Annotated in this window: 62 protein-coding genes and 2 pseudogenes (1 of these 64 cut by a window edge); 52 read left to right on the top strand and 12 right to left on the bottom strand. The window is 36.8% G+C overall.

The features are described 5' to 3' along the window. Positions 1-646: the 5' portion of a LysR family transcriptional regulator gene (locus H9655_RS15215; protein ID WP_191815496.1), read on the bottom strand. It extends 239 nt beyond the left edge of the window; 646 of the gene's 885 nt are visible here — the first part of the coding sequence; the start codon lies at positions 644-646; its stop codon lies beyond the left edge, outside the window. A gap of 130 nt (positions 647-776) precedes the next feature. Between H9655_RS15215 and H9655_RS15210 the strand changes: the two genes are divergently transcribed. From H9655_RS15210 to H9655_RS15200, 3 genes are all read left to right on the top strand, one after another. Next, positions 777-1,442: a YczE/YyaS/YitT family protein gene (locus H9655_RS15210; RefSeq protein WP_191815494.1), complete on the top strand. Its 666-nt coding sequence runs from the start codon at positions 777-779 to the stop codon at positions 1,440-1,442. Between the two features lie 587 nt (positions 1,443-2,029). After that, positions 2,030-2,449: a DUF1801 domain-containing protein gene (locus tag H9655_RS15205; protein WP_191815491.1), complete on the top strand. Its 420-nt coding sequence runs from the start codon at positions 2,030-2,032 to the stop codon at positions 2,447-2,449. 47 nt (positions 2,450-2,496) lie between these two features. After that, positions 2,497-2,670 (top strand): hypothetical protein, encoded by a 174-nt coding sequence (locus H9655_RS15200; protein ID WP_191815489.1) that lies wholly within the window; start codon positions 2,497-2,499, stop codon positions 2,668-2,670. 294 nt (positions 2,671-2,964) lie between these two features. Here H9655_RS15200 and H9655_RS15195 read toward each other — a convergent pair whose 3' ends face one another. Beyond that, a complete protein-coding gene (locus tag H9655_RS15195) occupies positions 2,965-3,885 on the bottom strand; it encodes an MBL fold metallo-hydrolase (protein ID WP_225230666.1) in 921 nt (306 codons plus the stop codon). Positions 3,886-4,579: 694 nt separating this feature from the next. Between H9655_RS15195 and H9655_RS15190 the strand changes: the two genes are divergently transcribed. From H9655_RS15190 to H9655_RS15130, 13 genes are all read left to right on the top strand, one after another. Beyond that, positions 4,580-6,010 carry an aminotransferase-like domain-containing protein gene (locus H9655_RS15190; protein WP_191815485.1) on the top strand — a complete coding sequence of 477 codons (1,431 nt, stop codon included), beginning with the start codon at positions 4,580-4,582 and terminating at the stop codon, positions 6,008-6,010. A gap of 103 nt (positions 6,011-6,113) precedes the next feature. Beyond that, positions 6,114-6,305 carry a hypothetical protein gene (locus H9655_RS15185; RefSeq protein ID WP_191815483.1) on the top strand — a complete coding sequence of 64 codons (192 nt, stop codon included), beginning with the start codon at positions 6,114-6,116 and terminating at the stop codon, positions 6,303-6,305. A 21-nt stretch (positions 6,306-6,326) separates the two neighbouring features. Continuing rightward, positions 6,327-6,785, top strand: coding sequence for a YfmQ family protein (locus H9655_RS15180; RefSeq protein ID WP_191815481.1), 459 nt, complete (start codon positions 6,327-6,329; stop codon positions 6,783-6,785). A gap of 86 nt (positions 6,786-6,871) precedes the next feature. Further along, positions 6,872-7,048, top strand: coding sequence for a hypothetical protein (locus H9655_RS15175; protein WP_191815479.1), 177 nt, complete (start codon positions 6,872-6,874; stop codon positions 7,046-7,048). Between the two features lie 201 nt (positions 7,049-7,249). Then, positions 7,250-7,417, top strand: a complete 168-nt coding sequence (locus H9655_RS15170; RefSeq protein ID WP_191815477.1) for a hypothetical protein — start codon at positions 7,250-7,252, stop codon at positions 7,415-7,417. After that, complete coding sequence (locus H9655_RS22755) at positions 7,396-7,890, top strand: serine hydrolase domain-containing protein (RefSeq protein ID WP_191815475.1); 495 nt, start codon at positions 7,396-7,398, stop codon at positions 7,888-7,890. Before H9655_RS15170 ends, H9655_RS22755 begins: the two co-directional genes overlap by 22 nt. Further along, entirely contained in the window at positions 7,887-8,267 is a 381-nt protein-coding gene (locus tag H9655_RS22750; protein ID WP_191815473.1) for a serine hydrolase domain-containing protein, read from the top strand. The genes H9655_RS22755 and H9655_RS22750 overlap by 4 nt, the downstream gene beginning before the upstream one ends. Before the next feature lie 97 nt (positions 8,268-8,364). Beyond that, positions 8,365-9,018 carry a DUF975 family protein gene (locus tag H9655_RS15155; protein ID WP_191815471.1) on the top strand — a complete coding sequence of 218 codons (654 nt, stop codon included), beginning with the start codon at positions 8,365-8,367 and terminating at the stop codon, positions 9,016-9,018. A gap of 273 nt (positions 9,019-9,291) precedes the next feature. Next, entirely contained in the window at positions 9,292-9,834 is a 543-nt protein-coding gene (locus tag H9655_RS15150; RefSeq protein WP_404826103.1) for a glycerol-3-phosphate responsive antiterminator, read from the top strand. 500 nt (positions 9,835-10,334) lie between these two features. Beyond that, on the top strand, positions 10,335-11,045 hold the full coding sequence (locus tag H9655_RS15145; protein ID WP_191815467.1) for an MIP/aquaporin family protein: 711 nt from the start codon (positions 10,335-10,337) through the stop codon (positions 11,043-11,045). A 19-nt stretch (positions 11,046-11,064) separates the two neighbouring features. Next, positions 11,065-12,555, top strand: a complete 1,491-nt coding sequence (glpK, locus tag H9655_RS15140; RefSeq protein ID WP_191815464.1) for a glycerol kinase GlpK — start codon at positions 11,065-11,067, stop codon at positions 12,553-12,555. A 104-nt stretch (positions 12,556-12,659) separates the two neighbouring features. After that, positions 12,660-14,270 carry a glycerol-3-phosphate dehydrogenase/oxidase gene (locus tag H9655_RS15135; protein WP_225230665.1) on the top strand — a complete coding sequence of 537 codons (1,611 nt, stop codon included), beginning with the start codon at positions 12,660-12,662 and terminating at the stop codon, positions 14,268-14,270. Between the two features lie 201 nt (positions 14,271-14,471). Then, positions 14,472-15,080, top strand: coding sequence for a hypothetical protein (locus H9655_RS15130; protein ID WP_191815460.1), 609 nt, complete (start codon positions 14,472-14,474; stop codon positions 15,078-15,080). A 198-nt stretch (positions 15,081-15,278) separates the two neighbouring features. Here the strand turns inward: H9655_RS15130 and H9655_RS15125 are convergent, their stop codons facing one another. Beyond that, a complete protein-coding gene (locus tag H9655_RS15125; protein ID WP_191815457.1) occupies positions 15,279-16,229 on the bottom strand; it encodes a zinc-binding dehydrogenase in 951 nt (316 codons plus the stop codon). A 292-nt stretch (positions 16,230-16,521) separates the two neighbouring features. Between H9655_RS15125 and garD the strand changes: the two genes are divergently transcribed. Next, a complete protein-coding gene (garD, locus tag H9655_RS15120; RefSeq protein WP_191815455.1) occupies positions 16,522-18,057 on the top strand; it encodes a galactarate dehydratase in 1,536 nt (511 codons plus the stop codon). Between the two features lie 54 nt (positions 18,058-18,111). Here garD and H9655_RS15115 read toward each other — a convergent pair whose 3' ends face one another. Continuing rightward, the gene (locus H9655_RS15115; RefSeq protein WP_191815453.1) at positions 18,112-18,798 is read right to left on the bottom strand and encodes a FadR/GntR family transcriptional regulator; all 687 of its coding nucleotides are present in this window, start codon (positions 18,796-18,798) and stop codon (positions 18,112-18,114) included. 174 nt (positions 18,799-18,972) lie between these two features. Between H9655_RS15115 and kdgD the strand changes: the two genes are divergently transcribed. The 15 genes from kdgD (at position 18,973) to H9655_RS15040 (ending at position 35,889) form a co-directional block, all read left to right on the top strand. Next, on the top strand, positions 18,973-19,905 hold the full coding sequence (kdgD, locus tag H9655_RS15110; RefSeq protein ID WP_191815451.1) for a 5-dehydro-4-deoxyglucarate dehydratase: 933 nt from the start codon (positions 18,973-18,975) through the stop codon (positions 19,903-19,905). A gap of 4 nt (positions 19,906-19,909) precedes the next feature. Further along, entirely contained in the window at positions 19,910-21,370 is a 1,461-nt protein-coding gene (gene gucD / locus H9655_RS15105) for an alpha-ketoglutaric semialdehyde dehydrogenase GucD (protein WP_191815449.1), read from the top strand. A gap of 95 nt (positions 21,371-21,465) precedes the next feature. Beyond that, the gene (locus tag H9655_RS15100; protein ID WP_191815447.1) at positions 21,466-22,821 is read left to right on the top strand and encodes an MFS transporter; all 1,356 of its coding nucleotides are present in this window, start codon (positions 21,466-21,468) and stop codon (positions 22,819-22,821) included. 18 nt (positions 22,822-22,839) lie between these two features. Then, on the top strand, positions 22,840-24,198 hold the full coding sequence (gene gudD, locus H9655_RS15095; protein WP_191815445.1) for a glucarate dehydratase: 1,359 nt from the start codon (positions 22,840-22,842) through the stop codon (positions 24,196-24,198). A gap of 568 nt (positions 24,199-24,766) precedes the next feature. Next, on the top strand, positions 24,767-25,846 hold the full coding sequence (locus H9655_RS15090) for a DNA sulfur modification protein DndB (protein ID WP_191815444.1): 1,080 nt from the start codon (positions 24,767-24,769) through the stop codon (positions 25,844-25,846). Further along, positions 25,846-26,889: a DNA sulfur modification protein DndB gene (locus H9655_RS15085; protein ID WP_191815442.1), complete on the top strand. Its 1,044-nt coding sequence runs from the start codon at positions 25,846-25,848 to the stop codon at positions 26,887-26,889. The genes H9655_RS15090 and H9655_RS15085 overlap by 1 nt, the downstream gene beginning before the upstream one ends. Positions 26,890-27,036: 147 nt before the next feature. Beyond that, positions 27,037-27,567, top strand: coding sequence for a competence protein ComK (locus H9655_RS15080; RefSeq protein ID WP_191815440.1), 531 nt, complete (start codon positions 27,037-27,039; stop codon positions 27,565-27,567). Between the two features lie 186 nt (positions 27,568-27,753). Continuing rightward, a complete protein-coding gene (locus tag H9655_RS15075) occupies positions 27,754-28,077 on the top strand; it encodes a nucleoside triphosphate pyrophosphohydrolase (RefSeq protein ID WP_191815438.1) in 324 nt (107 codons plus the stop codon). Between the two features lie 324 nt (positions 28,078-28,401). Further along, complete coding sequence (locus H9655_RS15070; RefSeq protein ID WP_191815436.1) at positions 28,402-28,641, top strand: hypothetical protein; 240 nt, start codon at positions 28,402-28,404, stop codon at positions 28,639-28,641. Between the two features lie 446 nt (positions 28,642-29,087). Beyond that, positions 29,088-30,692 (top strand): ABC transporter substrate-binding protein, encoded by a 1,605-nt coding sequence (locus H9655_RS15065; RefSeq protein ID WP_191815434.1) that lies wholly within the window; start codon positions 29,088-29,090, stop codon positions 30,690-30,692. A 22-nt stretch (positions 30,693-30,714) separates the two neighbouring features. Continuing rightward, entirely contained in the window at positions 30,715-31,683 is a 969-nt protein-coding gene (locus H9655_RS15060) for an ABC transporter permease (protein ID WP_191815431.1), read from the top strand. 6 nt (positions 31,684-31,689) lie between these two features. Continuing rightward, the gene (locus H9655_RS15055; RefSeq protein WP_191815430.1) at positions 31,690-32,583 is read left to right on the top strand and encodes an ABC transporter permease; all 894 of its coding nucleotides are present in this window, start codon (positions 31,690-31,692) and stop codon (positions 32,581-32,583) included. A 27-nt stretch (positions 32,584-32,610) separates the two neighbouring features. Next, positions 32,611-33,645, top strand: coding sequence for an ABC transporter ATP-binding protein (locus H9655_RS15050; RefSeq protein ID WP_191815428.1), 1,035 nt, complete (start codon positions 32,611-32,613; stop codon positions 33,643-33,645). Beyond that, the gene (locus tag H9655_RS15045; RefSeq protein WP_191815426.1) at positions 33,635-34,468 is read left to right on the top strand and encodes an ATP-binding cassette domain-containing protein; all 834 of its coding nucleotides are present in this window, start codon (positions 33,635-33,637) and stop codon (positions 34,466-34,468) included. Before H9655_RS15050 ends, H9655_RS15045 begins: the two co-directional genes overlap by 11 nt. A gap of 17 nt (positions 34,469-34,485) precedes the next feature. Then, positions 34,486-35,889, top strand: coding sequence for an amidase (locus tag H9655_RS15040; RefSeq protein ID WP_191815425.1), 1,404 nt, complete (start codon positions 34,486-34,488; stop codon positions 35,887-35,889). Positions 35,890-35,942: 53 nt separating this feature from the next. On the opposite strand, the gene H9655_RS15035 is transcribed toward H9655_RS15040, so the two are convergent. Next, on the bottom strand, positions 35,943-36,464 hold the full coding sequence (locus H9655_RS15035; RefSeq protein ID WP_191815423.1) for a P-loop NTPase family protein: 522 nt from the start codon (positions 36,462-36,464) through the stop codon (positions 35,943-35,945). Between the two features lie 96 nt (positions 36,465-36,560). On the opposite strand from H9655_RS15035, the gene H9655_RS15030 reads away from it, so the two are divergent. Continuing rightward, entirely contained in the window at positions 36,561-36,983 is a 423-nt protein-coding gene (locus H9655_RS15030) for a cytidine deaminase (RefSeq protein WP_191815421.1), read from the top strand. A 145-nt stretch (positions 36,984-37,128) separates the two neighbouring features. On the opposite strand, the gene H9655_RS15025 is transcribed toward H9655_RS15030, so the two are convergent. Beyond that, positions 37,129-37,881: an SDR family NAD(P)-dependent oxidoreductase gene (locus H9655_RS15025; RefSeq protein WP_191815419.1), complete on the bottom strand. Its 753-nt coding sequence runs from the start codon at positions 37,879-37,881 to the stop codon at positions 37,129-37,131. Positions 37,882-38,042: 161 nt separating this feature from the next. Between H9655_RS15025 and H9655_RS15020 the strand changes: the two genes are divergently transcribed. Then, complete coding sequence (locus H9655_RS15020) at positions 38,043-38,639, top strand: TetR/AcrR family transcriptional regulator (protein ID WP_191815417.1); 597 nt, start codon at positions 38,043-38,045, stop codon at positions 38,637-38,639. Positions 38,640-38,926: 287 nt separating this feature from the next. On the opposite strand, the gene H9655_RS15015 is transcribed toward H9655_RS15020, so the two are convergent. The 4 genes from H9655_RS15015 to H9655_RS15000 all read right to left on the bottom strand — a co-directional run bounded on the left by H9655_RS15015 (position 38,927) and on the right by H9655_RS15000 (position 41,775). Further along, the gene (locus tag H9655_RS15015) at positions 38,927-39,565 is read right to left on the bottom strand and encodes an SdpI family protein (RefSeq protein WP_191815415.1); all 639 of its coding nucleotides are present in this window, start codon (positions 39,563-39,565) and stop codon (positions 38,927-38,929) included. Continuing rightward, positions 39,546-39,830 (bottom strand): autorepressor SdpR family transcription factor, encoded by a 285-nt coding sequence (locus H9655_RS15010; RefSeq protein WP_191815413.1) that lies wholly within the window; start codon positions 39,828-39,830, stop codon positions 39,546-39,548. Before H9655_RS15010 ends, H9655_RS15015 begins: the two co-directional genes overlap by 20 nt. Before the next feature lie 283 nt (positions 39,831-40,113). Beyond that, entirely contained in the window at positions 40,114-41,214 is a 1,101-nt protein-coding gene (locus H9655_RS15005; protein WP_191815410.1) for a copper resistance D family protein, read from the bottom strand. Positions 41,215-41,217: 3 nt separating this feature from the next. Then, complete coding sequence (locus tag H9655_RS15000) at positions 41,218-41,775, bottom strand: copper resistance CopC family protein (protein ID WP_191815408.1); 558 nt, start codon at positions 41,773-41,775, stop codon at positions 41,218-41,220. Between the two features lie 403 nt (positions 41,776-42,178). Here H9655_RS15000 and H9655_RS14995 point away from each other — a divergent pair, with 403 nt between their 5' ends. From H9655_RS14995 to H9655_RS14955, 9 genes are all read left to right on the top strand, one after another. Beyond that, the gene (locus tag H9655_RS14995) at positions 42,179-42,595 is read left to right on the top strand and encodes an NUDIX domain-containing protein (RefSeq protein ID WP_191815406.1); all 417 of its coding nucleotides are present in this window, start codon (positions 42,179-42,181) and stop codon (positions 42,593-42,595) included. A gap of 54 nt (positions 42,596-42,649) precedes the next feature. After that, positions 42,650-43,105, top strand: coding sequence for a DUF3888 domain-containing protein (locus H9655_RS14990; protein ID WP_191815404.1), 456 nt, complete (start codon positions 42,650-42,652; stop codon positions 43,103-43,105). Between the two features lie 24 nt (positions 43,106-43,129). Then, positions 43,130-43,474 (top strand): hypothetical protein, encoded by a 345-nt coding sequence (locus H9655_RS14985; protein WP_191815401.1) that lies wholly within the window; start codon positions 43,130-43,132, stop codon positions 43,472-43,474. 231 nt (positions 43,475-43,705) lie between these two features. Continuing rightward, positions 43,706-44,983 carry a histidine--tRNA ligase gene (locus tag H9655_RS14980; RefSeq protein ID WP_318245495.1) on the top strand — a complete coding sequence of 426 codons (1,278 nt, stop codon included), beginning with the start codon at positions 43,706-43,708 and terminating at the stop codon, positions 44,981-44,983. Positions 44,984-45,045: 62 nt separating this feature from the next. Beyond that, entirely contained in the window at positions 45,046-45,624 is a 579-nt protein-coding gene (locus H9655_RS14975) for a sigma-70 family RNA polymerase sigma factor (protein WP_318245494.1), read from the top strand. After that, positions 45,584-46,570 (top strand): DUF4871 domain-containing protein, encoded by a 987-nt coding sequence (locus tag H9655_RS14970; RefSeq protein ID WP_191815399.1) that lies wholly within the window; start codon positions 45,584-45,586, stop codon positions 46,568-46,570. The genes H9655_RS14975 and H9655_RS14970 overlap by 41 nt, the downstream gene beginning before the upstream one ends. A 536-nt stretch (positions 46,571-47,106) precedes the next feature. Beyond that, on the top strand, positions 47,107-47,967 hold the full coding sequence (locus tag H9655_RS14965) for a helix-turn-helix domain-containing protein (protein ID WP_191815397.1): 861 nt from the start codon (positions 47,107-47,109) through the stop codon (positions 47,965-47,967). A 163-nt stretch (positions 47,968-48,130) separates the two neighbouring features. Next, positions 48,131-48,340, top strand: a complete 210-nt coding sequence (locus H9655_RS14960) for a hypothetical protein (RefSeq protein WP_191815395.1) — start codon at positions 48,131-48,133, stop codon at positions 48,338-48,340. Positions 48,341-48,722: 382 nt separating this feature from the next. Next, positions 48,723-49,103, top strand: a complete 381-nt coding sequence (locus H9655_RS14955; protein WP_191815393.1) for an SLAP domain-containing protein — start codon at positions 48,723-48,725, stop codon at positions 49,101-49,103. Between the two features lie 39 nt (positions 49,104-49,142). On the opposite strand, the gene H9655_RS14950 is transcribed toward H9655_RS14955, so the two are convergent. Then, positions 49,143-50,462 carry an alkaline phosphatase gene (locus H9655_RS14950; protein WP_191815391.1) on the bottom strand — a complete coding sequence of 440 codons (1,320 nt, stop codon included), beginning with the start codon at positions 50,460-50,462 and terminating at the stop codon, positions 49,143-49,145. Positions 50,463-50,745: 283 nt separating this feature from the next. After that, on the bottom strand, positions 50,746-51,456 hold the full coding sequence (locus H9655_RS14945) for a hypothetical protein (RefSeq protein ID WP_225230664.1): 711 nt from the start codon (positions 51,454-51,456) through the stop codon (positions 50,746-50,748). Here H9655_RS14945 and H9655_RS14940 point away from each other — a divergent pair. From H9655_RS14940 to H9655_RS14900, 9 genes and pseudogenes are all read left to right on the top strand, one after another. Further along, positions 51,456-51,638 carry a hypothetical protein gene (locus H9655_RS14940; protein ID WP_191815387.1) on the top strand — a complete coding sequence of 61 codons (183 nt, stop codon included), beginning with the start codon at positions 51,456-51,458 and terminating at the stop codon, positions 51,636-51,638. The two genes, H9655_RS14945 and H9655_RS14940, sit on opposite strands and share 1 nt — an antisense overlap. A gap of 105 nt (positions 51,639-51,743) precedes the next feature. Next, the gene (locus tag H9655_RS14935) at positions 51,744-52,169 is read left to right on the top strand and encodes a VOC family protein (RefSeq protein ID WP_191815385.1); all 426 of its coding nucleotides are present in this window, start codon (positions 51,744-51,746) and stop codon (positions 52,167-52,169) included. Then, positions 52,162-52,641: a GNAT family N-acetyltransferase gene (locus H9655_RS14930; protein ID WP_191815564.1), complete on the top strand. Its 480-nt coding sequence runs from the start codon at positions 52,162-52,164 to the stop codon at positions 52,639-52,641. Before H9655_RS14935 ends, H9655_RS14930 begins: the two co-directional genes overlap by 8 nt. 272 nt (positions 52,642-52,913) lie before the next feature. Beyond that, a complete protein-coding gene (locus H9655_RS14925; protein WP_191815383.1) occupies positions 52,914-53,291 on the top strand; it encodes a GntR family transcriptional regulator in 378 nt (125 codons plus the stop codon). Continuing rightward, positions 53,292-54,161 (top strand): ABC transporter ATP-binding protein, encoded by an 870-nt coding sequence (locus tag H9655_RS14920; RefSeq protein WP_191815381.1) that lies wholly within the window; start codon positions 53,292-53,294, stop codon positions 54,159-54,161. It abuts the gene before it with no gap. Continuing rightward, on the top strand, positions 54,154-54,759 hold the full coding sequence (locus tag H9655_RS14915; RefSeq protein ID WP_191815379.1) for an ABC-2 transporter permease: 606 nt from the start codon (positions 54,154-54,156) through the stop codon (positions 54,757-54,759). Before H9655_RS14920 ends, H9655_RS14915 begins: the two co-directional genes overlap by 8 nt. Positions 54,760-54,781: 22 nt before the next feature. Further along, positions 54,782-55,351 (top strand): annotated as a pseudogene (locus tag H9655_RS14910) (radical SAM protein); the annotation flags it as partial. A 289-nt stretch (positions 55,352-55,640) separates the two neighbouring features. Then, positions 55,641-56,882: pseudogene (ltrA, locus tag H9655_RS14905) on the top strand (group II intron reverse transcriptase/maturase). Between the two features lie 312 nt (positions 56,883-57,194). Beyond that, a partial coding sequence (locus tag H9655_RS14900) for a hypothetical protein (protein WP_191815375.1) occupies positions 57,195-57,671 on the top strand: 477 nt, incomplete at its 3' end.

Here is a 57,671-nt window from a genome sequence, read left to right as displayed (position 1 = left end):
TTAAATTTCTTTCTTCAAAGGACTTAAGAATATTTTCCGTGAATGTCAAACCTTCTAGTGCTCCTAATAAGATGAAAGGAAAGGAAGCAATTTCTTCAAAAGTCGTACTGTTAGGAGACAGTTGATCTGCCCATTCACTTGGTATAATCGCTACACAAGATTGTTTGTTCAAACTTTTTATTTCGTATTGTTCATTATTCGTTGGTCTTAATAGAAAGGCCATATCGATTTCTCTTTGGTCGAGTCTTTTCAATAATTCTTCGGTATTTCCGTTTAGAATACTGATTTTGACATAGGGAAATTCTTCCCGATACAAGCTGATATAATCAAGAAGCAGATTTGAACAAGAAGAAGATACCCCGATTCGGACAGTTCCTGCATCTCCTCGTTCGATTTCTTGTATTTGTTCTTCTACTACGTGCATTTCCATTAACATTTGTGTTGCATATTTGTACAAGATGTTTCCTGTCTCTGTTAACTCCCATTTTTCCCGGTAACGATGAATTAAGGTAGACCCTAAGTCGGTTTCTAGCTTCTTTAAAACTTGGCTCAAAGGCGGTTGCGCCATATGTAGGACTTTTGCTGCTTTAGAAATACTACCTTGTTCGACGATGGTTTTATAATATTGAAGCTGTCTAATATCCATTATTTTAACCTCCTAGTCATATGTAATTTAATATAACTAGTTTATCATATATATATTTTTTATATATTTGTTTCGATGATAAAATGAGTAAGTGAAACATTGAACAATTTAGAATCGGGTGAAACAAATTATGGCTAAACGACTAGTTCTTTATGTACTAGGCTTATTTTTTTTATCGCTAGGCGTTAGTTTTTCTATTCAAGCAGATTTAGGGGTTTCACCAGTATCATCATTACCTTATGCGTTAAGTTTAAGTACTGGTGTGACAATCGGTATAATGACTGTCGCTGCGAATATTTTATTCATTATTGTTGGAAGCATTTTGACTAAATCATTTATCGTTAAAGAGGTTGTTGGTCAACTGATTATTTCGTTCTTATTCGGTGGATTTATGGATTTAACGTTGCTTTTAGTACAACTTTTTCCAGCACCACAAACAATGGGGATGAAAATTATCTTTCTGATAATCAGTTTATTTGTTGTGGCAGTAGGTCTGTTAGGATATTTTAATGCTAAGTTACCACTTATGCCTTATGATGCCTTAACATATGCGATCAGTGCGCGTTTTAAGATGATTTTTAGTAAGGCGAAAATTACAAGCGATTTATTGAATGTCTGTGTCGCTGGTGCGGTTTGTCTCATCTTTGTTCATTCACTAGGAGCTATCGGGGTTGGTACAGTTATAGCGGCTTTCTTTATTGGTAAGATTCTTGGTTGGATGACAAAATTATGTGAAGTACCGTTAAAAGAATGGTTATGGGCAGAACCACAAGAGGAATTAAGTAAGGTTAACTAAGGGGTTATATAAAACATTTCATCATAACCAGTGAGGGAGGGGATGCCCTGCTGGTTATTTATTAGTTAAGAAAGTTATATTGTTGTTTATAGTTAAAGTGCAAACGGGCAATATAACCGTTTGCATTTTTATTCTCCTTCTTCTTTATGGGCTCCTTTTAAGGCAACAATTACTGCTGTTGTAGATGGCACGAAATAGTGCTTTTCTATCAGGTAATAATCGTAAATTCTGCGTTGACAATTTTATGGGCAGCCTAATTAATACCGAGTACTATTGGGCCTGGCCCCATCGGTTTATCAATGGGTGCTTCCCTATCAAATGATGGATTTTTTTAAAAAAGTAATATTGAAATAAAAAAGTCTGAAAGAAATGACAAGACGAACAAATTCTATCAATTAGGGTTTGTTCGTCTTTTTTTAAAAACGCGTAGTTCTAGCTTTTATGTTGAATTGGTTATACTATTCAGAGAAGTTGTTGTTACAATAAAGAAAGCACCTGAAAACTGTTTTTAAAAAAGGTTAAAACGGGTTAATGATTTCTAACATCATATCTTCAATAAGTAAAAAAGTGCATAGGAGGATGAAACCGTGTATCAACTTAAAACAAAAGAGACAGATGAGGATGTCATGAAGTTTATAGAAAGTGTTGATTCTTTGAAGAAACGAGAGGATGCGTATCAGTTATTAGATTTATTCACTGCATCAACAAATTGCCAAGCTAAGATGTGGGGAACGAGTATCATTGGATTTGGCAAATATCATTATCAATATGAATCAGGGCATTCCGGAGAGGCTCCATTAGTGAGCTTTTCCCCGCGAAAAGCCAAAATAAGTATTTACTTAGCAGCTGATGATCCTAATCGTGAAAGGTTATTAAATGATTTAGGGAAGTATACTACTGGGAAGTCATGTGTATACATTAATAAAGTTGCTGACATTAATCAGGCGACATTGTCACAACTTATCAATAGTTCAATGAACTATTTACAAAAGAAATACCCTGTTTAAAGTCACTGTTTAATAGGTTTTTTATTCTTAGCGCCATAGGAGGGAAAATGAACAGAATCAAAACGAACGGTTGGGATATGGCAGCTATTTTATGTATCTGGTTATTACTCTACTTTTTTAATATCAATTTGAGTATTTGGCTTTTGATTATATCAGGATTGTTCACCTATTTTCTTGCTAATCTAATAAGAACGATTAAATGGATAAGGAAAGGAAGATAATGATTTCTTTATAAAAAAAGGCATCCCCTTTAAGGGGGGATTTGAATCGGTGGAGTTGAAGAAAATGAAAGAGGAGATTGGGACGAACTACAAGCTGTTTATACTTGGATTGGCTACTAAAAGATATGAATCTTCATGTAGGAGCGATGTTACCAAACAATCTGCCTCAGCTTTTATAACTTGGTGTTACTGAAAAATAAAGTATCAATTCTTCTCAAAGGAAAAACTAGGGAAGTCATGATGATTCATCTCTTTCCTAGTTCGCCTTGCCATATACCTTTTTCTGCCCATCAGTTACAACCAAAATGTTTCGCCAATGAGTAATTTTTTTAGTTGATTTGGATCTAATTGTTGCTTGTCCCATTCAGCATCCAGTCTAGCAATAGCTTCTGGTCCGGTATCGTCTGCTAAATGATAAGTACCATAATGCATAGGGATAAAGGTAGTGCCATTTAATTCTATATATGCTTTCACTGCATCTTCTGGGTTAATGTGACTGACTTTCATAAACCATTCTGGTTCATAGGCGCCAATCGGCATTAATACGGTTTCGATATTAAACTTTTCGGCAATCTCTTTAAATCCACGAAAATAACCTGTATCACCGACAAAATAAATAGAGTGTGGCTCATTCTCTATTACCCAACCACCCCAATGAGAGGTATTCGTATCTGTTAGCGTTCTTTTCGTCCAATGTTGAGCGGGTACAAAAGAAAGGGACAATGAATTTAGTTTAAAAGAATCATACCAGTTCGCTTCAAATATATTATGATATCCCCGTTTGTTAAAAATTTTTCCTAAACCAATTGGTACATAGAACGTGGGGTCCCCTTTTAGTTTTTTGATGGAGGGAAAATCTAAATGATCAAAATGGCCGTGAGAGATTAAGACAATATCGATGTCTGGTAAATCAGTTATAAAAATACCGGGTGCTGTTAATCGTTTCCCGAAACCCATACGGTTTGCCCAGACAGGATCAGTTACGATATTTAATCCTTCTATTTGAATGAAAAAAGTAGAATGACCAATCCATGTAATCGAAGCATCTTTTCTATTTTTATTTAATTGTACAATTTCTTTTGTTGGTGATTGTTCGATTTGAATAGAAAGATCTTTTTTATTTTGTCTTCGTTCTTTTTGCCAGCGACGAAAATCATTGAATGATTTTGTGTTTTCTATATTATCTAGATTGAAAAAACGTTTTTTGCCTGACATTCTATCCCTCCAACTCATTTCCCTTTAAAACATGTGTTAGCAATCATTATATCTTTCTATTTTTTGATATTAAAGTTTTTGTAAATTTTAAACTCATGAAAGAAACTTAAAGTTGTGTAGAGGCACAAAATGAAATTCTGATCAAAAACAGCTTTCAGTGGATTTTTATAAGGGTCTTGTGTATTCGATGGAATAGATGAAGCTTATGAATGCAACTCTTGGCGTAGGAGTAATGTATATTCATTGTATTTATTTTAGTAAGCATAGGACAAAATCTCCTTACGTAACTTTTAGTATGTCTAAGTGAAAGGTGCGTGAGCCGCGCTGAAAAGAGTACAAGTAAATCAAGTCGTATTTTATTCGATAAAAGCATCAACAATTAAACGTTTCATTATTTTAGACTGTGTGACTGGCACAGCGTTTTATTATGTGATTAAAGCTATTTCGACTAGTATGATACTTGCACTTATTGGTTGTGTTGTTGGGACGGAAGGAATTAAAAAAGTGAAAAGAGAAACGGATAGGAAGCTGTAGAGGATACTAGTGTATGGTCTTTTAACTTCGTTCTTTTTTCAGTGCTAAATTAGAGTAGAGAATGTTCTATGCTATTCCTATCACTCAAAAAACAAAGTACTATTCCAATATTAAATAAGTTGGTTACACTATAAGTATTAACTATAAGGGAATGTATATAATGAATGACAAAATCAACCGTAAATTGAAGAAGCCGCTTTATAAACAAATTGCTGATGAAATAGAGAATGGAATCTCTAATGGTACTTTTCCTGCTGATAAAAATCTACCATCGGAAAGACAGTTAGCTAAAACTTTTCAAGTAAATAGAAGTACGATTGTTGCTGCTTATGATGAACTGGAATCAAAAGGGTTGATTGAACGAAGAATCGGTAGTGGTACAGTCATAAGTAAAGATATTTGGGGCATGACAAAAAAGCGTATGCCAAGTTGGAACAGATATATTGAAGCGGGTTCGTTCTTACCTAATTTGCCGATTACGCAAAAAATTCGAAAGGAAATGGAAAAAAGAAAACTTATCAATATGGCGAGTGGTGAGTTGTCAGAAGATTTATATCCAACCGATATTTTAAGAGAAATTACCCAAACGCAATCGTTTATTGGTAGACTAGGTTACGACCATCCTCAAGGTAGTGAAGCATTAAGATACATTATTACGAAACATGTGAGAGAATACAGAAATATTCAAACAACACCAGCCTCTATCCTTGTTACTTCTGGAGCACAACAAGCCCTGCATCTTGTTGTGCAATGCTTATTAAAACCTGGTGATGCTGTTGTGATTGAAGATCCTTCTTATCATTACAACTTGCCCATTTTTAAATCAGCAGGCATTCAAGTCTATACCCTATCAGCACTAAGCAATAAGGCTCTTTCTGCCGAGCTTCTTTCATTACATAAAAAACACCGAATTAGTATGATATTTTTAAATCCAGCATTTCAAAATCCAACAGGGAGGCTGCTTAGGAAAGAGCAATTGCAAGAGATTTTGGATATTTCATCTGAGTATGGCATCCCAGTGATTGAAGATGATCCATACAGCTTAATCGCTTTTAATAACAATGATGTCTCTACATTGAAATCGATGGATCAAAACGGAAATGTATTGTACATCAGTTCGTTATCAAAACTAGTGGCTTCTGGTTTAAGGATTGGCTGGATTATCGGGCCGAACTCGGTAATAGAAAGATTATCGGATGCAAAGCAGCAGATTGATTTTGGTCATGCTAGCTATACACAATGGATTGCTAATGATTTTTTGGAGTCAAAGCATTTCCCAATCCATTTAGATCGGATCAAAACAGAACTAGTGCAAAGAAGAAACGAAGTGGTTGCTAGTTTAAAGAGATATTTAGGAGATCAAGTGGCTTTTACTATCCCTCAAGGTGGGATTCATATTTGGTGTGAAATAAAAAGAGACGTTGATGAAATAAAGTTGTTAGAGAATGCCATTAAGCAAGGCGTGATTTATTTTCCTGGAATGATGATGGGATCAAAGAAGTTATTTGTTCGGTTTACCTTTGGACGAGCGAATGAAGCACAAATAAGAACGGGTATCCAACGTTTTAGTGCCGCATTGGCACTTACTTAAATGAATTGGATGGTAAAAAAACAGATGAATTGGATGGTCATTAATATGCTCTTTTCAATTAAGATAAAGGAGAAAGCGAAATAAACAAAAAGGAGCATAAAACATGATCATATTATACGGCGTAATTATATGCATCCTATTGATTGCAATTATTGGTACCCTATTGATTACGAATAGGAGTGACGATAATTATCAATCATCTTCACGAAAAAATAATCGAAACTTAACAATGATTTATATAGTGGTGATTGCTTTGTCCATCATTGCTTTAGCTATATATATTGCTTATGACTAAAAGTTTTAGGAGGACCAAGGCATGACATGGACAATGGGTTTTGTATTAATACTAGGTATTTTAATCAAGATGATTACTAGCCCACCAAGCGCGGCTGTTGCATGGGTATTAAAAAAATATGCTATCCATCAAGAAATAAATGAAAAAGAGATTACATTAGAATATGATAACCATCTGATAGAGGGAGAGTTTAAGGAGAAAATAGTTGCTATGTATAATGAAGCGAGTTTTTTGAAGAGAATTCATATTTATCCTGGCAACGAACACTTATTTATGCCACAAAATCAAAAAACAGTGCCCTATCATATTTGTTATAGTAAAGGAAAGAAAAAGATACAATTGTACCTTTATATAGAAGAAAAACATATAATTGTTGTTAAACAAACGAAGAAGAAAGTAATTGCCTATCATTTGGTTAATGAGAATTTGTATGCTGAGTATGAAGAAAACCGATTATACTTAAATAGTAAAATACAATAAAGGGAATAATTTTTGTTGTCATAATCCTTGTTTTATTTTTTCCATAAAGGGTAAATGGAAAAGTAATAAGGAAGGTGGCTATAAAGATGAGTAGAGAATCTGTTAAAAAAGAACAAAAGAAAAAAATAGAACAAGATCCTCATGTTGATCCATTACCACTTGAAGATATTGAACTAGAAGTAAAAGAGGAAAAAGTAGGCAAGAAACAAAAAAATCAATCGAGTTCATCATCGAAGAACAAACATGATTATAGTAGTAACTAAATAGATGTTAACACAAGGTTTCTCACATTATTTTGAGAAGCCTTTTTTAAATGCTGAGATTCTTCATTATTTCATTAGTGAACATCAGCAAACAGAAGAAGTAACGATATTGAAAAGAGGTCCCATTTTTATTTAGCGGGATTTTTTCTTATTGAACAGAATATATGTTGTATTACCTTTTAAAAAAAGGAGTGATAGATAGTGACAATATTAAATATAGAAGAAAGAATGAAGGCGTTACACATACAAGGATTAACAATAACAACGATTAAAAATAAGAAGATCTTTCAAAGTGAACAATATAGAGTGCGTAATAAACAAGACCAACTTCCTGTTATGGAAATACGATGTTTAATGTCTGCTCTATAAGTAAATTGCTCACTACAGTCTTAACTTGCAAACTAATAGATGAACAGCACCTCCAACTAGATACACCAGTAAATGAATTGCTTACAAGATGGACAATACCCTCTAATACACTCTCACCCAGCCTCACCCTTAGACAATTATTAAGTCACCAATCAGGTATCATTGATCCGCCAAATAGTTTTTTACCCTATCAAAAACGTTGGGGTTACCCTACAGTAGAACAACTTTTTCTTGGGAAAACTGAATATTGTCGAGAGCCTATTATCAGACAAGAGAATCAGGTGGGGAGATTTCATTATGCAGATGCTCATTTTTGTTTGATAGAGAAGTTAATAGAGGGAGTCACAGGTAAATCTTTCCCGATATTAATGGAAGAGAAGATATTGCAGCCACTGGGTATGACGTGTAGTACTATGAGATTACTTATGCGAAAAATATTTCTCAAGGACATGATAGGAACGGAGCAACAGTGAAAGAGAAATACCCGCATGATCCTTATCCAGCTGCTTCAGGGTTATGGTCAACATCTCAAGACATTAGTATGCTGGTGATTGAACTCATGGATGCAATCGTAGGGGATAGTAAGCTCGGCCTTTCACCCCTAACTATAAATGAAATGTTTACATCACAGGGTGAGTGTAAATGGTTAGGACTTGGCTGCTTTTTAGGAAGTACATCCAATGGATTTGAATTGAGTTCCCTTGGTTGGGGAATAGGCTTTCAAAGTTTGCTTGCTCTATACCCGAAAAAGAAGGAAGGGATCATAATTTTGACGAATACTGAGCTTGGCGTTCATCAAAGGGATGGGCTCATCGGTGAAATTTATCGGGCATTTATAGAGAAAAAGTAAGAGGATTAATAAAGAACGCACCCAAAATACAAAAAATAAATTGATGGTATATTTTTCATATGTTACAATATATTGGTTGTGAAAGGAGAGAAACGAGATGAAAAGTAAACAAATTAAACAACTTTCTCTCGCATCATTGCGAGACAACTGGGGTAAGGGTGTATTGCTCTCATTCTTATATTTTCTGATTACGTTCATCCCCCAATTTATTATGGGAATACTATTAATTCCTTATCCTGAATGGGAGTATGCTACAGGATATAATTTAATCAGTATTGCGATTAGTTTAATCTTAATTCCATTTGGTGTAAGTCTTGCATTGTCGTACATTACATTAATCAGAGGCTCTAAGCTTCCAGTGGAGGAATTATTCACAGGCTTTAAGTATATGAGTTTCTTAAGAGCGTTGGGGTTAATGATTTTACAAAGCATTTATACTTTCTTATGGTCCTTATTATTGATTATCCCAGGCATCATTAAATCGTTTTCCTATTCCCAAGCGATGTACATCTTACGCGATCGCCCAGAATTATCTGTGAACAAAGCGATAACTGAAAGTCGAAAAATGATGAAAGGTCATAAGTGGAGATATTTTTGTTTGAATTTAAGCTTCATCGGTTGGGCTTTTCTATGTATCTTAACGCTTGGAATTGGATATCTTTGGCTCGGCCCATACTTTTTAACAGCGCATGCACACTTTTATGAAGATTTAAGAGATCGAGAAGTTGCTGTGAAAGAAGCAATTATATAATTTGTAGAAGACCATCATCTCATAAAGATGTTGGTCTTTTTAACTTTTATCTAATTTACTATATATACATGAGGTTTTCTTCTTATATCAATAGGGAACACTTTTAATCTGGATACAGCAAGTATCTAGCTTTCTTTTTTTTGTGCAGAAGATGCTTTATAATGAATGAAGCCAATGATGAACAATTAAGACAGGTATTTAGTATAATGGCTTCTTTTACCTGTTTCTATTATTAATGGATAGACATGAGCAATGAAGAAGGAGTTGATCTTAGTGATCAAACAATCAATCCTACCAGCTATTCGTAATATGAAGGATTTCGAGAAAGTCATTTCATCACAATATGAGTATATGATTTTACTGGATTCTCACATTACGCAAATAAAAAGTGTTGTAGCAACAGCTAAAAAGCATAATAAAAAAATCCTTATTCATATGGATATGATTGATGGATTAAAAAATGATGAAAGTGGCACTTTATTCGTTTGCCAAGAAATAAAACCAGCTGGGATTATTTCAACAAAAAGACAAGCGATTATTACAGCTAAGAAAAAAGGGGTGCTAGCCATTCAAAGGCTTTTCTCGATTGATACCCTCGCGTTAGAGAATGGACTAGAGTTATTGAAGAATACGAAGCCTGATTATATTGAAGTATTGCCCGGTATTATTCCTGAAATCATTCGTGAAGTTCATAAGAAAACGGATATAAAAATAATTGCTGGTGGCTTGGTGAGGGAGAAATCAGAGATTGAATCAGCCCTTAAGTCCGGTGCTATTTCTGTTTCAACATCTAACAGAGATTTATGGGAACTATAATTAACTGCGATCTTTTTCTACTTGCAACAGGTTGGTAGAAAAAGATGGCTTTTTTTATTGTCTCAAAAAAGTTGCATTTTCTATTCGCTGAAGAAATATAATGACTTGAAAGGGTTCTCATCTTTTAGTCAAATTTATTTCTCTACACACTGTATCTCATCTTTTCTGATACTTTTTGTAGTGTTCCCACATCGATTCAAAGGCTGTGAAAAGTGGTAAAACGATCTTACTTGTTGCTACTAACTGCTCGGTCTGGTGATTTTTCTTTACATGTCTCTTATCTTATTCTTCTAAAAAATTTAATTATTTATTTGCAATCGTTTTCATTTTATTATAATATTGTTCGTACAAGTTAATTTATTTTGTCGGAGATATAGAGAGGCATGCGAAATAACGTTTGGTCGTTATTTTCTTTCGCATGCCTCTTTTTGTTTTCTCTTGAAAGGCTAATGTGAAAAAAGTAGTTTGATAGTCTATTAAATGATTAGGAGGATTACTAAATGTCTGATATTTTTATAGGAGAGCTAATTGGCACTTTCATATTAGTCGTATTCGGTGTGGGTGCTGGGGCAAATTTGAATTTAAACAAGACATTTGCTAATGGTGGTGGCTGGATTGTCACTTCATTTGCATGGGGATTTGCCGTCGCGTTTGGTGTCTACGTTTCAGATTTCTTTGGTGCGGGTGGTCATCTCAATCCAGCGGTGACACTGGCGGCCGCTTTAGCCGGTAGTATTGAGTGGGGTGCTGTTGCTTATTATGTATCAGCTCAAATGATTGGGGCATTTATTGGTGCAGCGTTTGTTATTCTATACTTTTATCCACACTGGAAAGCTACAAGTGATCAAGGCACGAAACTTGGCGTTTTCTCAACAAGCCCAGCGATTAAAAATACGCCATTTAACTTTATCAGTGAAGTACTCGGGACATTTATTTTAGTCTTTGGTTTGAATGCCATTGGGTTAAATTCATTTGCTGAGGGACTAAATCCTCTCATTGTTGGATTCTTTATTGCCGCAATTGGTATGAGTCTCGGCGGAACAACAGGTTATGCGATAAACCCAGCTCGTGATTTAGGCCCGCGTCTTGCCCATGCCTTACTACCGATCCCAGGTAAAGGATCTTCAGACTGGGGCTATGCTTGGATTCCAGTTGTAGGTCCATTAGTGGGGGCTGTTCTTGCCACATTCGTATTTCAATCTTTATTCTAAAAAATAGGGGGATGCCGAAATGACAAAAAAATATATCTTATCACTAGATCAAGGAACAACAAGTTCAAGAGCGATACTTTTTAATAAAGAAGGTCATATTGTTGGTGAATATCAACGCGAGTTTAAACAGCATTTTCCAAAGCCAGGCTGGGTTGAACATGATGCGATGGAAATATATGCGTCCATCCTATCTGTGATGGCTGGTGTGATTAGTGAAAACAATGTACAGGGGAGCGAGATTGCCTCTATTGGCATCACTAATCAACGGGAAACCACTGTCGTCTGGGATAAAAATACGGGATTGCCAATTTATCATGCGATTGTTTGGCAATCTAGACAGACGAGTGAAATCTGTAACGAATTAAAGGAAAAAGGGTTAAATGATACTTTTCGTTCGAAAACGGGCTTATTAATTGATGCATACTTTTCAGGTACAAAAGTAAAGTGGATATTAGACAATGTTGAAGGAGCACGTGAGAAAGCAGAAAATGGCGAATTGCTTTTCGGAACGATTGATACATGGATTATTTGGAAGTTATCTAACGGTCAAGCACATGTGACAGATTATACGAATGCATCAAGAACATTAATGTATAATATTTATGACTTAAGGTGGGATGACGAATTATTGGATATTCTTACAGTACCTAAGTCTATGCTGCCTGAGGTGAAATCAAGTTCTGAAGTGTATGTGGAAACAGCGAAAGAGATTTTTGGCGACATCACGATTCCTATTTCCGGTATTGCTGGTGACCAACAAGCTGCTTTATTCGGCCAGGCGTGTTTTGAAAAAGGCATGGCAAAAAATACGTACGGCACAGGGTGCTTTATGCTCATGAATACAGGGGAAAATCCAGTACAATCAGAAAATGGTTTACTCACAACTATTGCATGGGGACTGGATGGTAAGGTAGAATATGCATTAGAGGGTAGTATTTTTGTTGCCGGCTCGGCTATTCAATGGTTAAGAGATGGTATGAGAATGATTAAGACTGCCCCGGAAAGTGAAGACTACGCAACGCGCGTCGAATCAACTGATGGTGTTTATCTTGTACCTGCATTTGTTGGACTTGGGACACCATATTGGGAGAGTGATATTCGAGGAGCTGCTTTTGGCATGACGCGTGGAACGACGAAGGAACATTTTATTCGTGCCACATTAGAGAGCCTCGCGTATCAAACAAAAGATGTGTTAACAGCAATGGAAAGTGATTCAGGTATTGAGCTGAAGAAACTACGTGTCGATGGTGGCGCTGTGAAAAACAATTTCTTAATGCAATTCCAAAGTGATATACTAGACACTATTGTTGAACGCTCAGAAATTAATGAAACAACGGCTTTAGGAGCTGCGTATTTAGCCGGCTTAGCTGTTGATTTCTGGACAAAAGAAGAAATCATCAATAACTGGAAAATTGGAGATTCCTTTGAAAACCAAATGGAATCAAACAAGCGTGATGAATTATATAACGGTTGGAAGAAAGCAATTAAAGCAACAATCGCCTTTCAATAAAACAAGTTAATATAAAATGTTGGAGAATGAGAGACCGCAAATCACCCCTGTACATAAGGGCTATTTGCGGTCTTTTCTTTTATCCAAGGAAGGATGGACAGAAGATGAATAGAAACGCAAACTTAAACGAATTGAAGAACAAAAAATTTGATTTACTTGTACTCGGAGGTGGGATTACTGGAGCTGGAATTGCTCTTGATGCCCAGTCACGTGGCTTAGATACAGGACTAATTGATATGCAGGATTTTGCTGCTGGCACAAGTAGTCGCTCGACAAAACTTGTTCATGGTGGGCTACGTTATTTAAAACAAATGCAAATAGGTGTTGTGGCAGAGGTCGGTAAAGAAAGAGCCATCGTTTATGAAAATGCACCCCATGTTACCAATCCTGAATGGATGTTGCTTCCGTTAATTAAAGGAGGTACATTTGGACCGTTTACTACTGGTATTGGATTAAGAGTTTACGACTTTCTTGCAGGTGTTAAGAAAAGTGAAAGACGGAAGATGCTATCTAAAGAAGAGGCAATGAAAAAAGAGCCATTACTTGTAAAAGACACCCTGAAAGGTGCAGGTTACTATGTAGAATATAAAACGGATGATGCCCGTCTTACACTTGAAGTCGCTAAAAAAGCAGATGAACTCGGTGCAACCTTAGCAAACTATGTCAAAGCAGACGACTTTATTTATGAAAATGGCAAAGTCATTGGTGTGAAGGCAGTCGACGTATTATCTGGCGAAGCTTTCCCTATTTATGCGAAAGAAGTTGTCAATGCTACAGGTATCTGGGTAGATGGGCTAAGGAAAAAAGATGGCTCTCTAAGCGGTAAGAAATTATTTCATACAAAGGGTGTCCACTTAGTATTCGACCAACAAGACTTTCCGTTACAAAACGCTGTTTACTTTGACACACCAGATAAAAGAATGGTATTTGCCATTCCACGTAATGGGAAAACATATTTAGGCACAACAGATACTAAATACGAGGGAGACCTCGTAAATCCAGAAATGACAGAAGAAGACCGAGACTATCTACTAAAAACAGTAGAACTTGTTTTCCCAACATTATCACTGTCTAAAGACCAGATCGAATCACATTGGGCGGGTGTTCGTCCACTCATCTACGAAGAAGGAAAAAAAGAATCCGAAATCTCACGTAAAGATGAAATATTCTATTCGGATACTGGACTCATCACCATTGCAGGTGGCAAACTAACAGGCTACCGCAAAATGGCTGAGAAAACAGTTGATGTTGTCGCAGAGAGATTAGGAAACAACCAATCATGTCAAACAGATCACATCATTTTATCAGGCGGTGAAGTAGGTGGTTCTAATGGCTATCAGTCTTTCGTGGAAGAACAAATAAAGAATGGTAAAGCAATCGGCTTTACAGAACAAGAAGCAAAGCGCATAGTCGAACGCTATGGCTCTAATGTCAAACAAGTATTCGAAATCGCTAAAAAAGCTAAGGGTGAGCATGATAAAGTCAATCTATCCCTTGAAGCCTATGCTACATTAATCTATAGCCTTGAAGAAGAAATGACCAAAACCCCAACCGATTACTTTATGCGACGCACAAGCGCCATACTGTTTAATAAACAATGGGCAATGAAATATAGTGAAGCAGTTGTGACATTTATGAGTGATTATTTTGCTTGGGATGAACAAATGACTGAGAAAATGAGAGCAGAGTTGCAAGAGGAAATGAATAAGGCATGATTCTAATTAGTAGAAGTACGTATGGATTAAAGAGCTGTGCGTGCTTCTTTTTTAGGAAAGAACTTAAAGAGCTTTCCCGACTTTGTATATGCAAACTGTTTTACTCGATTCAAAGTCCCTGGGCTCGTTGTTAAAAATCAGTAGAATAATAGCGTCGTCGTAAAAGAAGGAATCGATGCTGAAAATCTGGTGAGCCAGAAAATGAGCGAGTCAAAGGTCGAAACCGATGCTAAAAAACCGGTGAGCAAGAAAATGAGCGAGTCAAAAGTCGAAACCGATGCTAAAAAACCGGTGAGCCAGGAAATGAGCGAGTCAAAAGTCGGAATGGATGCAAAAAAACCGATGAGCCAGAAAATAAGCGTAGGAAAAGTCGGAACCGATGCTAAAAAACCGATGAGCCAGAAAATGAGCGTATCAAAAGTCGGAATCAATGCTAAAAAACCGGTGAGCAAGAAAATAAGCAAGGCAAAAGAGGGAATCGATGCTGAAAATCCGGTGAGCCAGAAAATGAGCGTAGGAAAAGTCGGAACTGATGCTAAAAAACCGGTGAGCCATAAAATGAGCGAATCAAAAGAGGGACTCGATGCTAAAAAACCGATGAGCCAGAAAATGAGCGTATCAAAAGTCGGAATCAATGCTAAAAAACCGATGAGCCAGAAAATGAGCGAGGCAAAAATGGGACTCGATGCAAAAAAACCGGTGAGCCAGAAAATAAACGTATCAAAAGCCGGACTCGATGCTAAAAATTCAATGAGCCAGAAAATAAGGACCGCAAAGCTGACACTGTTGTCATCGCATGCTCTTTCTTAGAAAAAACCGAATCTAGAAATAGAGGCACTTAAATTTTGAAGCGCAAAATGACTGAGATAGAATCCCGTGTATTTGCTTTTTCAGAAAAGCTCTTTACAAAATTATGTTCTATGTGCTATATCTTCCTCAAATAAAAGTTTAGTTAATCACATGACAAAAAAGGGGTTTGGAATAAAATAATTTCCAAACCCCTTTCGATTAATCCATAATTGCTACTAAACGTCCTGTCACTTCATGACGTTCTAAACGAGCTAATCCTTCACCAATTTCATCAAATGTGATTTCAGAAATGGCTGGATTGATATCGCCTGAAGCCATTAATTTATATACTTCTGCAATATCGTATTTATCTCCACCAACACTTCCAAGTAGGCTGGCTGCTTTTAAAATAAGTGGATCAGTATTAATAGTCGATTCTAGTTTCCCCATACCTACTAATACTACTTTACCACCGGGTGCCACAACATCGATTGCGCCAGCTGTTGTTGTGCCAAAGCCTGCATAATCGACAACTAAATCTGGTGCAATATCGGCTAATTCTTTAATATCTTCAAAGACATCTTTTACACCAATTTCTTTAGCTAATTCACGTGCTTTAGGGCTTACATCTACTGCATACGTTTCAATGCCAGCAACAACAGCTGCGCGAGCAGCAATTTGGCCCAATCCGCCGATACCAATTACTGCAACTTTCATTCCTGGTTTAGCTTCACCACGTTTGAACATTGCGTGATAAGAAGTCATTCCTGCATCGGTGCCAGCTGCAGCTTGTGCATAAGTCACACCATCAGGAATGGGAACAAGGTCAACTGCAGGTGCAGATACTTTATTTGAATAGCCTCCATCATAACCATATCCAGGTCCCATACCAACTAAGCTAATAGGACAAACACCCACACGGTCTCCTACTTTGAAATCGGTTACACCTTCACCGACTTCAGTAATTATACCTGCTACTTCATGTCCCATAATGATTGGTTTTTTCTCAATAATATCCATCCATTTTGGATCATTCAGAGCGCCTACATCAGAATGACAAAGTCCAGCTGCCTTTACATCGATAATCACACGACCCTCAGTTGCTACTGGATCTGGTTTTTCTACTAATTTTAATGGTACATTGGTTGCTGTAAATTCCCAGCCTTTCATATTAACCCCTTCTTTCTATAAGTTTTACCATGGTTCTCACCTAGGATTCGCCAATTAAATTGAAATTATAATTGTACATTGTCGACAATATAAATTATAACGCTATTTATGTAATCTGTATACTGTATCAAAAATAGTAATATATTACTGGCTTTCCTCTATACTTACTTTTTCTATAATAAATAAAAGCTTGACTTCAATGCAAATGATATATTTTTAAAAATATTCTTACTATTTATTGACCGTTGTGTATATTTGTCTTACAATAATACAAAATGAGGAGGGATGTTTTATGCAATCGAATACAAAACGAAAAGAAGAGCCCCTTTTTATAAAAGTTCATGAAAAAGATAATGTAGCAATTGTTGTTAATGCTGGTGGGTTAAAAGAAGGTACAACTTTTTCTAGCGGGCTTGTTCTTACTAGTAGAGTACCAGAAGGACATAAGGTAGCACTTAAAGATATTGCTGAAAAGGGTGAGATTATCCGTTATGGTGAGGTGATAGGGACAGCTCTGAAACCTATTAAGAAAGGAAGTTGGGTAGAAGAGTCGATGGTTGAGCTTCCAGTACCACCAGATTTACATAAGCTAGATATAGCGAATCGTGTGCCTGATTCCCTTCCACCATTAGAGGGCTATACATTCCGAGGGTTTCGCAATCCTGATGGAAGCGTAGGAATAAAGAATATTTTGGGAATATCAACAAGCGTGCAATGTGTTGTAGGTGTACTTGATTTTGCTGTGAGGAGAATAAAAAAAGAATTACTACCAAACTATCCAAATGTAGATGATGTTGTAGCTATTAATCATCAGTATGGATGTGGAGTAGCCATCCAAGCCCCTGAGGCGGTAATCCCGATAAGGACATTGCAGAATTTAGCTAAACATCCGAACTTTGGGGGAGAAGCTTTAATTATCGGTCTCGGTTGTGAGAAGTTATCTCCATTAATGCTCACACCTGATGGTAAAGATCGAGACATATTGTCATTACAAGAGCAAGCAGGCTTCTCAGATATGGTAGCAAGCATTATGAAAATGGCCGAAGAAAAGTTAGAGAAACTAAACCTTCGCAAAAGAGAAATTTGCTCAGTAAGCGATTTAGTGGTCGGCTTACAATGTGGGGGAAGTGATGCTTTTTCAGGTGTTACAGCAAATCCTGCTGTTGGTTATGCCGCTGACCTTTTAGTAAGAGCTGGTGCGACCGTCATGTTTTCTGAAGTAACTGAAGTAAGGGATGCAGTTCATCTTCTGACACCTCGTTGCGAAACGGAAGAGATTGGAAACGCTTTAATTAAGGAAATGCAATGGTATGATGAGTATCTTCAAAAAGGTAAAGCAGATCGAAGTGCGAACCCATCTCCTGGCAATAAAAAAGGAGGTCTTTCTAATATTGTTGAGAAATCATTGGGTTCAATTGTGAAATCGGGTAGTAGTGCTATTTCTGGTGTACTTGCACCAGGAGAAAAGGCAATACAGAAAGGCCTCCTTTATGCGGCCACACCGGCAAGTGATTTCGTATGCGGTACATTACAGTTAGCTTCTGGCATGCATCTGCAAGTGTTTACAACTGGTAGAGGTACACCGTATGGTTTGGCAATGGCACCCGTTATCAAAGTATCCACAAGAAATACTTTAGCAGAACAGTGGAATGATTTAATTGATGTAAATGCAGGTACGATTGCCACAGGTGAAGCAACAATTGAAGATGTAGGATGGGAAATATTCCACCACATTATTGAAGTAGCAAGTGGAGAAAGAAAGACATGGGCAGATCAATGGGGGCTTCATAATGATTTAGCTCTATTTAATCCTGCGCCGATTACCTAAGCAGATAAAAAAAGCGAACCCAGTACCGTTTACATACGGTTTGGGTTCGTTTTTTTATTCTAATACTTTTCTTTCAACAAACTTTAAATGATTGTACATTGCTTGAAAGGCAGCTTGAGGTTTTTTTTCCTTGAGTGCTTCATAAATGGCTTTATGATGTTTGATTGTTTTTTCTTTTTCACGATATTTGATTTGTGCATTGATTTTTACATGTGAGAGTAAGAGCGAATCAATCATTCCTTGTAAGACAGGATTATTTACACTAAGGGCTATGATTCGATGAAACATAAGGTCATGTTCACCGTATTCGTTGTCGACTGAATTTTCCATTTGGATAATTGTATCATTCAATGCTTCAAGTGTTTCAGCAGTCATTTTCTCTGCTGCATATGTGACAAGGCCTAGTTCTAAAGAGGTGCGTGCTTCAACGATTGCTTCAATATTGTCACTTACTAGGGAAAGCATAGTAGAAAATGGTTTATTACTAATGCTCTCTGTAAAGTAAGTACCATCTCTCGTTTTTCTTTTTACAATACCAAGAGATTCTAGAGAAGTCATCGCCTCTCTCATGACGGGACGACTGACACCTAGAAGTTCCATTAATTCCATTTCCGGAGGTAGTTTATCACCGGGTTTAAGTTTATTTGAAATTAATAAATCAATGATTTGTTCCTCTACTTGCTGAGCCAATGTTTTTCGTACGACTTGGCTACTAATTAAATCAAGTGCATCTTTCTTCACAATTGTCCACCATCCAAATTACAGTAGTTTAATTAATCTAATTGTAATACAAATAGAATTAAAAGAATAGCAAGCCCTTCAGAAAAATAAATAAAATTTTCAAAAAATATATTGTCAGTTAATTTAATTTGTCTTACAATTATACATAACAAATTGAAAAGGGAGGAATGAAACATGCATTCATCTAGAAAAGCACCTACAGGTATTCTCGGATTCCCTGTAGCTCCATTTGATGAAAATGGAAAGTTAGACGAAAAAGCGTTAGCAGTTAATATTCGATTTTTGCTCGAAGAAGGATTAGAGGCAATCTTTATCGCATGTGGATCAGGAGAGTTCCAATCATTAAGTAAAGAGGAATATGAAATCATGATTGATGTTGCCATCCAAGAAACCGGTGGTAAGGTACCTGTTTATACAGGTGTAGGTGGAAATATTCAGGATGCTCTTTCATATGCACGCATATCAGAGAATAAAAAAGCAGATGGCTTTCTTGTATTACCTCCCTATTTAGCAGAAGGTGAACAAGAGGGGTTATATGATTATCTGTATCAAGTAATCTCAGAAACTTCACTAAATGCTATTGTTTATCAAAGAAATAACGCGATTTTACAACTTAGCACATTAGAGAAATTACTAGATTTAGAGCAACTTGTTGGGCTAAAAGATGGTGTAGGGAATATGGAACTGAATATTTGTCTAACCAATCGCTTTGGTAACCGTTTAAGTTGGCTCAATGGCATGCCTATGGCAGAAGTGACAATGCCGGCTTACATCCCGTTAGGGTTTGATTCATATTCTTCCGCGATTTCAAATTATATCCCTCATATTTCAAGACAGTTTTACCATGCTTTGTTGCAAGGGAACAGCGAAATGGTACATGAAATATACAAAGATATTATTCTACCAATAAATGAAATTCGTAAGCAGCGCAAGGGCTACGCAGTCTCGTTAATTAAAGCAGGCATGGAACTGACAGGGCTACCTGTGAAAAACAGGGTACGTGCACCATTCACACCCGTAGAACCTGAACATTACAAACAATTAGAAAGTATTTTGCAGTTGGCTAAAGAGAAGTATCCGAAGAAACAAAAGATGGTAAGGGGGTAAGCAAATGAGTACAGTTACAACTGCGAACTACTTGAATTATATTAATGGAGAATGGGTAGAGTCCACTTCAAATGAGACAATTGAAAGTATAAATCCAGCTGCACCAGAAGAAATCGTTGGTCATATCCAATTGTCAACAAAAGAGGATCTAGATAAAGCGGTGGAGGCAGCGAAAAATGCTCAGAAGACATGGAGAGGTTTAAGTGGCTCAGAGCGAGGCGAAATACTTTATAAAGTAGCAGCCATAATGGAGGAACGGTTAGAAGAAATTGCTGAATGTGCGACAAGGGAAATGGGAAAAACGCTGGCTGAGACGAAGGGTGAAACGAAACGAGGCATAGCGATTTTAAAATATTATGCCGGAGAAGGAATGAGGAAAGTAGGGGATGTCATTCCATCTACTGATAATGAAGCGCTGATGTTTACTACAAGGGTACCTCTAGGAGTTGTGGGGGTTATCACTCCGTGGAATTTTCCAGTTGCTATTCCGATTTGGAAGGTGGCACCAGCTTTGATTTATGGCAATACAGTGGTTATAAAGCCAGCCAGTGAAAGCGCTGTTACATTTGCGAAAATTGCCAAATGCTTTGCAGACGCTGGATTACCTAAGGGTGTTCTGAATATGGTAACAGGATCAGGGACGATTGTTGGTGGAGGTATAGCCGCACACCCAGAAATTAAAGGGATTACATTTACTGGTTCAAATGCAGTTGGTAAATCAATCGCTCATGAGGCGATGAAACGTGGAGCGAAGTACCAGCTTGAGATGGGAGGAAAAAATCCGGTAATTGTCGCTGGAGACGCTGATATAGAGTTAGCGGTGGACGCTGTTATTAAAGGTGCATTTCTTTCTACTGGACAAAAGTGTACAGCAACGAGCCGCGTGATTGTTGAAGAAACAATATATGATAGATTCATAAAAAAGCTTATTGCCGAAACAAAGAAAATTACCATTGGAGCAGGTATTCATGCAGATAGTTGGATGGGGCCGTGTGCAAGTGAAACACAATATAAGAGTGTATTACAAGCCATTCAAACAGGGATCAATGAAGGTGCAAAGCTCATTTTAGGTGGCAAACCGTATGAGGACAAGGTAAATAATGGTTACTTTATCGAACCAACTATCTTTGAAGTAGCGGATCAGAATATAGCAATTGCTAGAGAAGAGATCTTTGGACCAGTTATTGCCCTTATGAAAGTTTCTTCTATGGAAAGAGCAATTGATTTAGCTAATGATTCAGCCTATGGCTTAAGTGCGTCGATTTTTACGGGAAATATTACAAGAATGCTGAAATTTGTGCAAGAGATGGAAGCGGGATTGATTCGAGTAAACGCTGAGAGTGCTGGAGTTGAATTACAAGCACCATTCGGTGGCATGAAAGAATCTAGTTCACATTCACGGGAGCAAGGAGAAGCAGCAAAAGAATTCTTCACATCTATTAAGACCGTTTTTGTGAAAGGGTAACATCAGGATGAGTGGGCAGTGTAGTCTACTCATCATTTTAAAAAACAGTAGATTGTTTACGCTTACATTCAATAAAATAAAAGAGGGTGATTACCATGGCAGTCCTTAAATCGGAAAGACAAATAACACCAGCAACAGGAAAGAAAACAAAGGCGAGATGGTTAATTGTTTTAATGATCTTTATTGTCACAGTTATCAACTATGCTGATCGTGCTACTTTATCCATTGCCGGTCCAGCGTTATCAAGTGATTTAGGTATCAATTCTGTTATGATGGGGTATTTATTTTCTGCCTTTGCATGGTCTTATGTATTAGGGCAAATTCCTGGTGGATGGTTGCTTGATAAATTTGGCTCTAAGCGTGTTTATTTTTGGAGTATTTTCCTATGGTCTTTGTTTACTTTTGTACAAGGATTAATAGGTTCATTCCAATCAGTCACAACAGTTGTCATTATTTTATTTGCTTTAAGATTTTTTGTAGGGTTGGCTGAATCACCATCTTTCCCTGCGAATAGTCGGATTGTAGCTGCATGGTTTCCTAGTGCGGAAAGAGGGACAGCGGCAGCGATCTTCAATTCAGGTCAATACTTTGCTACCGTTCTATTCGCACCTATCATGGGGTATATCACCTTCACTTTTGGTTGGGAATATGTCTTCTTTTTCATGGGGGCCATTGGAATCATTGTTGCCTTTGTTTGGTTAAAAACGATATATAATCCGAAAGATCACCCTAAGATTAATCAGGCAGAGTTAGATTATATAAAAGAAGGTGGCGCATTAGTAGATATGGATAATGCGGCCAGTCAAGAGGAGAAAAAGCAAGGGCCAAACTGGCAATATATAAAGCAATTATTAAGCAATAAAATGCTTCTTGGTGTTTACCTAGGTCAATATTGCATAACAACATTGACATATTTTTTCTTAACATGGTTCCCAGTCTATTTAGTGGATCAAAGAGGAATGAATATATTAGAGGCAGGTTTAGCCGCTTCATTACCTGCTATCTGTGGATTTATCGGGGGTATATTGGGAGGAACATTCTCTGATTTTTTATTGAAGAAAGGCTTCTCGATAACGGCAGCAAGGAAAATACCAATTATCACTGGTTTACTTCTCTCTATGAGTCTTGTGATTGCTAACTATGTGACAACAGAATGGATAGTTGTTTTTGTAATGTCTCTTGCCTTTTTTGGAAAAGGATTTGGGGCACTGGGATGGGCAGTGGTCGCAGATACTTCTCCGAAAGAAATGTCAGGGGTGAGCGGCGGGTTGTTTAATACCTTTGGTAACGTAGCAGGTATTACAACTCCAATCATTATCGGCTATATCGTTGGCACAACTGGATCTTTTAATATGGCATTGTTGTTTGTTGGTGCAAGTGCATTAGTCGCAATATTAAGTTATCTATTCCTTGTAGGAGAAATTAAGCGAGTAGAATTAAAGAAAGTTTAATAAGGGAGGGAGAAACGTATGGAAGCAAATATAGTAAATAAAGTGATAGCTAAAGAAGCGCCCGTTATTACAAAGGTGGAGGTCATCCCTGTTGCAGGTAGAGACAGCATGCTCTTGAACTTAAGTGGCGCTCATGCCCCTTTTTTTACTCGAAACATCTTAATTTTACATGATCATTCAGGACGAATAGGAGTAGGTGAGGTTCCTGGAGGAGAATCTATTCGGCAAACGCTAGAAGCTGCAACGGAGATAATAATGGGTAGTTCAATTGGTGCTTATCAACAAGTGCTTAAACAGGTCAATGAAGCATTTGCTAATAAGGATGCAGCAGGAAGAGGACAACAAACTTTTGATTTACGCACAACCATACATGTAGTTACAGCTATCGAATCGGCGTTTCTTGACTTACTTGGTAAATATCTGAATGTACCAGTATCCGACTTGCTAGGAGAAGGTAGGCAGCGTGACCAAGTTGAAGTATTAGGCTATTTATTCTATATTGGTGACCGACACAAAACAGATCTTCCGTATGAATCACCATCAAGCGATGACAGTCGTTGGTTTCAGTTACGCCATGAAGAAGCCGTCACACCAGAACGGGTGGTAGCCCTTGCTGAAGCTGCATACGAAAGATATGGATTTAAAGACTTTAAACTTAAAGGCGGCGTGTTTAATGGCGAAGAAGAGATGGAATCCATCATAGCCATTAAAGAACGCTTTCCTCATGCTAGAGTGACACTCGATCCTAATGGCGCTTGGTCCTTAAATGAAGCCATCGCATTATGTAAAGGAAAGAATCATATTCTAGCCTATGCAGAAGACCCATGTGGAGCTGAAAATGGCTTCTCATCTAGAGAGATTATGGCTGAGTTTCGTTTAGAAACAGGCTTACCAACGGCAACCAATATGATTGCTACAGATTGGAGACAAATGGCACATAGTATTCGCTTGCAAGCTGTTGATATTCCCCTTGCCGACCCTCATTTTTGGACGATGCAAGGCTCTGTGAGAGTCGCCCAAACATGCAAGGACTTTGGTTTAACATGGGGTTCCCATTCTAACAATCACTTTGATATATCGCTGGCGATGTTCACCCATGTCGCAGCTAGTGCACCAGGGAAAGTAACAGCTATTGATACACACTGGATTTGGCAAGAAGGTCAACATTTAACGAAAGAGCCCTTCATAATAAAAGAAGGAAAAATCGATGTACCAACAAAACCAGGCTTAGGCATTGAGATAGATAGAGAGAAACTAGCAGATGCTCATCAACTATATAAAACATACGGACTTGGCAGCAGAGACGATGCCAAAAGCATGCAATATTTAATTCCGAATTGGCAGTTCCATCCAAGGAAGCCTTGTATGGTTAGATAAGAGGTTAAATAACACCAGGATTGTGTCTTGGTGTTATTTATTTTAAAAACTTTCACTTAGCATAAGCTTATTTTCATATCTAACTAATGGAACTTGTATATAAAAGGAAACATAAAGAATAAAATGTGAAGAAAAGTTAAGTTGAGTGTATATACATAAAAGGACCCAAGGTGCATAACAAGATTGATAGAGATAAAAAAGGAAATCGCTGAATTTTATCGTAACAAATTCAATTATTAAAAAAGGCATTAGCTGAAGTGACTTCAACTAATGCCTTTTTTATTCGTATGATCAAGAATGATCTGATAGATTCTTTGACTATATTCAATAGAATGATAAGTTTACAAATAGTCACTTGAGTATTTTTATAAACATTTAATTATGCAGTATATTCATATGTTTGTCAATAGTTTAGAGATAGTAAAGGTTTAAAACAAAAGGAGTTTAACTTCTAGAAGGAAAGCGAGTAAAAAAAAGAGAGAAAAAAGAAAAAATATGGTGAAATATATTTTAAATATTTTGAAAGATATGTATAATAACTAAGACAAAGGTCTTGGGAGTGAACAACATGCATAGTAATGATGTCCTAGCAAAAGTGAAAGGTAAGGATTTTATTCAATTTGGTAAAAGAGTTTTAATGATACAAATACCTTTTAAAACAATGAATACCTTTATTACTGTTGATGAAAATGTCCAAAGGAAGATGGATATGAGTAAAAGGCGAGAAATTAAAGATTTTATCATACATGTATTAAAAAATAACGAACCATTTTATTTTTCCCCTTTTATTTTTTCAGCACGAAAAGCAGTAATAGAGTCAGAGGATGGTTGGATGTTAGTTCCAAAAGAGAAAATGGCTATTATAGATGGACAACATCGAAATGGCGCTATTTTAAGTGCATTCACACAGCTTCGTATGGAGAAGGAGTCAGCAGAGGAATATGGAAATGTAGAGGTTGTTAAACCAATAGATACTTATATTCATCATTTGGAGCATTTACCAATTACGATGCAAATTTATCTTGATTTGGATACGAAGAGTGAGAGGCAACTTTTTAAAGATTACAATGTAGAAAGACGTGAGGCCAATATTGGTAAGCGAGTGATGTTTGATCAAAGAGATGCTTATGCCATGTTGGCAAGGAAGGTTGCTTGTGAATTAGAGGAAGAATATGAAATTGATATCAAATCTTCAAGGATTACAAAATATAGCTCAGCATTAACGACATTAGTCGTAATAAGAAAATGTTTAATAGCATTATTTGAAGGAAGGCTAGCGAATAAAAAAGGAAACCCAAGTGACTATTGCAAGGAGGATGAAGTGTTAGCGGTTGCGAAAGCTTTTTTTCTATCTTGGAAGAAAATATTTCCAAAAGGTATGGAAAACCGCAACAAGTATATTTGTGGGCTTCCTGGCGTCCAAGTGGCACTAGCTTATTGTGTGAATCGTTTAAAACTCAAGAATGATGTTGATTATTTTACTGCGATTCAATTGTTAGACAAACTGCAATGTAACTGGAAACATCAAGATGCAATTGTCAGTCATGTTTATGACCATTCAATTCAAAAACTAAAAAATGTTTCATCTGCCAGAAATATGAAAAGGACTGCTCATAATTTGATTAACCTTATTGAGGAGGAGATGTGATGAATGCCTTTCAGGAAAAGGTAAAGGAACATAAAATAGTAGTTTATCCGTTATTAACGCTAATACAAATGGTCAAAGAAGAACAAATTAAATTGAGAGAAACGAGTCAAAAGTATGTGAGGAATATCCGCATGTATATTTCTGATAACATTGCATCGCAAGAAATTTACTTACCTCCCCTTGTAGCTACCACAGAACCAACTGAATTTACACATTACCTACCGAGAAAATTAGTCCTGATTGATGGTGTACATAGATTGAAAGCGTATTGTCAGCTAGAGGGTTTAGTAGATAAATATATAAATAGCGATAATAAAGAAGAAATAAAATTAGGTTATGACCTTCAAAATATGCTCAAAAAAACACAGATTCCCATACAATTATTCAATGGTTTGACATCAAGTGAAGCTTGGCAACTGTATATTGATATGAACACAAAAGGTAAGCAAGTCGCACTATCTAAGAAAATTGAATATGATTCAAGGGAGGGTTTAAATTTATTAACGAACCGTGTTGTCCATTCGGTTAACGGTCTTCAAGAAGCGGGGATTGACAAGGATAAGCTTATGGTTGTACGTCCTGCAAATGAGCATTTTCTTTCACTAACGCAATTAAGAAAAGTTGTACATATTTTCATCACTGAAAGAATAGACATCCAAAACGAGCAGTCGATTTACTTACAACTTACGCAAGATCAATATGTAGCATTGATCCGGTTGTGGTTCGATTATTTATTTGCAATGGTTCCACCTCATAAAATTGGGAATTTTCATCATTCAATGTTAGCTGATTTTCCACTCGTATTAGCCGTTGCACTATATGCAAATAAGAATTGTAAAAATAAAGATTTCTCATCTAGAATGAAGCTCATGAAAAAACGGATGGAGGCATTACAAGGTGTGGACTGGAGCAAGGGAAATCCAGTTTGGGAGACTTTTAACGGTTCAGTCAAAGGGAGAAAAAATATGTTCTTTCTTAATAAGGATGTCGCTTCTCTCCGGAAAATCATTCATTGGCTGGAAAGTCAAGGGGGTGAGGCCTAGAGATCTCTGAGTAAACAAAAAAGCACTCAAGTTAGTCCGGGTAGACATAGGACTTGAGCGCTCCATCGTTGGGTATACCAACACTAGTTAGTATACCCTTAATTTAATCAATTGAAAATATCTAAATAAGAATTGAGGGCGATAAAATTGGAGACATGTACAAATTATATAATAAACGAAAGCACAGCTACATTAAAAGCAGAGAGAGTTCAGAATAACTATATTCATACAAAGGTGATTGAAGGAAGAAATCGGGTTTTTAACGTAGCGAAACCGCCTATTGCAATCGTAAAAGAGAGCTTAAAAGAATATGGCATGACCTATCAAGGTGCCTTACAAGCAGCAAAGTACAAGCTAGATAAAAAAAGTACACCACCTTTTCGTATTTGCGGTGCCAAGGATATGTATTGGTTCTACTTTTCTTCACAAAAAAATCTTGAGAATACATTTGTTTCCTTAGCTCATATTCTTGATATTCAGCCAGATAACAAAAAACAGACAAAAATTATCTTAACAAGCGGCTATTATTTCTACCATCCTATTAGTTATAAGGTAGCAAATGGAAGAAAGAATCAAGCAATTCTTCTGCGCGGGCGTATTGAAGATTCAATTAAGAAGCAATCGAGCGTCCATTTAATCGAGCTCCCTGAAAAGGTTAGTGAGGAAAAAGAAGAGTAATAAATAAGATTGATCATATATGATGAAGAGCAAACTCTAGCATCGTTAATAATAGAAAGAAGGAGTCTTTGATATTGATTTCGCAATAAGAGTAGCGCTAAAGCTAGTTTCGTTGATGATGGAGTGAACTTTTATAAATATAGAGTGAGTCAATCTCAATTATAATAGATAGAAAGGAGACTACATTTGCCCACTTATAACAAATTAGTACGTGATAAGATTCCTGATATTATCCAAGTGTTGGGGAAATCCTACAATACAAGAACATTATCTCACTCTGAATATACAATAGCACTTAAAAATAAACTTAAAGAAGAAGTAAACGAATATCTCCAGGCAGAGCACTTGAAGGACCAAGGTGAAGAGCTTGCCGATATTCTTGAAGTCGTATATGCATTATCAGCAGCACAACAAATGTCAGCTGATGAATTAGATGAGATTAGAAGAATAAAAGCTCAACAAAGAGGAAGGTTTGAGGAGCGGGTTCTTTTGATAGATGTGCAAGAATAAGTTTATTATAATCTTTAAGACGGAAATTATCACAAATAAATGTCCCGTCCCCACAAAAGAATCAATAAGAAGCACATGATGCATGAAATCATGTGCTTTTTTTATGTGAAAAAATCTAACAATCTATCCTCTAAACAACCAACAAAGGACTTTGTATCCACAAGAAATATCTGATAACGCTCTCAAAAAAGCCTTAGTATAGGAAAATAATCTGAATTTTACCTCTTTTTAATGTTTTTATGTCACATTTCCTTACAAGTTCATTGACGTTGTCTTTTATAACAAAGATAATTAACGACATATTAAAGACAAGGAATTTTGGAGGTGGAGTTTATTGAATTGCAGAAGGCGGTTGATGGTCCTGTTCCACTTGGTCAAGAGATTTGTCACATTGCCTCGGAGTTTGAAGGGAGCAATGTGATTCCACTATTGTATGAATCTGTAGAGCAATCACCAAGGTTGATTGAAGATTATAAATTGCCAGTAGATAAGTATATGTTTGCTGGTCCTTCACCATTTTCAAATAGCATTGAAATCCATTCCAAAAGCAAGTTTGTCTTATAATATTCCTTATGAAGGAGTGGGTATTTATCCATTATTTTTACAGCTGGATGAACATTATAACCACTTTCCAGTGATTAGCTACGATATGGTAGATTGAGACTATTTAATTGATCTTATTCCTTACTTTTTACATTTTCATAAGGATATTTTTTTAGATAGTAATGCTTTAGTCCGTTATCATTTAAAGTTGTTAAAGGAGCAACTAGTTGAATTGATTGCAACGACAATGAAGGCGGTTTAGGAGCAATGAAAGTCTTAATAAAACATATTCGCGATATGTATTTTAAGCAATATTAAGGGGGCAGGACATAAAGAAAAAAGAGTTTCAACTGACGGTATTACGTTTTGAAATGAAAGGGGAAGGAGTCAATGAATCAAAAAGGAAGACCGCGCCATATTTACTTCATTCATTAGGATAAGTTAAAGGAGAGGGGGCTTAAGCAGTAATGAAGAATACATTACATTATTTTATCCTACTATTATTAGTCACAACGTTGGCAGCTTGTACCAATATGCCTAGTGCAGCAACCAATGGAAAAACATATGGTAATGAATTAATCATTGGTATGGAATCAGAAGCTGATGTGTTAGACCCCCACCGGGCTGGCGGTTGGGTAACGATGAGGATTAACTACCAAATGTTTGAGCCATTAATTGGAGAAGATTTGAGCAAGTCATCTGAAGAGGCAGCTGTTCCAGAGCTCATTCCAGTGTTAGCGGAAAGTTGGGAAGTATCTGAGGACGGAAAGGTGTATACTTTCCACCTAAGAGAAGGTGTCAAGTTTCATGATGGGACGCCATTTAATGCAGAGGCTGTGGATTTCAATATAAAGAGACTAACTAATGAAAATTTTGAATATTTCGATAAAATCGGGTCAAGTCGTACGTTTAGAACATGGAAGTTTTTTGATAAAAGTGAAGTGGTAGATGAATATACGCTCAATATTCATTTGAACTCGCCGTTTTCAGAATTTCCAAGAATGCTAGCGCAGATTAATTCATTGCAAATTGTTAGTCCCGAATCAATCATAACAGGTGGCAATGATAGCGTCGGGGAAAATCCTGTTGGAACGGGTCCATTTAAATTTAGTGATCGTAATCGTGGAGAGAATATTACGCTAGTGAAAAATGAAGATTATTGGGGCGAAAAAGCGAAGTTAGACACTGTTATTTTTAGACCAATGTCTGATCCAGCTAGTAGAGTATTGGCCCTGCAAAATGATGAAGTGGATATCATTGCTGTCCCACCGCCTGATGCGATTGAAAATTTAGAAGAAAAAGGATTTGATATTCTATCTGGCACACCTCCACATGTATGGTACTTAACTTTTAACTTTGATAATGAATATATGCAAGACCAAAGGGTTAGACAAGCGATTAACTATGCAATTGACCGAGAGGGAATTGCCAATCAGTTGTTAAAAGGAACGGTTTCTCCTGCCTATACGATACAATCTCCTGGATCGGTGAACTTTGATTCGAGTCGTAAATGGTATGAGTATGATCCAGAAAAGGCAAAGGAGTTATTAGCCAAAGCGGATCTAGAAGATGGGTTTAACATAATATTACAAACTTCAGTAGATGGTTCGGGACAATTAATGCCTGTTGATATTGCTGAATGGATTCAAAGGGATTTGAAAAAAGTAGGAATTGACGTCACATTGGATACACAGGAATGGATTACTTATTTCTCAGGATATAGTGATGGCATGGATTCATCCATCGGTATGAATCAAATGTCTGCAGGGCGAACATCGCCATTTTTCTTATCGATGGTTGCTCATTCGGACTTTGTTGCTCCAGGTGGTTTTAATTCAGGGAAGTATGCAAGTGCGGGAACCGATGAATTATTAGACCGTGCATCTACGGCAAAAAGTGAAGCAGAGGCATTAGAAATGTGGAAGAAAGCGGAAGAAAAAATAATGACAGATGCTGCTTTCGCACCTATTGTCCATGATACGGCACCTTATGTAGTAAATAAGCGAGTGAAAGGCTTTGTTGTTCCATCAGAAGAATGGTATACGCTCGCACCTGTTTGGATTGATCAATAAAAAGTGCTGGGAGGGGAAGTAAATGACAAGGTTCTTTATCAATCGAATATTATCGACAATTCCTGTGCTTTTAGGCGTAACCATCTTTGTCTTTTTATTAATTCAATTAATTCCTGGTGATCCTGCAAAGTCGATTTTAGGAGGAGATGCGACAGCAGAAGCGGTTGAATCATTACGAGAGGAGATGGGATTGAATGAATCAATGATTGTGCAATATACGAGCTGGATGGGGCAATTACTACAGGGGGATTTAGGCTATTCACATACTCTTCATACACCGATTACTGAAGAGCTTCTCCCACGATTTTTAAATAGTATGATTCTCACTGTCGCTAGTCTGCTCATTTGTGTGGTACTTGGTGTCGTTCTTGGACTTATTAGTGCTTTACGTAAGGGGAGTATTTTAGATAAAGCAAGTATGGGTGTAGCGTTAATTGGTGCGAGCATGCCGGTGTTTTGGATTGCTCTAATGCTTATGTGGCTCTTCTCATTAGAAATGGGATTATTTCCGGTGAGCGGTATGTACAATATGAGAAGTCCGGGTGGATGGATGGATTTACTTCATCATTTAATATTACCAGCATTCGCAACAGCTACTGTATCTTTAGCGGTGATTGCAAGACTGACAAGAAGCACGATTATCGATACATTACAAAAAGATTATGTAAAGTATTTTCAATCGTTCGGATTGTCGAAGTCGAAGATCAACATTGTACATGTGTTAAGAAATTCTTTGCCCCCGATCATTAATATTTCTGGTATGCAAGTGGGTTACTTAATGGGAGGCGCACTCTTTAGCGAAGTTGTTTTTAATTGGCCAGGTATTGGGCAAGCGTTATATGTTGCTGTGACATCCAATGATTATCCAACCATTCAAGCAGGAATATTATTGATTGCCATTACGTTTGTCATCGTTAATCTCATTGTTGATCTCTTGAATGTATGGCTCAGTCCGAAGTTACAGGATTCAATTAAATCAAATGCGGGGTGATAATAAATGAAGGGATGGAAGATAGCCTGTAGCGCTTTTTTTACTGATAAAGTAGCTACGGTTGGTGCAGTTATTATAATATTTGCTTTCTTAGTCGCTTTATTTGCGCCTATACTAGCGCCTTATCATCCGAATGAGGTGGCTGAGGGGAGTATTAGACTCATGCCACCTGGTACAGATGGTCACCTATTGGGTACAGATCAACAAGGACGAGATATTCTAAGTAGGATTATTTTTGGGACACAAACGTCATTAATTTCAGCAGTTGTCCCTGTAGTAATGGCAGCAGTGATAAGTATTGGGTTAGGGATTATTGCAGGGTTTTATCAAGGGGTTGTTGGCAATATCATTATGCGTATAATGGATGTTTTCTTCGCTTTTCCTGCCGTGTTGTTAGCGATAGCTATTGCTGCGATTTTAGGACCGGGCTTACTCAATGTCATTATTGCGATGATTATTGTCAGAATTCCTTATATGACTCGCGTTGTTTATACTGATACCCTTCAAGAAAGTCAAAAGGAATACATTGAAGCAGCGAAAGCTTTTGGGGTAGGCCGTATAGAAATAATGTTTAAACAAATCTTACCGAATGTCTTGCCATCACTGATTGTCTATAGTACTACACTTGCTGGTGTCACGATTGTGACAGTAGCTGGTCTCAGCTTTATTGGGCTTGGGGTTCAGCCACCTGAAGCAGATTGGGGCAGAATGGCTAGTGATGGCAGTGATTTATTAATGCTAGGTCATCCGTTTGTCACTTTCTTTCCAGGAATCGCGATTTTAATTCTTTCGTTCGCCTTCAGTATGATTGGCGATGGATTAAGAAACGCTCTCGATCCATATGAAAGATCAAAGGTGAAAAAGGAGAAAGTGAACGCTAAAAAGGCAATGGTCGCATAATAATCAAGTGAAGGATGTGGTGGCGAAATGATTCAGGCGGTAAGAAAGAAGGAAGCATTTCTAAATGTAACCAATTTAATGACGAAGATTCATACACCAGAAGGTTCGATGACAGTACTTGATCATATTAATCTATCGATTGATAAGGGAGATATCATGGCAATTGTGGGAGAGTCAGGGTCGGGAAAATCGATGACGATCCATTCCATCTTGCAAATGATTACGAAGAATTTACTAGATAGCTATGCAGGTGAAATTGAAGTGGAAGGGAAAAGTATTTTGGACATTGGGGAAAAGGAGATGCAACAGATTAGAGGAAAAAAAATCTCCCTCGTTGCTCAGAATGCAATGACTTCTCTAGATCCTTCTTATCGTGTAGGTAAACAGATTATCGAAATTATTTTAGATAAAACCAATTTATCTAAGAGAGAGGCGATAGAAAAAGCCCTATATTTATTAGAGGAGATGGGGATTGATGAAGCAAAGAGAGTTTTTCAATCGTATCCGCATCAATTAAGTGGGGGATTGAGACAGAGGGTAGTTATTGCCATGTCTCTCGCCTGTGATCCTGATCTTATTATTGCAGATGAACCGACTTCTGCTTTGGATCCCTCTGTACAATTGCAAGTACTTGAGCTATTTAAAAAAATTAATCGTGACTTAGGAACAGCTATTCTTATTATTACACATGATTTCGGTGTTGTTGCTAGAATAGCCGAAAGTGTAGCGGTAATGTATGCTGGCCAAATTGTTGAACAGGGGAAGACAAGTGAAGTCATTTATAACCCGCAACATCCTTATACAAATAGTTTGCTCAATTGTATACCCGATTTAGATTGGATTTTCCTAGATGGTGTTGGAAAGAAGCCATTGTTTCAAATAAAAGGGGAGCCACCAAATTTAATGAATTTAAGCAGTGGTTGTCGATTTGCAAACCGTTGTCATATGGCGAAAGATATTTGTCGATCGAAATTACCAGAACTAAAGAAAGTTCACTCACCTGACTTGAATCATCTAGTTCGTTGTTTATTGACTGAAAGGAGAGAATCCTATGCAAAATGAGTCATTATTAGATGTGCAAGGTTTAACAAAGGTTTATGGTAACAAGGGGTCATTGTTTGTACCACGAAAAGAAATGCTTGCTGTAAACAATGTGAGCTTTTCCATCAAGAAAGGTGAAACGTTTGGATTAATTGGCGAGTCGGGATCTGGAAAGACCACGATAGGGCGTATGGTATTGCGGTTAATAGAAGCAACGGCTGGTGATATTCAATATGAAGGCAAGTCCATTCTGTCAATGAAAAAGGGAGAAATGGATAAGTTAAGAAGTGAGATGCAAATCATTTTTCAAGATTCTGGTTCAGCTTTTAACCCAAGGAAAACAATTGGTGAACAAATCCTTCATCCATTAAACAAGTTTCATTCAAATAGTGATGCAGGGTATCAATATAATAAGGTAATTGAAATGCTTGATGTGGTAGGGTTGAGAGCGGATTTTTATCATCGATATCCACATGAATTATCCGGTGGCCAGAGACAGCGCGCAGGCATTGCTAGAGCATTGATTGTGAAACCGAAATTCCTCGTGTTAGATGAACCAGTCTCGGCTTTGGATGTATCGGTCAAAGCCCAAATTATTAATCTATTAATTGATTTGCAGAAGGAATTTCAATTAACGTATCTCTTTATTGCGCATAATTTAGACTTAGTGGCTTATTTTTGTGACAAAGTAGCTGTGCTCTCAAAGGGAGAACTAATCGAAACCGCCCCAACAATTGAATTGTTTAGAAAACCTAAACATGAAGTAACACAAAAACTATTAAGTTCCATTCTTACATTAGATGGGGATTTAGGAGAATACTATCGCAAACAATCTGCTATATAAAATGGAGGGGATCCTGAATGGAAAATGTTTTTTTCAAAGATATTGAGACTGTTTCAAAAATGTTAAGGAATCAGGAGATTACACCCGTAGAACTTACGAAGCAATTACTTGAGCGGATTAAATCTGTTGATTCAGTATTAAATGCGTATATCACATTAATGAGTGAGGAGGCACTAACACAAGCGGCAGTATTGGAAAAGGAGTTAAAGGAAGGTAATATTAGAGGTCCGCTTCATGGGGTACCAATTGCCATTAAGGATATATTTGAAACGAAGGGGAGTGTCACCACTTCCGGTTCTAAAATCTTTGAAAAATTCGTTTCCCATCACGATGCGGAAATAGTGACGCTATTGAAAAAAGCAGGTGCGATTATTATAGGGAAGACAAATCTCCATGAATTCGCCATGGGAGCGACAACGGAAAACCCTCATTATGGCCCTTCGAGAAACCCTTGGAATATAATGAAAATTCCAGGCGGATCAAGTGGGGGATCTGCGGTGGCTGTTGCAGCAGGAATGGCATTTGGTGCTGTGGGAACAGATACAGGCGGATCCATTCGCTTACCTGCTGCTCTATGTGGTGTAGTTGGTTTAAAGCCAACATATGATTTAATAAGTACTGCTGGATGTACACCTTTGAGTAAAAGTCTGGACCATATTGGGCCGATGACAAGAACGGTAGCGGATAGTCGTACGCTCCTAAGAGTTTGTGCGGATGCCGAAAAGTTAAAACAGGTGGACCTTAGTACAAGACTGGGGGATTTAAAAGGTATAAAAGTTGCAGTTTGCAAAGAGTATTTCTTTGAAGGTATGGATGAAGAGATAGCTATGCATATTCATCAGGCATTAGCTAAACTCGAAAGCCTCGGTGCAGAAATAATTGAGGTAGATATTGTCGGTATATCAGAAGCAATAGAAGCGCAAAAAATGATTTTCAAAGCAGAAGCGTATGCTTTCCATGAATCTATGTTTTTGGATAAACCACATCTCTATGGAGAGGACGTACAATTCCGCTTGCAAGCTGGAAAGGGTGTATTGGCGAGTGAGTATATACAGGCTAAACAGTATCAGCAAGCATTCCAACAACATATCAGGTTTAAAATGATAGAAGAACATATCGATGTCTTTTTTTCACCAACGAATGTCATTCCACCTTTTGATATTGGAAGTGTCGGTCCCGAACAATCAGTGAATAATATTTTTCGTCTAGGAAAAACACCGTTAGGCAATCTATTAGGGTTACCTATATTAACTATTCCTTGTGGTTTTACATCAGAAAGACTGCCTATTGGATTTCAAATCATGGGGAGGGCTTACGAGGAAGGGAAAGTATTAGCCATTGGTGAAGTATATGAACAATCAGAAAATTGGGTCGCGTATTTAGAGAAAAATGAAGTATTTCAAGTAGAAAAAACAATCTAAAGCAAAGTTACAAAGGTAAATACGTGTGTGATCACTCTAGAGGGTAATAAACTCTAGAGTGATTTATTTGCTAAATACGCCTCCATCTCCCCGTTATTTCTAAGTATGACTACTTTTAACTCAGGCTTTTCTTTTTTTAATGTCCGAAACCGTTCATACATTTTTTTCTTCCTTCTATAATAGGTTGATACAACAAATTTTATGAAGGCCCAGTCTATTTTCTCTTGGCAGCCATTAGTCATATCAGGTCTAGATTTTTTATGAAATTGAATACGGCGCTTTACTATCCGGTAGAGACAGGTGAGGAGGGGAAGTTCTAAATAAATGATTGTATCTGCTTCTGCTGTTCTGATAGAGAAGGTACCGGTGTAATTACCTTCAATAATCCATACAGGTTGCTTTGCTATGTCTTGTTGAAGGTGAATGAATCGCTCTTCTGACGATGCTTGCCAATTTGGTAGCCAGTATAAGGTATCAAGGTGATGGACATTTATTTGTAGCTTCTCGCCGAGTTTCCTAGCAAAGGTGGACTTGCCAACGCCTGCAGATATACCAATAACCATAATTTTTTTCATCCGACACGCTCCTCTTCAATAAAAATAATATTAATGCTACGCATAGAGCTTCATTTTCCTTTAAAATGAAAGTAACTGTCAATAGGAGGGAAGAGAATGATAGAAGAGGAAATGTACAGTCGAGCCATCGCATTTATTGAAGAGAGATATCCTAAAGGGTGGGGCGGGGCTGCTGTGATTCATACAGGGGATGACCGCTATCTAATTAGCGTGGCCCCGGAAACGTTTAATGCGAGTACAGAATTGTGTATTGAAGTTGGCGCTATTTGTGAAGCCCACAAATTGAATGTAAATGTAACTCATTGTTTATGTGTAGTCCGTGATAATGAGGACAGCCCTTTCAAAGTCCTTTCACCATGTGGGATTTGCCAAGAACGTTTACGCTATTGGGGACATGAAATGAAAGTAGGCGTAACGACAAAAGAAGAAAAACTTAAGTTTGTTCCTCTTGGAGAACTACAACCATATCATTGGACAAATGCTTATCCAGTTGAGGAAATCGAGAAGTTTAATGGATAAAGCTGAAAGTGGTATTGATTATATTTTATGATATGAATATAAACAAATGAACCATTTTTCGCTTACAAGTAGTAATAAAACCACCCCCTCCATAAAATCATATTTAAAATTGATTTTATGCAAAGGTGTGGTTTATTGTGAAAAATTATAGTGTCAAACCACCATCAACCATCACTGTTGTCCCAGTCATGTAGCTTGATGCATCAGAAGCTAAGAAGCTTACCACGTTTGCGATTTCTTGAGGTTCAGAATATCTACCCATACGCATCACACTGATTTCAGCAGGTACATAACCAGTTGTTTTCATTTGTTCTTCCACCCCTTTTGTTAGCGGAGTGGCTACGCCACCTGGGCAGATGGCGTTTACACGGATCCCTTTTGACACATATTCGAGTGCAGCCCCTTTTGTTAAACCGACTACAGCATGTTTACTAGCAGAGTATGCTGCCGCACTATGCTCAGAACGTACGCCTGCAGTAGAGGCGGTATTGATGATATGTCCATGGCCTTGTTGTTCCATTACTTTTAAAACCGCTTTCATTCCAAGGAATACCCCTTTAGTATTAATATTCATCACTCGGTCGAATTCGGCTTCTTCGATATCAGTGAACATCGAGAATTTTTGTACAACCCCAGCGTTATTGAAAAATACATCAATCGTGCCGAAAGTATCAACTGCTTTTTGAACATAATGATTAACATCATCCGCATTGGATACATCTGCTTTAACGAAAATGGCTTCCGCCCCTTTTTCTTTTACTAAATCGAGTGTTTCATTGGCAATTGTTTCATTGAAGTCAACGATAACTAAGTTGAACCCATCTTCTGCTAATTTCATCGCAGAAGCGCGTCCGATTCCTCCACCTGCACCAGTAATAACCGCTGTTTTCTTACTCATACAAACATCCCCTTTTGCGTAATAAAATTGGTCGACAAGTTCAGTGTTAGACACCTTGTCTATTTAAATGATAAACTATTTGAGATGATGTTAGGTACAAAGAAACCTTATTTTCTAAGAAGATAGACATAAATAAAGTATGTGTTGAGGAGGGTGATTTCGTGACAAAAGACCCAAGGGTGCTACAAACTTTTGATTTGTTGTGCGAAGGGTTTGAGGGTTTATTACAATCAGATCCCATCGAACAGATCAATATAAAGAGGTTGACGGAAGCTGCGAAAATTAACCGCACGACCTTTTATTTACATTTTGCCGATTTACAAGCTTTTGTTAACTATTACGTTCATCGCCTTTTCCAACAATGGTCGGAACTCGTAAATAGTGTCCCTTCTCTTCCGGAACATAAATCACTTCAAGAGCCTTATCCAGGTTTAGTGCAATTATTAGAATACATTAAAAGCGAGCAAGTCCTTTATCATTGCTTATTAGTTGAGCATCGTTTGCCATTATTTACAGTAGCTTTAAGAGAATGGATGATTAAATTTACTAATCAAGGTTTTGGTACGGTCACACAAACCCCTGCCTTAAGCGCATCAGAGAGAAAAGTAAGGGAAGTTCATATTTTAAGCGGTACGATTGGATCCATCGTATGGTGGCTAGAAGAGGAATTTCCTATTTCATCACAAAAGCTTGCAGAGGAATTGACATTGATTGCGGCGAAGGGACCGTTTTATATAAAAACAGAAAACGGTACTTAAAAATTCAGAATTAGGGATAATAATAATAACTAATCAAACTTAATGCCAATTCATTAGCTATTAGAGAATAATCTTCTTAACAACAACTATGAAACGAATAGCCAATTGATCCACCATCTCAAGCAATTATATTTGGATCAGATTGTTGATAGGTTAAGATGAGGAACTTTTGTCTCTTATTTCCTTCGTTTGTCCAATAGTATTTGCTGTGAATTTGTTCGAATATCCATCAGCTTTGAAATAAAATAAACCAAAGCCTTACTCTTTAGAGAAGGCTTTGGTTTTGCTTATTCCCCTTTTTTATAAAGTACAAAAGAGTAAACAGTCGGTATGATGACAATCATCACAATTAAAATAATCATGATGACAACCGGAGAAAAGTTGATAAACCCAGTGAGAATAATACCAAGACCACCAATAATCCATAAATACCCAGCTAATCGGTGAGTCTTATTCCAATTCTCCTCACTTGTCAGTGTCCATGGTAACTTGATTCCTACCGTGAAGTTTTGCTTGGTTTTTGGCATATAATTACCACAAATGATAATAATGAGTCCTACCAGTATAGGCGCAATCGTTTCAATGCGGATGTCATAGCCAAGTGCTTTGAATAAGGTGAGGGGTACGATGATAAGCGTCATAATTGGAATTAACCATATGATTAATTGCTTAAATGCTTTAGCGGTATTTTCTTTCTTTGGGTCATTATTAGTCATAAGAATAGTAAATAAGTGAATGGTGGCCATTAATAAAGGCAACCCCCACACAGCAATGGCTTTATGGGCAAAATTATCAGCTTCACCTGCTGTATTCCAATGGATAGCGATTTGATCAGGTAAATCAGGATATACAATCAAGCCAGGAATAATAGGGAGTAAACAAAGCAACGTCGTAATCACAAGTGTCTTATTCATTTTTTTTGTCATTTTCTTTCCCTCCAAATTGTGTAAACCACAGCATGATTTCTTCAAATACGGAAATATTCAATTCGTAGTAAATAAAGTTTTTATACTTGCTTTCAAGTATAAGGTCTGCCTTTTTTAGCTGTGATAAGTGATAAGAAATGGTTGCTCCTGTCATTTCGAAATGCTTTCCAATCTCACCGGCAGATAGCTTTTTATCTTTCAGTAAGACAAGAATCTCTCTGCGTACAGGGTCTGAAAGAGCTTTAAATGTTTCTGGAAACCCCACGATAACACCTCTATAATCTATTTAGAAATATCTCTAAATAGATTATATAACATGATATGTAAAAAATCACTATCTGTTTCGAAAAATTTCTAAATAGGTTTGGGTTGGGCTTTTAGTTTAGGAATATTCGTCAACTAATATTGAATGTATAGATCATTGATGTAAAAGGGGGCAATCGTTGGTAATCCCTTAAACGATATAGTATTGAAAGAAACGGTTAAAAAAACACGAAAAAATGTTCATGTTAAACCAACATTTTTTCGTGTTACAGATAGTTGCAGTGTTAATTAACGACGATGCTTTGTATCATTGCGAAGTATGCCATTAATACAAATAAAACAGAAGCTAAAAACGAAAGTGCAACATGTTGTTTCATTTTAAAGAGGATTAAACTGCCACCAAGGCAGCTGAGGGCAATGATACCGAATATAATGCTAGCTTCATTGAAAAGGAATGAAACTTTCATTCCTTCAAGTGTTCCTTGATAGAACAAATCTAATATCGGTGCATAGCCACTATGAACAATGAGATTGTCGATGTTCATTGGGGGAGACTGCTCATTAAACATACCTGTAAGGATAAAGATAATGGTTATGATAAGAAATTCTGCGCGAACCCATGGTTTCGTGTTGAACGAAGGCTCTCTTTTTAGGCGGTGTTTCATCCAAAACCCATTGATCAAAGCGAATAAAGTTAAAGGAATAACAAAAAGCTGTTTGAGCAATAGACCTTGACCATATGAGACCAATAATGCATCTTGATAATCTGTTTCAGCAGTCGTCACATTCGTTAGAAGAATACCACTTAAAACAATTAGTAAAAAGCAGATAATGGCTGTTGGATGGAACCACTTTAGAAAATGCACCCAACTAGTTATTTGCCGAGAAAACCAGGATACGACGAGTAATACTCCTGCCCAAGCAGAAACGGCAATCAAATGAATGGCATGGATTCCTATACCATAAACGCCTTGCATACTGCCAGCGTGACTTGACCAGGCGACACCGATGGTAAGAAGGAAGAGAAGAAACATTTCTCCAATAATGGAAACTTTTCTTCTATCCTCACCAAAAAGGGTAATGTAAAAGGCCAGGACGATACAAATGATGAATGTGAAAAGCCATGCATTCCCTACGCGGAAACTGAGTAATATATTTTCAATTGCCGAACCCAGACCATCCATTTTAGCGAGATGTGTAACTAATTGTATTAAGGGAATGAAAGATAATAAGGCAATCCCCATTGTTGCCACTAATTGTATTGATATGGATACATTTACAGGTGGCTTAGCATTTGCAGGCACCCATCGTAAAATAAAGGTGCCTGCAAGGAGAGCAAAACATAAATAGAGAAGTGCCTCACTCAAAATGGTTATAAAAAACATCGATTATTTTTTCCTTTTTAATAAGAAAATGGCAATAATCGCAACAATGGCAACAAGAATGATACCAATCAATAATCCGTTTGAGTTTGATTCTGTTTCATCCGCTGCGTTGTTGGATGGTGTTGTCTCGTCTTCTTCGACAGTTGGCTCCTCATTTTCTGTATATGGAGCAATTTCCTCTGTATCTTCTTCTACCTCTTCTTCAGGTACATTGACTGCAAAACCATAAGATTCTTGCATAATATGACCATCTACTCCGATGATTTCCCAGCTTACCGTATAATTACCATTAGCGATCGGTTCGGAGAAAGTAGCGATTAACTCATCTTCATTAACAGTGATGTCACTCGCTTCGACCACTTCCCCTTCACTATTTTCAATTTGCAAAGAAGCGTTATCTTCAATAACGGTATCAAAATATAATTGAATCGTATCTATTGATTCCGTAACAGTCGCACCATCTTCAGGGTTTGAACTGTCTAAATGAGTATGTGCGAAAGCAGTGTTTGTGCTAATAAATAAAATTGTCACTACGAACAGTAGCATAGATAATTTTTTCATCTCATAACCTCCAAAACTATTTTCGTAATTAGCGTACTAAATTGGGAAAGGAGATACAACCTTTTGCCTGTGTACGATTGGTGTCGTTTTTGTGACTTCTTAAGCAATGCTGTTATGACTAAAGTTATTATAGACTTTGCCCTTCACATAACGATTAAACACAATTAACTAGAAAGAAGAACACCAATGTAGAAAAAATGTAAGATTCATGACATTAATGTGTGGAAAATAAGGAATTTGTATGTAAATATTCTGTAACTAAATACTTAGGTTGTATGTCGAATCTCTTTTGTATTTCCATAAAAACCCTAATATATTTTACCATACATTCAAAAATGTTGTTTACATAAACTTTCACCGTTAAAATCTTAATTATAAAAGTATTCAAAAAAGGGGGAGAGTAATGAATCGAGTAGATGTAGCTTATTCAATGATTGTCGATGAAAACGAAGAAAATATCTTAATGGTAAAGAATAGTAAACATAATAATTGGTCCCCACCTGGTGGAGGGGTAGAGAAAGGCGAAACCTTACTAGAGGCAGCAATTAGAGAAGCGAAAGAAGAAACAGGTTTGGATATTGAAGTGGGTGATATTGTTGCGATTAATGAGGCCTTTATGGAAAAGGAAAATTTTCATGCCATCTTCTTTACGTTTAAGGCGAAAATCATAGGTGGAGAGATTGAAATAAATGATACGGAGACGATCGAAGAGGTGAGATGGATGAGCATAGCAGAAGCGGAGTCTTGGATGCCTTATCATCAAAAGGGTATTCGCTACTTATTAAAACAATCTGCCCTTTATTATTTTGAGGAAAATTAGTTTCGTATAAAATAATCTCCTGTGGCAAAAAATGTTAAAAAGGAGATGTATTTTATGAAAAAATTCGCCATCTTACTGCTTATATATTTCCTCGCTTGCCATGTAAGTCTTGAAAAGGCACATGCCGAAGAATATAAACATGATGCAAAAAATAGGGAGCAAGTGGTGAATCATTTTGTATTCGCTATTTTAAATGAAGAGGTAAGGAATGCTGCCGATGATTATTATAAAAAGGAGACGGTTATCCAATTTGACTGGCAGGCAAAAGACTATAACGTTGTAGAAATAAAGCAACGGAAGAAAGGTAATGAAATGGGCCATTCTTTTCTGATTAGTTTAACGGTTTTACCATATGATTATAATGAGTCTACTCAATTGGGTGTTGATACGATTACTTTTGGTATTTCACCTCAATCCTTACAAACACAGAAAAATAATAAGAGCTTGGCATCTACGGAAGTTGAGTTATTAGATTATAAACATAGAGAGGCTGTGTATGAAGAGAGTTAATTCAATGGAAGAGAGGCGATTGGGTTGAAAAAGATGTCTAGAGTGGTCGGATTCATAGCGGGATTAATGAATATGCTAATTTGGGCGATGTTTACTTTTTTTAACCCTTATTCTTCTGCTTTTGTTGGAATAGATACAGCATTATTAACATTCTTCTTGTTGGCACTCCCTGCTTTGTTCATTATGATATTTATTAGGGTCTCGAATCATTTCTTCATGCTCATTGCAGTTATTTGGTCATTGCCGTGCTCACTTTATTTTGCCTTAACCCCTGGAATCTTCGCTATAGCTGGTTTCGCTTGGTTATTATATTTACTAAGTTTTATTTTGATCACTATCTATAAGAAAAAAATAATTCAGCCAATCTGATTTGATAAATGAAGGAATAGATGATAGAATAATGAAAAAATTGAGGTGAAGAATGATGCCTATAAATAATGAATGCTCATTTTCACAATTTCATCATCATAAAACCTAGCTTTGCTATTTCGATCTGAAAAAATCGTAAATAGGAAGGCTATTTTCCATTCAACCGTATTTGATTAAGTTCACACTTATATCAAGTGCGGTTTTTTTATTATAAAAAAAGGAGAATGAGGCATGAAGAAAATGCAAGAACGAAATGTAAAAGGGACTCAAGATTATTTACCGGAAGTGGCAAAGGTGAGAAGAGACATTACTCGAACACTGGAGGATGTATTCGTTCAATATGGGTGTGAACCGCTAGAGACACCTATACTGAATTATTCAAAATTAATGGCATCCAAATATAGCGGTGGAGATGAGATCCTGAAGGAAATGTACAATTTAACCGACAGAGGACAAAGAGAGTTGGCTCTGAGATATGACTTAACCATTCCATTTGCTAAATTGATAGCGATGAATCCTCAATTGAAGATGCCATTTAAGCGTTATGAGATTGGGAAAGTATTTCGGGATGGCCCTATTAAAACGGGGAGACTTAGGGAGTTTACCCAATGTGATGTGGATGTGACTGGTATTGAAAGTCAGATGGCAGAAGCGGAGTTAATGCTCATGGCTCTTGATGCTTTTGAGAGAATTGGCCTTCAAGTGGAGATTCAATATAATAATCGCAAATACCTAAGCGGAATGTTGACACTCTTTGGAGTCGATAAACCTCAACTCAATCAAGTGATATTGGTCATAGATAAACTGTATAAGATTGGTGTCGATGGTGTGATGAAAGAACTTAATAATATCAATCTCTCAGGAAATACATTAAATAGGATTCAAAGTTTTTTAGAAGAAGGTGAAAATACAACGTTATATTCTATTGGATCTTATAAATCCACAGAAGTACAAGAAGGGGTTAAAGAAATCACTGAATTAGAAAGTTTTTTGCAGGCTTTATCTATAGAGAAACAATGTAAATTTAATCCTTTTTTAGCGAGAGGCTTAGAAATTTACACCGGCACTATTTATGAAATTTTTCTTGTGGATAAAACAATTACATCAAGTATTGGTAGTGGAGGAAGGTACGATCAAACGATTGGAGGCCTCATTGGCACAAATGAAACCATGCCAACAGTAGGAATATCTTTTGGTTTAGATGTCATTTCTACAGCATTCATAGCGAAAAATATTCAGGTTTTTAGCCCCGCTACAGTTGATTATTATGTGATACCACTCAGTAAAAATATCGAGGCATTAAGAGTAGCCAATCACTTAAGGAAAAAAGGATACAGTGTATTACTAGAAATGAATACAATTAAGCTTCGCAAAGCCCTTGAACGTGCAAATAAAGAAAGTATAAAAAAAGTCATTATTATTGGAGAAAATGAAGTGAAGAACAATAAGTACTATGTGAAAGATATGGGGACGGGGGAGGAGATAGAAGTAGCTTTTCTTTTTAATTGAAAATTTGAAACGAAAAAGAACTTTGGTCGTCTTAAGGGTATGGAGGAAATAGAGGTGATGGGGTGACGGGGGATAAGGAAATTTCTTTTAATCAGGAACATGATATTTGGTTCGAACAGGTTATGGATAATTATGGTGAAGCATTGACAAAGTTAGCCTTCAACTATTTAAAGGATTGGAATTTAGCAGAAGATGTGATTCAAGATGTTTTTATTATTTGCTATAAGCATTATGACAAATTAGAAGAAATACACTCTTTAAAGGCTTGGTTGTACAGGGTGACGATTAATAAGAGTAAAGATATACTAAAGCACTCTAATAGAAAAAGAATGATTTTCAATTCGAGTATACTAGAATTTAAACAAGGTAAAGAGCGATCTCCTGAGACACAAATGATTCATAACAATGAACGATTGTTCTTATCAGCCTCTGTATTATCACTACCTATTAAGTATCGTGAAGTTATCATCTTATATTATTATGACGGGCTTTCAATTGCGGAAATGAGTCATATCCTCAAGCTGAATGAAAACACTTTGAAAACAAGATTAAAAAGAGCGAGGGCAAAATTAAGGGTATTGATGGAGGGGGGAGAGGCGAATGGAAAAGGAATTAAAACAGCTAAGAGAAACAATGGATAGCTCTATGTTAAAAGGGGAACATTTTACCACTACACAGAAATTGAAAATTAAAGAAAAAATAAAATCTGAGTATCAACCAAAGAAACGTGTTAAAAGTAAATTTCCTCTTTACATCGCTACAATAGCAACTACTTTTTTTATTATATTTGTATTAGCTAAACAGCCTATTTCTATAAAAATGGTTAATATGATGATAGATGGGGATATATGGGATATTAGGCATACTTTTAGTATTAATAGTCGTGAATTGTTCTCAGTCTTCCCTGATCCCAATTTAACGGTTAATGGTGAATATAGTTATTTATTTTCTTTCAAAGAACCTTTTGAAAAGTATGAGGGAAAGGATCTAGCCATCTATGCTATAAATAAAAGAAATGGAGAGAGAATAACTATATTACCATCCAAGATCATTACCCAAGCTTCATCTGGATACGAAAGTTTGAATCGATTTACCACAGTATTTGCGTTACCTGAACCAGGCATATGGAAATTAGAAATTCAATTTGATAATCAATATTATGGGGATGTTGTTTTATCTGTTCCAGATGATAATTTACCTCTTTTCGTAACTAAAGATGAAATTCGAAAAATTGATTGGAATCAGAAAGCGATAAGATTTAAAGAAAATATGATAGGTAATGAAAATAAAACTGGTATTATAGGTGCGGATTTACCAAGTGTTGAACATAATCAAAAGTGGATGTGGCATTTATGGGGGATAAAGAACCCAACAGAAACAGAATTAACTGTAGTCGGATATCATAAAGGTTCGAAAACGACGCATCAAATATTAACGACAGGCTGGTCAATTGACTTATCGAGTAGTAATAATGAAGCAGATGCCCACGCCCCTTCATCTGTAAAATTACCAAAAACCGGACAATGGGCAATCCTTATATACACAAATGAAAAACTATTTGACACTATCATATTAAATATTAAATGAAGTTGATTGAAGAAATAGTTCTGTTTATTCAGGACTATTTTTTTATAATTTAACTATTATTGAAAGATAAATAGATATTTAACACATAACTTATTGTTAGGCAAATTGGTATTAAGGAAAATACCCTAGTAGGGGTTTTGTAAAGAAATTAAATGATAATGTAGAAGTAAGTAATTATGATTTGATGCTTACGAAGGTTAAATTCCTTGTTGATTATAAATGGTATAGCTTTTTATTACATAATATACGCTTTTAGATATTATGTAGTATGTAAAAAATGTAAAATAACATGTAATAAGCCCTATAAAAAGAATGAACCCTTATAGGGCTCTGGGAGAAAATAGTATTAGATCTATAAAGTAGTAATGATGCTTCTCGCACCGATAATTACTGTTATGCCCAAGCTAGTTGTGAGTAATTTGAAAATAATTTTTAACAATTTACTTACCACCTTTGTATGAATTTATTCCTAATAATGATAATATAAATAAATAATAATTCCTGTTTTTTTTCATATATGAAAATCGGAGGATACTATGAATAAAATTGGTCATGTATTTAGAACAATACGGCTGGCAAAAAACCTCTCATTAAAAGATATAGCACAAGGAAATATTAGTGTCTCATTTTTATCAAAATTCGAACGTGATGAATCAGATATTTCCCTTTCTAAGTTCTATTCATTACTTAATAAAATGAATATAACATTAGAAGAATTTCGTTTTATTGCAAATGATTACAAGCTTATGGAACACGAAGTCATGTTAGATAACGTAAGATCTGCGTATGAAAGTAATAATATTATCTTATTAGAAACACTTAAAAAAAAGGAATTAGCAAAATATAGTGAAACCAAAAGAAATACATATAAACTTAATTCAATAATGATTAGTGCCTTAATTTGTGATTTGAGAAATCAATACGATATATCAGCTGAAGATAAAACATATTTGAGTGATTATTTGCTGTCTGTGGAAACATGGGGTTATTATGAAAATATTTTGTTTGGGAATTCTTTAAGTATTTTAACACTTGATTCGGTTATTTTATTTTCGAAAGAGATACTTAAAAGATCCAAACTTTATATGAATTTAAATGTAAATAGAGATGAAGTTGTAGGCATCTTATTAAATGCAACTGTTTTTTGTATTGAAGGTAACAGGATGTCAGAATCATTATATTTTATCAAGATAGTAGATGAAATGCTTGAAAATAAAGTACTATATTTTGAGAAAACTAAACTATTATTCTTAAAAGGTTTGTACGATATAAAAACACAGAAAAAAGAAAAAGGAATTGAAAAGTGTAAAAGTGCGATACAAATTATGCATGATTTAGGTTCAATTTTATTAGCAGTAAACCACGAAGAATATTTAGAGAAATTTTTAGAAAATTAGTGTTTTCAAATATGACATGAATTTTTTCTACATAGAAAGTTGAGTTAAAATATTGAATAACTAGAACTCACACTATAGCAAGTAGGGAGGTCAAAAAATATATTAAACCCATTTTTAAGTAGAAATAAGAAACTCAATTCAAATATAGAAAGATGGACTCGTTATGTCACAGAGATTGAATGAAAAGGAATTAGATGCCGTTATTGATATTCTTAAAGATGTTGTGAATGTTCATAAAACGCTGTTTGATGATTTACGACCAATGCACGAGGAGAACCCTAATCATCAAATGTTTTTGTTGCAGAGGGAAAAAGTGGAGTTTTATCAGACGATTATCCATAAGTTAAATCAGCAACATAGAAAAGTGAATTGATGTTCGGTAACTAGTCAAATGAATCTGTCTTCATTGAAGAACCACACAAATTTTTGTGTGGTTCCCTTTTTGTATGGCGTGGAAGCCAAAGTAAGTCCCCTTTATTATCCAAGTATTATACTCTATTTTTTTTGGAAGGCTTTTAGCAAGAATGAGAGTGTATGCCCCACTACAACAGCAGATATTTGGAATATCTATGGTGTTGTCGTTGTTCAATCCTTGTAAAGATATGGCTATTCTTGTTGATTCCTTACTACCTGAACCACCTTCTACCAGTAATGTCTACCTTCTATTTTAAAATCCTTCAGATGTTAATTAAGGTTTCATTTTACTTCTATCAGTTAAATGTCTAATATAAAGTTAATAGGAAAGGGATGAAGCAATGCATTCATTAGTTTTTCAAGAAAAATGGGCCTCTACTTTATCGGATAAGGACCGCAAAGAGATTGAGGGGATTTTTAGTCGTTCTGTCCCTCATCTACATAAGGAAATGATTGATTTTACCCCTATTTGGCAAGCAAAAAATCATAGAGGGGACTTATTGATATCAGTACTGATTCAAAATACAACGAAAGAGGCTTTTGTTTTAGAGCATACTCATATGTTTTATTTAGCCGAAGATGGTACACGACTTGCTCAACATATTTTTACAACGAATCAAATGCTTGTTGAGCCAAACACGTCAATGCCATGGACATTTATATTTCCGGGGGCGGGGGATGTACTTGAAAAGGGTGTGGGAAGGTTAGTTTTAGAAGAATAAAAGCCATCTCTATCTGAATGGAGATGGCTTGTTTCATTTTTATTTTCCGGGCTTAAAGTTAATTTTCATTGCTTTGGCCATGTTTACTGGTAAGTCTGTATTTTCCATTGTGCCAGTAAACAGTTCTGACCCTGGGCCATAAGTGTAAACGGGGATATCAATTCCTGTATGGGCGGTGCTTGTCCAACCGACAGATGCCCTTTCTGAAATGATTTGATTGATAGAAGAAGCTGGATTATCAGCATTTTTGATTGCTTTGACTTCAGCTTTCGTTAAATCAATCGCTGCATATTCTTTTAACACTTTCTTAGCGTTTGTCCGTTTCTTATTAAGTTTGGAAGCCATATAGTCACCTGTAGCCGTCACATCTCGTAACATTTCCACATTAGCACTTCCATTACCATAACCTCCGACAGACATTCCGCCAGTATCATGATCACCCGCTACAACAACAAGCGTATTGCCATCTTTCTTAGCGAAATCCATTGCTTCAATGACAGCTTCTTCAAATGCTTCGCTGTCTTTCATTGCCCATGCCGCATCATTTGCATGTCCTGCCCAGTCAATTTGACTTCCTTCAACCATTAAGAAGAAGCCATTTTTATTCTTTTTCAATGTATCAATAGCCGTTTCTGTCATGTCTGCTAGACTAGGTTGTTGTGTGCCCTCGCGATCAAGTTCCGGGGCCATCCCTTCTTCGGCGAATAAACCAAGCACTTTATTCGTTTTCTTCACACGATCCAATTCTCTTTTATTTGTAACTAATTGGTAGCCGTCGTCTTTTGCTTCATCAATTAATTCGTCAGTAAAGTATTTTTGTCCTCCACCTAAGATAACATCCACATCATTGTCGAGTAATTGAGGGGCAATATCTGCTTCATCTGCACGAGAAGCGACATGTGAAGCGAAAGCTGCTGGAGTCGCATGGGTAATCGTTGAAGTGGCAACTAGCCCAGATGATTTCCCTTTCCTTTCTGTTTCTTCCAATATCGTTTTTAGTTCTTTACCAGTTGGATCGGTGCTTATCATACCATTATTGGTCTTTACGCCAGTTGCCATTGCTGTTCCGGCAGCTGCTGAATCTGTAATATTGGAGTTCGCTGAGTATGTACGTTGCATCGCGATGTTCATCGAGTCAAGAACGGTATCCTCACCTTTGTACCAACGATAGTTTGTTGCATAGGCCGCGGAAAAACCGTCAGGAATAAGGAAAATGACATTTTGTGCTTTATCTTTTCCCTTTGGCTTCCCTTTCGCTGCAACTTCTTGCTCAGGTAGTACGGTAGAGATGCCCCCGACAGCAATGGTAGATACAAGAGCGAGTGACAATAGTTTCTTTTTCCAAGTCTTTTTCAACATGTTTCTTCCCCCCTAAATGGTTTGTACAAGATAACTATAAGGTCGAATTTTTAACGGTTGATAAAGAGAGGATGAAAAAAGAGTAAAGAAGAAAAAAATGGGTAATTAGTTGCGGAAAACAGTGATTTGGTATGATTTTTACGGTTAAAAGGAAAGGATGCTTACTGAATCAGTTGTGGCAATCGCACTTTTGTTCTAAATTATGTAAAAGTTGCGTGAAGGAGGTGTGAAGGGCATTTACACTTATGAATAATGATCGAGATTAGTAGGAGGGAAGCCACTACTAAACTCGATTGTCTGTCATAATCATATTTCTAAGCTCATGTTCCATTATAGAAACAAAGTCATCTTCTTTCCAAATGGTGAATGTTTCTTTTATATCATACTGTGATAATAATGAGTTAACGATTTGATAGCCAAGATAATAGCCTAAGCGGGTCTGATTAAAGGTTTTCCCGCCGTTAATAGAAAACCATTCTTTAAAAATAGTATGACTGTCGTTAATAGTCCTCATATCACAAAGAAACTGTGTGGCGATCAAACGTTCATTTTCTTGAGCGAAGTCTAGCCATTTTCTATCTTCTTCAAAGGCGAAATGTTCGTCTAAACGTGCTTCTACTAATAGCGTGGATAGGGTTGTTGCGATGCCTTCTTGTAAAAGCCATGTATAGGGGTGAGTCCAATTGACAAGATGCCAATCTTGCGAATAGATGTCATTATATAAATGGTGCATGACATGTCCAAACTCATGGGCAATAATAATTTTTATATAAGTTTCGTTATAGGGGATTTTTTCTAAACAAAAGGCCACATCAGGATGATATTGCTGATACACAAAGGCATTGCTTCCGTATAAGCCGACGAGCAAACGGACTGTTTTAGTATAATTTACATCAAACATCGCTTCATATCTTTGAAGTATTTTTGGTATGTGTTCAAGAAATAAGTCTCTCATCGATAAAAGTTCTGGTAGCTTAGGAGGGTGTTTCTTCAATGCGGCTCGTTTTTTTGTCTCAATATGTAAACAATGGTGGGAGAAATAAACATCATAGTCTGCTTGAAATTGATGATAATACTGATCTAACTATTCAGGTGTGGGCTGATAATGGTTCACAAAATCTTCAACTCTATCAACGATTCTCAACTAATGCTGCCTCCTTATTATTGTTATGCTAATAAAGTGTTCGCTTCTCATCTATTAGATTCCTTCCATTTTCAGTAAGTGAAAAGGAAATCTCAGAGCAGAGGCGAATATTTTAGCAAGAAGGAGCTGATAAAGAAATGAAGGAACGTGTAGTAAGAATAGGAACGACTTATCTACCTGTAATAGATGTGGAACAATCAGCAAAGTGGTATCAACAACATCTGGGTGCAAATGTTAATTATCAAGATCAACATAAAGCCATTCTCGATTTAGCGAATCAAAGTATATTTTTAGTAAAAGCAGAAAGCGGAGAACGCTCCCAATTTGTTGACATAGAAGGAAGAGAACATTTTTCTGTTACTTTTGAAGTGGACGGGCTAGCTGAGCTGGAAAGATTGCATGCCCTTTTTCGAGAGGAAAATGTGTGGGTAGGGGCAATTGAAGATCGTGGTCATGCGGGTAAGAACTTTATCTTTTGCGATTGTAATGGCAATCAATTTGATGTTTGGAGTGAGTTAAGTCCGGCGTTTAAACAAAGGAGGACGGATGTCATCTATGATTGAGATGATAAACGAGAATAATAGAGAAAGAGTGAGTGACTTTTTTTCAAAACATTGGGGCACGACAGAGATGGTTCTCTCCTCTGGCGTCTATCATTGTGATGAGCTGGATGGCTATGTATATAAGGGTACTAAAGGTGAGATTGTTGGCCTAGTGACTTACATAAGGCATAATGAAGAAATATATGAAGTCATTTCGTTAGACAGTGTAGATGAAGGACAGGGGATTGGTTCAAGTTTAATGTTTGTTATTGAAGAAAAGGCAAGAGGATTTGGGGCAAAGGCGGTTCAACTCATCACAACGAATGATAATCTACATGCATTATCTTTTTATCAAAAACGTGGCTATGTATTAAAATCACTTTATCCAAACGCAGTAGAGATAGCGCGAACAATTAAACCTTCCATACCATTTGTAGCAAGTAATGGTATTCCCATCCGAGATGAATTGTTATTATATAAACAGCTTTCATAGTATCTTTTTTAAACGATTGGTAAAGTAAAAATTTTTTGCCGTGATATTGGCGATGGAGAAGTTGATTATAAAATTAAGGATTGGCTCAGATAGTTGCCTTTAATATTGGCTGGGGAAAAGTAATTGAATAGTCATATTATTGAAAGGAAAAGCGCTCTATTAAGTGGGGGAGGCTTTTCCTTTTTTGTATTTATAAAAAGTATTGCATACCTTCATTTATTTGTGTATATTGTATATAAAGTATATATACAATATGTTGGTGAGGGGCAATGATGCAAATAATCATTTCTAATCAATCGAAAGAACCGATTTATGAACAAATTTGTGTCCAAGTGAAGACGCAAATATTAAAAGGGGAGCTTGAGGCAGGTGAGGCATTGCCATCTATGCGGCAGCTAGCGAAAGATCTGGGCATCAGTGTTATTACAACGAAGCGTGCTTATGAGGAACTTGAGAAAAATGGCTTTATTTACTCCGTTGTTGGTAAAGGATCATTCGTATCCGAACAAAATAACGAAATGATGAAAGAACGAAAAATGAAGGTAATCGAGGAACAATTACTATCTGCCGTGGAAAATAGTAAGGAAATAGGCATTCCGCTTACTGAATTAATCGAATTACTTACATTACTATACAGGGAGGAAAACTAAATGGAGAATGTAATTGAGTTACAAGGCGTCAATAAAATGCTTGGAAGTTTTCAATTAACTGACATGAACCTAACTGTGAAAAAAGGGTTTATTACTGGGTTTATCGGGGGAAACGGAGTAGGAAAGTCAACGACGATTAAGTTGATGATGAATTTACTGCAACCGGACAAAGGCGTCGTGAAGGTCTTTGGACTTGAATATAAACAACATGAAAAAGAAATCAAACAACGGATTGGCTTTGTTTTTGATGAGAATGTCTACTATGAACATATCACTCTCGCTCAATTGCGCAAACTTCTGCGCCCAGCCTATCATAATTGGGATGATGCATTGTTTGATGAATATGTAAGAAAATTTGAGCTACCTTTAAAGAAAAAAATTAAGACATTCTCTAAAGGCATGTTAATGAAAACTTCATTAACGATTGCATTATCGCATCATGCTGAACTGATTATTATGGATGAACCCACATCTGGCTTAGATCCAGTTTTTCGCCGAGAATTACTAGATATTTTACAAGAAATCATGGCAGATGGGACGAAGACAATCTTTTTCTCAACCCATATTACGTCGGATTTAGATAAAATAGCGGATTATATTACATTCATTCATAATGGGGAACATGTCTTTACAAAAGAAGCTTTTCGCATTGAAGAAGATTATGCCATTGTGAAGGGTGGTATCGAGTTATTAGATCGCGATACGGAAAAAGAGTTCATTGGCATCCGCAAATCTTCATCAGGTTTTGAAGCTTTAACAGCTAATAAAAAGAAGATTCATGACGTATTTGGTGATTTGGTCGTCACGGAAAAACCATCTATTGAAGATCTAATGTTTTACACGAAAAAGGGGGCAGAAACGTATGTTTAACTTGCTAAAAAAAGATTTTATTTTACAGAAGAATACGATGATTTTATTGCTACCTATCTTTATCCTCTTCTTAACACAAAATACATCTAGCATCTGGAATGCGCTCATATTCAGTATTGCTTTGGCGATGAATGCATTTGCCCTCGATGAAAAACCGCAGATTAATAAAATGCTGAATGCCCTGCCATATACAAGAAAAGAAATCGTAAGCTCGAAATATTTTGGTACACTTTTATACACTGTGTTAGTTGTTTTGGTCGTCTTTGCTTGGGATATTTTGGTTCATTCGACGTTTACAGGCTGGAAAGAGACATTACTTATTTTCGGTCTTGTGATGTTGGCAATTTCTTTCCTATTTCCGTTTTCTTATCAATTTAAGAGTCAATATTTATTAATTGGTACACTTGGGTTATTTGGGATAATTATGGTAGTAGCGAGGATTTTTGACTTGAATATGGCTGGGACTTTAATGTCTACTTTTGAGTATATAGTTTCATTAAATGGTAGTGAAATACTGCTTCTCGCTGTATTAGTGAGTTTCGTTTATTTGATTTCTTGGGCGATCTCATTGACTATTTATAGTCGGAAAGTATTCTAACTCATAATGGGGTGTTCGGAAGATGACAAAAGAGTATCTTTATAAACAACCGAAGACGATTCTCAATAAAGGAACTGGCTATCTTTCAGGCTACACACATACACTGAATCCTTATACGGGCTGTACATTTGGCTGTGCTTATTGTTATGTAAGGCAAATGCCTGTTTCCCTTTTTCGTAAAGGGGAATGGGGTGAGTGGGTCGATGTGAAAAAGGAAGCTGCTCTGTTGTTAGACAAAGAATTGAACAGGGAAAAGAAGAAAGGAAGCGTCAGGATATTCATGTCATCAAGTATGGACCCATATCAACCAGTGGAGTATAAAGAAGAAGTCACGAGGTCGCTTTTAGAAGTCTTTGTCAGCAATCCAGCAGATTTCCTCCTTATTCAAACACGAAGCCCGCTCGTCACGAGAGATATTGATTTATTAAAAAAATTGGGAGACAAAGTACGTGTTAGTATGACAATTGAAACGGATGATGAGGAAATCCGTAAGCATTTTTCACCCGAAGCACCACCCATTCAGGCGAGAATGAACGCCTTGAAAAAAATAGCAGAGGCCAATATTCCCACACAAGTAGCGATTGCCCCCTTACCCGGGGAGGTCTGATGGATACGTGAAGTACACTTCATAACCTGCTTAGAGATAAGCAGCTGAACCATCAGAAGTCAGCCGAGGTCATAGTACGAATCGGTTTAGAACGATTCGGAAGGACTGAACAATTAAGAGAGAATAGCCCTTGGCATTCATTGAGTCATGATGAACACAGAAAACGAAGTACCTCACTTGAGGAAGGAAACGGTGAATTCCGTGGGGGTCCCTGTGGAGGGTGGAGTGACCATTGGCATAAGAAGATCAGCTATTCACGGAAGGAAGAATAACGATGCTTTTGAATCAAATCCTATCACGGGAGAATATGTTTCAAGCGTTAAAACGAGTAGAATAAAGGAAGCCACGGAGTAGATATGATGCCCGTACAAAACCTACGACCGCACATAGTCGAAAACTGGTCAACCATTAAAGAGGAGATTCTTGAGGGAACCTATAAGCCAATGCCTGTCGGAAGAATCGAAATCCCGAAACCTGATGGCGGTGTTCGGTTATTAGGTATCCCTACTGTGACAGACCGATTGATTCAACAAGCAATTACACAAGTACTAACGCAGATATATGACCCGATATTTTCCGAACATAGTTATGGCTTTCGACCAAATCGAAGTGCACATGACACAGTAAGAAAAGCAAAAGGATATATCAAAGATGGATACAGATGGGTAGTAGACATGGATTTGGAAAAGTTCTTTGATAAAGTAAATCATGATAAACTCATGAGCATACTAGCGAAGAAACTCACTGTTAAACCACTATTGAAGCTCATTTGAAAATATTTACAAGCTGGTGTCATGATATACGGTGTTGTTTCAAGTACAAAGATAGGAACACCACAAGGTGGACCACTGAGCCCATTACTTTCTAACATCATTCTTGATGAACTAGATAAAGAATTGGAACACAGAAGGCATAAATTCGTTCGTTACGCAGATGATTGTAATATCTACGTAAAATCGAAACGAGCAGGAGAACGAGCAATGGCTGGCGTTCAGCGATTCATTGAGGGAAAACTCGCCTAAAGGTGAATGAGAAGAAGTCAGCAGTAGAACGACCATGGAAACGAAAGTTTCTAGGGTTTAGCTATACAGCTTCAAAAGAGCCGAAAATTCGTATCGCAAAAGAAAGCCTAAAACGAATGAAGAAGAAAGTACGTGAAATCACTTCAAGGAAGATGCCCTATCCATATCGGATTGAGAAACTGAACCAATATTCAATGGGATGGTGTGGATATTTTGCATTGGCAGACACGCAATCAATCTTCAGGAAAATAGATGGTTGGACAAGAAGAAGGCTTCGCATGTGCTTGTGGAAGAACTGGAAAAACCCAAGGACTAGAGTGAGAAACCTTAGCCAACTAGGGATACCGAAAGAAAAGGCCTACGAATAGGGAAATAGCCGAAAAGGTTATTGGCGTATCTCGAACAGTCCAATATTACACAAAACCCTGGGAAACTCTTATTGGAGTAACCAAGGGCTTAAAAGTCTACAAGGTCGTTATGAAACTTTGCGTTAATTATCTTAATTGAACCGCCGTATACGGAACCGTACGTACGGTGGTGTGAGAGGTCGGGAGTTAATCACTCCCTCCTACTCGATTATTTTTAAAAGAAGTAGCGTCTTTACTAAGGAAAGAAGTGAGCAGAGTGGAAATGACAAATCGGATTTAAGAGTTAAAGTAAGCAATGCAAAAGGAGGTATTGGGGCTGATTAAAGAAAGATTGGGGATGTAAGCAACGCAAAAGTTAGTATCAAAGCAAATAGAAGAAAGTATGAGGATATAAGCAATGTAAAAGGAAGTATCGAAGCCAATAGAAGAAAGTTTGGTATGAGCAACGAAAAAGAGAGTATCCAAGCAAATAGAGGAAATCTTGAGGATATAAGCAACGCAAAAGTGAGTATTAAAGTAAATAGAGGAAATCTTGAGGATATAAGCATCGTAAAAAGAAGTATCAAGGCAAATAGAAGAAAGATTAAGGGTATAAGCAACGCAAAAGTGAGTATCGAAGCAAATAGAAGAAAGATTAAAGATGTAAGCAATGCAAAAGGGGGTATCGAAGCAAATAGAAGAAAGTTTGAGGATGTGAGCAACGCAAAAGGAAGTATTAAAGCAAATAGAAGAAAGATTAAGGGTATAAGCAACGCAAAAGTGAGTATCGAAGCAAATAGAGGAAATCTTGAGGATATAAGCAACGCAAAAGCGAGTATCGAAGCAAATAGAAGAAAGCTTGAGGATGTGAGCAACGCAAAAGGAAGTATTAAAGCAAATAGAAGAAAGATTAAGGGTATAAGCAACGCAAAAGTG

It is taken from the genome of Cytobacillus stercorigallinarum (genome assembly GCF_014836495.1).
GTDB lineage: Bacteria > Bacillota > Bacilli > Bacillales > Cytobacillaceae > Cytobacillus > Cytobacillus stercorigallinarum.
This window is presented reverse-complemented; position numbering and strand designations above follow the sequence as displayed.

Excerpts from the sequence above, each read along its gene's own strand:
- H9655_RS15210 (WP_191815494.1), top strand. The coding sequence starts at position 777 with ATGGCTAAACGACTAGTTCTTTATGTACTAGGCTTATTTTTTTTATCG.
- H9655_RS15200 (WP_191815489.1), top strand. The coding sequence starts at position 2,497 with ATGAACAGAATCAAAACGAACGGTTGGGATATGGCAGCTATTTTATGT.
- H9655_RS15195 (WP_225230666.1), bottom strand. The coding sequence starts at position 3,885 with ATGTCAGGCAAAAAACGTTTTTTCAATCTAGATAATATAGAAAACACA.
- H9655_RS15190 (WP_191815485.1), top strand. The coding sequence starts at position 4,580 with ATGAATGACAAAATCAACCGTAAATTGAAGAAGCCGCTTTATAAACAA.
- H9655_RS15185 (WP_191815483.1), top strand. The coding sequence starts at position 6,114 with ATGATCATATTATACGGCGTAATTATATGCATCCTATTGATTGCAATT.
- H9655_RS15180 (WP_191815481.1), top strand. The coding sequence starts at position 6,327 with ATGACATGGACAATGGGTTTTGTATTAATACTAGGTATTTTAATCAAG.
- H9655_RS15175 (WP_191815479.1), top strand. The coding sequence starts at position 6,872 with ATGAGTAGAGAATCTGTTAAAAAAGAACAAAAGAAAAAAATAGAACAA.
- H9655_RS22755 (WP_191815475.1), top strand. The coding sequence starts at position 7,396 with ATGTTTAATGTCTGCTCTATAAGTAAATTGCTCACTACAGTCTTAACT.
- H9655_RS15155 (WP_191815471.1), top strand. The coding sequence starts at position 8,365 with ATGAAAAGTAAACAAATTAAACAACTTTCTCTCGCATCATTGCGAGAC.
- H9655_RS15145 (WP_191815467.1), top strand. The coding sequence starts at position 10,335 with ATGTCTGATATTTTTATAGGAGAGCTAATTGGCACTTTCATATTAGTC.
- glpK (WP_191815464.1), top strand. The coding sequence starts at position 11,065 with ATGACAAAAAAATATATCTTATCACTAGATCAAGGAACAACAAGTTCA.
- H9655_RS15135 (WP_225230665.1), top strand. The coding sequence starts at position 12,660 with ATGAATAGAAACGCAAACTTAAACGAATTGAAGAACAAAAAATTTGAT.
- H9655_RS15130 (WP_191815460.1), top strand. The coding sequence starts at position 14,472 with ATGAGCGAGTCAAAGGTCGAAACCGATGCTAAAAAACCGGTGAGCAAG.
- H9655_RS15125 (WP_191815457.1), bottom strand. The coding sequence starts at position 16,229 with ATGAAAGGCTGGGAATTTACAGCAACCAATGTACCATTAAAATTAGTA.
- garD (WP_191815455.1), top strand. The coding sequence starts at position 16,522 with ATGCAATCGAATACAAAACGAAAAGAAGAGCCCCTTTTTATAAAAGTT.
- kdgD (WP_191815451.1), top strand. The coding sequence starts at position 18,973 with ATGCATTCATCTAGAAAAGCACCTACAGGTATTCTCGGATTCCCTGTA.
- gucD (WP_191815449.1), top strand. The coding sequence starts at position 19,910 with ATGAGTACAGTTACAACTGCGAACTACTTGAATTATATTAATGGAGAA.
- H9655_RS15100 (WP_191815447.1), top strand. The coding sequence starts at position 21,466 with ATGGCAGTCCTTAAATCGGAAAGACAAATAACACCAGCAACAGGAAAG.
- gudD (WP_191815445.1), top strand. The coding sequence starts at position 22,840 with ATGGAAGCAAATATAGTAAATAAAGTGATAGCTAAAGAAGCGCCCGTT.
- H9655_RS15090 (WP_191815444.1), top strand. The coding sequence starts at position 24,767 with ATGCATAGTAATGATGTCCTAGCAAAAGTGAAAGGTAAGGATTTTATT.
- H9655_RS15085 (WP_191815442.1), top strand. The coding sequence starts at position 25,846 with ATGAATGCCTTTCAGGAAAAGGTAAAGGAACATAAAATAGTAGTTTAT.
- H9655_RS15065 (WP_191815434.1), top strand. The coding sequence starts at position 29,088 with ATGAAGAATACATTACATTATTTTATCCTACTATTATTAGTCACAACG.
- H9655_RS15060 (WP_191815431.1), top strand. The coding sequence starts at position 30,715 with ATGACAAGGTTCTTTATCAATCGAATATTATCGACAATTCCTGTGCTT.
- H9655_RS15055 (WP_191815430.1), top strand. The coding sequence starts at position 31,690 with ATGAAGGGATGGAAGATAGCCTGTAGCGCTTTTTTTACTGATAAAGTA.
- H9655_RS15050 (WP_191815428.1), top strand. The coding sequence starts at position 32,611 with ATGATTCAGGCGGTAAGAAAGAAGGAAGCATTTCTAAATGTAACCAAT.
- H9655_RS15045 (WP_191815426.1), top strand. The coding sequence starts at position 33,635 with ATGCAAAATGAGTCATTATTAGATGTGCAAGGTTTAACAAAGGTTTAT.
- H9655_RS15040 (WP_191815425.1), top strand. The coding sequence starts at position 34,486 with ATGGAAAATGTTTTTTTCAAAGATATTGAGACTGTTTCAAAAATGTTA.
- H9655_RS15035 (WP_191815423.1), bottom strand. The coding sequence starts at position 36,464 with ATGAAAAAAATTATGGTTATTGGTATATCTGCAGGCGTTGGCAAGTCC.
- H9655_RS15030 (WP_191815421.1), top strand. The coding sequence starts at position 36,561 with ATGATAGAAGAGGAAATGTACAGTCGAGCCATCGCATTTATTGAAGAG.
- H9655_RS15025 (WP_191815419.1), bottom strand. The coding sequence starts at position 37,881 with ATGAGTAAGAAAACAGCGGTTATTACTGGTGCAGGTGGAGGAATCGGA.
- H9655_RS15015 (WP_191815415.1), bottom strand. The coding sequence starts at position 39,565 with ATGACAAAAAAAATGAATAAGACACTTGTGATTACGACGTTGCTTTGT.
- H9655_RS15005 (WP_191815410.1), bottom strand. The coding sequence starts at position 41,214 with ATGTTTTTTATAACCATTTTGAGTGAGGCACTTCTCTATTTATGTTTT.
- H9655_RS15000 (WP_191815408.1), bottom strand. The coding sequence starts at position 41,775 with ATGAAAAAATTATCTATGCTACTGTTCGTAGTGACAATTTTATTTATT.
- H9655_RS14995 (WP_191815406.1), top strand. The coding sequence starts at position 42,179 with ATGAATCGAGTAGATGTAGCTTATTCAATGATTGTCGATGAAAACGAA.
- H9655_RS14990 (WP_191815404.1), top strand. The coding sequence starts at position 42,650 with ATGAAAAAATTCGCCATCTTACTGCTTATATATTTCCTCGCTTGCCAT.
- H9655_RS14980 (WP_318245495.1), top strand. The coding sequence starts at position 43,706 with ATGAAGAAAATGCAAGAACGAAATGTAAAAGGGACTCAAGATTATTTA.
- H9655_RS14970 (WP_191815399.1), top strand. The coding sequence starts at position 45,584 with ATGGAAAAGGAATTAAAACAGCTAAGAGAAACAATGGATAGCTCTATG.
- H9655_RS14965 (WP_191815397.1), top strand. The coding sequence starts at position 47,107 with ATGAATAAAATTGGTCATGTATTTAGAACAATACGGCTGGCAAAAAAC.
- H9655_RS14960 (WP_191815395.1), top strand. The coding sequence starts at position 48,131 with ATGTCACAGAGATTGAATGAAAAGGAATTAGATGCCGTTATTGATATT.
- H9655_RS14955 (WP_191815393.1), top strand. The coding sequence starts at position 48,723 with ATGCATTCATTAGTTTTTCAAGAAAAATGGGCCTCTACTTTATCGGAT.
- H9655_RS14950 (WP_191815391.1), bottom strand. The coding sequence starts at position 50,462 with ATGTTGAAAAAGACTTGGAAAAAGAAACTATTGTCACTCGCTCTTGTA.
- H9655_RS14940 (WP_191815387.1), top strand. The coding sequence starts at position 51,456 with ATGCGGCTCGTTTTTTTGTCTCAATATGTAAACAATGGTGGGAGAAAT.
- H9655_RS14935 (WP_191815385.1), top strand. The coding sequence starts at position 51,744 with ATGAAGGAACGTGTAGTAAGAATAGGAACGACTTATCTACCTGTAATA.
- H9655_RS14930 (WP_191815564.1), top strand. The coding sequence starts at position 52,162 with ATGATTGAGATGATAAACGAGAATAATAGAGAAAGAGTGAGTGACTTT.
- H9655_RS14925 (WP_191815383.1), top strand. The coding sequence starts at position 52,914 with ATGCAAATAATCATTTCTAATCAATCGAAAGAACCGATTTATGAACAA.
- H9655_RS14920 (WP_191815381.1), top strand. The coding sequence starts at position 53,292 with ATGGAGAATGTAATTGAGTTACAAGGCGTCAATAAAATGCTTGGAAGT.
- H9655_RS14915 (WP_191815379.1), top strand. The coding sequence starts at position 54,154 with ATGTTTAACTTGCTAAAAAAAGATTTTATTTTACAGAAGAATACGATG.